A 57671-nucleotide genomic window follows, 5' to 3' on the forward strand; every position below is an offset into this window, starting at 1 on the left:
AATATAAAAACCTGCCATCTGGAGAAACATTCGGTTCCCCGGCATCCTGTTGTTCATTTTTGCGTTTGGTCAGCTGTACTCCATCACCACCGTTAATGTTATACATCCACATTTCGCCTGATCCTAATGAACGTGATGCGGTAAAATGCTTACGGGCAATAATATATTCACTATTAGGCATCCAGGTGGCATTATTCAATAGGCGGAAACTTTCTTTGGTTATTTGTCTTTTGTTACCGCCCTGACGGTCCATAATCCAAATGTTATCACCACCACCTTTATCGCTGGTATATGAAATGTACTTTCCGTTGGGACTAAAACGGGGTTGAACTTCATAAGCAATACCACCACTCAGTAATTTGGCTTTACCACCAGTAATGGGCATTACATAAATATCTCCTAAGAGGTCAAAAACGATTTCTTTACCGTCGGGGCTTACATCTAAATTCATCCACGTCCCTTCATTTGTGGTAATGGAGAAGGTTTTGGTTGGGCCTTTATACTTTTCAACCTCCCATTTTAAGGTCTCTTTTTTATCTTGTGCAAAAGCTGCAGAAAAGCCTATGAGGCAGGCAGAGATTAAAATCTTTTTATTCATGATACAAGCAAAATAGAAAATATCACGCAATTTAATAATATCAGTTCGTTTTTATAGTTTTGACTTTGCCATTTTATGACCGCTATAGAAATTTTAAAGAGATACTGGGGGCATGATAGTTTCAGGCCTTTGCAGCAGGAAATCATATCGTCTGTTTTAAATGGTAATGATACATTGGCCTTACTGCCAACAGGTGGGGGCAAGTCTGTTTGTTTTCAAGTACCGGCTTTATTAAAAGAAGGGATTTGTATCGTAATCTCGCCCTTGGTTGCTTTAATGAAAGATCAGGTAGAGAATTTGAAGCAAAAAGGTATAAATGCAGCGGCTATTTACGGGGGGATGGGCAAACGCGAAATTGATATTCTGTTAGACAACTGCATATATGGCAATATAAAATTTTTGTATTTATCACCCGAGCGTTTGTTGTCTGATCTGGTAAGAAAACGGATTTCTTACATGAACGTAAATCTCATTGCTGTTGATGAAGCGCACTGCATTTCGCAATGGGGCTATGATTTTAGACCACCTTATTTACGTATTGCAGAGCTGCGAGCTATTCACCCAGAGGTTACGGTACTGGCTTTAACCGCCACGGCAACTCCACGTGTAAGAGAAGATATTATAGAGCGCCTAGCGCTTAAATCGGCTAAAGTTTTTGTAAAAAGTTTTGCCCGTAAAAACTTAGGTTACGTAGTTTTTAATCTGGAAGACAAGTATAAGAAACTACTTGAGGTGATTAAAAATGTAGCGGGAACCGGATTAATTTATGTAAGAAACAGAAGAGAGACTATTGAGGTTGCTTCATTTTTAAATCGTAACCATATTGCAGCTGATTATTATCACGCAGGTTTAGATAAGGATATTCGATTTAAAAAGCAGGAAGACTGGAAGAACAATAAAATGCGGCTAATGGTAGCCACCAATGCTTTTGGTATGGGTATAGATAAGGCCGATGTGCGTTTTGTGATCCACCTTGATCTGCCCGAAAGTTTAGAAGCTTATTATCAGGAAGCGGGACGTGCAGGCAGAGATGAAAAGAAAGCTTATGCAGTATTACTAACTAATGAAGCAGACCGGTCAATGCTCAAAGCCCGATATGCCGACAGTTTTCCTACAATAGATGAGATTAAGCGGGTGTATCATTTCTTGGGCAGCTTTTTTCAGATTGCTTATGGGGCGGGCGAGGGACTTACCTTAAATTTTGATTTAGCTTCTTTTTGCAAAAGATCTGGAATTGCAGTTGCGAAAACCATGATTGCTTTAAAGTTTTTAGAACGAGATGGTTATATCAGCGTTTCTGATGCTGCCTATGTGCCCTCACGTTTAATGTTTGCAGTAAGCCATGAAGATGTTTACCGTTTTCAGATAGAAAATCCCGGTTATGACTTGTTCATTAAAACTATCCAACGTTCTTATGGCGGTGCTTTTGATCAGTATGTTAAAATTAATGAGAATGACTTGGCCAACCGTCTTAAATTTTCATACAATCAGGTTGTAGCCTATTTACATAAGTTGCAGGAACATGAAATAGTCTCTTATCTGCCACAAACAGATCAGCCCCAATTGCAATTTTTGGTGCCCAGAGTTGATCATCTGCACTTAGATATTGATGTGAAGCACATTAAATTAAGACATCAGGTATTAGAAGAGCAAATTAGTGCAGTTATAGCCTACACCCAAAAAACCTATTGTAGAAGTCTTCAGTTACAACATTACTTTGGTGAGCAGGTTACTACCAAATGCGGTGTCTGCGATGTATGTATTGCCGAGCGAAAAAACAAGGATATAAATGAAATCATTGATGAGATTGATTTTGAAATTATGCAACTACTGCAAAAAAGCAGCTATACTTTATCCGATTTAATGCAGGAAATTACAGCAGGTAACGAACATGTCAGGCTAGAGCGAATTAGAGAATTGATGGATGCCGGTAAGATCAAGAGTGATGGTAAAAAATATTATTTGTGATTAGATTAGAAGAAATTCTGAATTAAAAATCATAGCTTCCACAAATTGAAAATTTTACGATTTTTGAAAATAATAAACCTACAGATTATTTACGCATAATTAGATAATGCAACAAAGAAACGATAAGAAAGTTGTCCGTTCATGGGCATTCTTTGATTGGGCCAACTCAGCCTATAATTTAGTGATTACTTCAACTATTTTTCCGGCTTATTATACCGCAGTTACTTCGGATAAAGATCCGGCTACCATAGATTATGTAACCTTCTTTGGTAAGAAATTTGTTAATTCTGCACTTTACAGTTATGCCATGGCTTTTGCTTTTTTGGTAATAGCCATTATCTCACCTATTCTATCATCAATTGCCGATACACGCGGAAACAAAAAGATATTCATGAAAATGTTTACCTATTTGGGTGCCTTGGCCTGTTGCGGACTGTTCTTTTTTGAAGTAAACGAAGTCAAAGGTATTAATACATTAAATTTTAGCGTAATTATGTTTGTACTGGCGGCAATAGGTTTTTGGGGGAGCTTGGTTTTTTACAATTCCTACCTACCCGAAATCGCTACCGTTGATAAACAAGACAGTGTAAGTGCCAAAGGTTTTACCTACGGCTATGTGGGCAGTATTATTTTGCAGATAATTTGCTTTGTATTTGTATTTAAACGCGATTGGTTTGGTATAGAAGATCCATCTGTTCCTGCCAGGTTATCTTTTTTAATGGTAGGTATATGGTGGATATTGTTTGCGCAGATACCTTTTAAAAACCTACCTAAAGGAAGTCCGAACTATCAGGAAGAAAAGAAAAACATCATGACAAGCGGTTTTAAAGAACTGAACAAAGTATGGCGTCAGCTTAAGCAGATGAAATACCTGAAACGCTTTTTGTTTGCATTCTTTTTCTATTCTATGGGGGTACAGACCGTAATGCTGGTTGCGACTATTTTTGGTGAAAAAGAATTACAGTTACCTACAGAAAAGCTGATTGCTACGATTTTAATATTGCAGATTGTTGCCATACCTGGCGCTATGCTAATGTCATATTTATCTACAAAGAAATTTGGTAATATCAATGTTTTAATAGGTGTGGTAGCTATATGGATAGGTTGTTGCATTGCAGCATATTATTTGCATACTGAGATGCAATTTTATGCGCTTGCAGGCGTAATAGGAATGATTATGGGAGGTATACAATCTCTATCTCGTTCAACTTATTCAAAGTTTTTACCGCAAGATAGCCCTGATCATACCTCTTTCTTTAGCTTTTATGATGTAACAGAGAAGGTTGCACTGGTTTTTGGATTGTTCAGCTTTGGTTACATAGAAGAACTTACGCAAAGTATGCGTAATTCTGTAATTGCATTGGCCTTATTTTTTGTTTTAGGATTAGTATTTTTGGTGTTTGTTAAAAAAGTAGAGCCTAAGAACGCTTAGTTATATTATTTAAAGAGCGCATGAAAGTAGAATTATTTATACCTTGTTTTGTAGATCAGATCTATCCGCAAACAGCATTCAACACAATAAAAATTCTGGAGAAAGCAGGTTGCGAGGTTAGTTATAATTCTAAACAAACCTGCTGCGGGCAACCTTCATACAATGCCGGATATTGGGAACAAGCTAAAGAAATCGGAAGTAAATTTTTAACGGATTTTTCTGAACAGAAATATATTGTTTCGCCCTCGGCTTCATGTGTAGGCATGGTAAAAAATGGATTTAATGATTTGTTTACCAATTCTATGGTACACAATAAATGCCGTAACATCCAGTCGCATATTTACGAGCTTTCTGATTTTTTGGTTAATGTTGTAAAGAAAGATTATTTTGGCGCAGAGTTAGAAGGTAAAGCCGTTTACCATGATTCATGCAGTGCTTTAAGAGAATGCAAAATTAAAGAAGAACCCCGTAAGCTTTTAGAAAAAGTACATGGCCTGGAAATGTCAGAAATGAAAGATACCGATATGTGCTGTGGATTTGGAGGTACTTTTGCAGTTAAATTTGATTCTATTTCATCGGCAATGGCCGAACAAAAAGTGAATAACGCCTTAGAAATGGGGGCCGATTATATGATTTCTACAGACTTATCATGTCTTATGCATATTGATGGATACATTAAAAAGAAAAATCTTCCATTAAAAACCATGCATCTTGCCGATGTGCTTGCGCATGGGTGGTTAGAAAGCACACCTTACTGATATCGTAAAATAAAGGATACATAAAAAAATGTATTTAACCTTTTTTAACAAATAGGGTCTATAATGTAACTTAAATTTGAATCTCAGAAATATATCTTATTTTAAAATGAAAAAATTATTTATTGCCTTATTAGGTGTTGCTGCAATTACATTTAATGTGCATGCACAGAAAAAATCGGGAGCTATTCAGTACGAAACTCAAATAGACCCGGCAGCAATGGCAGCAGCCAGCGGTTTTCCTCTTAGCGATGAGATGAAAGCCCGTATGCCTAAATCTATTAAAGCAAATTATGAGCTATTGTTTAATGCTACAAATGCAAGTTATATGCCAGTAGAGGAAAACGAAGATAGTAACGGTGGCGGCAGAATGAACATGGGTAGGATGATGATGCGTTTTGGTGGTGGTAGTAACAGAGATTATTATTATTCTTTTGCAGATCAGAAAGTATTTGGGGTTGTTGATTTAAACGATACAACTTTTGCTATCCCTGCTAAATTAACCGTTGACGTAAGTCCTGTAGGCGGTTTTGGCGGAGGGGGCAATCGTCAGGGAAATGAAAATGCCAATAGTGGAGTTGTTCAGTTTTTACCAGGCCCTCCAGCCGTAGAGATCATTAAATCTGATGAGACTAAAAAAATCTTAAACTTTAACTGCAATAAGGTTACCATTAAGAGCACCAGAAAAGCAAAGATCTTAGATATGGAAAAAGACATAATTGATGAAACTGTGCTTTGGTACACCAATGATTTGGGCTTTAATTTTTCTCCAAATCCAAATATGTGGACTGAAGGCGTGGTACTGGCTATTGAAAATAAAGGTGGAGGCACTGTTGCCAAGAGTATTGAATTTAGAGGCGTAAGTAATAAAGATGTAAATCTGCCTAAAAAAGCTGTTGTAATTACTCCTGAACAATATCAGCAGAAAATGGAAGCCATGATGAAGCGTATGAGAAATAACAATAACAGAGGAGGACAAGGTGGTGCCCCAAACAGAATGATTATCAATTAATTTTCTTTTTTTAATATATTATAACAAAAAACCTGACGATTATTCGTCAGGTTTTTTTTATGAAGTATCTGCAAGTGGTAAAAGCCTAACCTACTTTAAGGCTGCTGCCAATAGTGTTAGTTTTAGCTTCGTTTTCTTTTAACTCTTGCTGCATGATCTTTGCAATTTTTGTACTGCCATCATGGCTCCAGCCCGGAGGATTAAAGATATATTTAATCTTATCTGTAAATTTAGGTGCTTTTTTGATGTCATTTTTTAAAGCAATAAATTCATGAAAAATAATGTTGACAGGGCCCGTGTCGGTAGGTTGTGTGGTTAATCCATATTTTATTTCGTCTTCAGGTATTTCTTCCTGAAATGTGCCAAACATTCTATCCCATAAAATAAGTACCATTCCCATGTTTTTATCTAAATAACGTACATTACACGCATGATGTACACGATGGTGTGATGGAGTGACAAAGATGTATTCAAACCATGGATGTAGTTTACCCACTGTTCGGGTATGGACTAAATTTCCATAGATTTGGGTAACCAGGTAAGCAAATAAAATATCTAATGCAGTAAAACCCATAAAAGCCAAAGGCAGATAAAAGAATACACGGTATAAAGGCTCAAATACGGTTGATCTGAACCCGGTTGTAAGGTTAAAATGTTCTGATGAATGATGGGTAACGTGCATAGCCCAGAAAAAGCGTACATAATGACCAACAGTATGTAAAAACCAGTATAAGAAATCTTGCGCCAGAACCAGAACTATCCAATACAGCCATACATTGCTAATCTCAAAAAACCTAAACTGATAGCAATAATCTAATAAAAAGAATGTGGCGAACTTCATACCGAGGTTAATTACCACTGCACAAAGCATTAAATAAACATTGGTCCAGGTATCTCTTTTGGTATAAAGCTTTCTGTCGTGTGTGTAACTAAAGTACATTTCTACCAGTGTTAGCACAATTACAAAACCAAACAGGGCGCCAACAGAAATGTCGCTTCCGGTAAATTTCATCTTATAAATTATTGTAAAAGGTTAAGCTGTTAATAATATCATCTTTGTGAACTTTATGGTTGAAAGCACAGTTGCCAATGTTTTCAAGTAATGAAAACAGGATTTGTCCCTCTTCATTCTTCTTATCGCTTTGCATCAGGCTAATTAATGCATTAAAGCTCTTTTCTGCAATGTGGTATTTAGGATAAACGGATAAAATATATTGGCAAATATCGTTGAAATCTGAATCGGATAATGAACAATATTTAACAGATAAATAAGTTTCACATATCATACCAATAGCAATGGCTTCACCATGCGTTAAAGAAACTTTATCGTTCTCTAATGAATAACTTTCAACAGCATGGCCAATGGTATGCCCAAAATTCAAGATCTTACGTAAGCCTTTTTCAAAAGGATCCTGCGTTACAACCTCATTCTTTATTTGTATAGAGTGGTAAATAAGCTGAGCAGATATTTGCTTATAATCGCAGTTTTTTAAAGCATGGTAATATCCGGCATCGGCAATTAATCCATGTTTGATCATTTCTGCAAAACCAGAAAGCAGCTCACGTTGTGGCAGGGTTTCCAGAAACCTGTTTTCGATAAATACAGCTTGCGGAAGAGCAAATGTACCCACCATGTTTTTTACGTTGTCTATATCTATACCCGTTTTACCACCAACAGAAGCATCAACTTGCGATAGAAGTGTTGTAGGAATATTGATAAAGTCTATGCCTCTTTTATAAGTAGAAGCTACAAAACCGCCCATATCAGTAATTACACCACCACCCAGATTAATCATTAAACTTTTGCGGTCGGCTTCAAAATCCAATAGGGTTTTCCAGATCCCAATGCAGAAATCTATATTCTTATTTTCCTCTCCAGAATCGGTTTCAATAATATCAAAATGATCCAGATCATCTGCCATTTCCCTAAAAGCAGGTATGCACAGCTCGGCAGTATGCGTATCTGCAAAAACAAAAATCTTACTGTAGTTCTTTTGTTTAAGCAAATGTTTGAGAGGACTGAGCCCACTTTCAAAATAAATAAAATGGTCGGCACTTTTTATAGGTTCCATTATTCAATAATTACTGTTTTTCCCATAAACTCAATCTTATCTCCAAGACGTACCTTAAGCCTTTTCCGATAATCAACTGCACCATTGTATTTAACCAGGCCTTCTTCTACAACGGCCTGAGCTTCTCCGCCACTTTGAACCAATGCAGATGCTTTAAGCAAAGCGATTAAATGAATAAATTCGCCTTCTAATTTAAATTTTATCATTGCGGGGCAAATTTACAATTTTCTAATGGGTTTAGCATTCAGAAGCTTTCTAAACAGCATGATTTACCAATTTATTACAATCTTCTTTAAAATATTTTGATAATGATCTGGAATTTTATTTTGTTAATTCTTTTTTATTGAAATAAAATTTGTTAATATTTGTTAAATTTGTTACAGTAACGAAGTTGAAAAACTAAAAACCGTTAACTATATTCGTTTATTGAGTTGGAAGAGGTAAATTTCTATAAGGTAGAAACGCTTATCATTTAATTCTTGGAAGTGCATGCCAAGGAAAATTCATTTGAAATAACGCTTCTCAAAATTGAAAGCTTGTTAGCAGAACAAGCTGTTGATTTGCTATGGCTTAGAAGTGCAACTAAACTTAAAAATTATGATAAGATTAACCAACCACCAGATTAAAAAACAATTTTACATTTTACAAAAAAGGATAAGATACCTAATAACCTGAGTTGAACATATTCAATGTAGCAAAATTATAGGTACTTATTGTCCTTTCGATCATATCGCTTAACCGGATAGATATGACTGATCTTTTTGATAACTAATCTTATTTGTTGAAAGATAGAGATGTAAAATTATGTCTAAAGCATTAGAATTTACTGTTCCTGATACAAATGATTTTTCAATTGTAATACAGGAAGATGTGCTTCCGTTCTTTTATAAGCACTTTCATAAGCACAAAGAATACCAGATTACCCTTATTTTAAAGGGAGAGGGTACGGCTGTAATTGGAAATTATATGCAACCGTTAAAAGTTGGTGATATTTATTTTATATCACCCAATGTACCCCATGTTTTTCTTTCAAAAGAAGAAGATTACCAGAATCTTTTACCTAATCGTATCCATGCCATTCATATTTTCTTTGATCTTGAGCGGCTTTCAAACTTGCTGAGCCTACCCGAAATGATTGAAATAAGAAGCTTTTTAAATCAGGATTCGGCCGGATTGCAACTATTGAAGGGAAATAAAAGTTATGTTTCTGGTTGTATAATTGAAGCTAAAAATAATGCGGGTTTATTAAGGCTGATGTCTTTGATCAATATTCTTCAATATGCCAGCGTAAACACTAACGATTTTAAATCTCTGGCAACCGGACTGGTTGAGCATGCAACAGATAATAAAGATCATTTTAGGATGAACGAAGTTTATCAGTACACCTTAAGGCATTATGCAGAGCCTATTACCTTAGAAAAGATAGCAGAAGTGGCCTGTATTACACCGCATGCATTCTGTAAGTATTTTAAAAAGCATACCCGTAAAACCTATCTTGCTTTTTTAAACGAGATAAGAGTTAATGAGGCATGCAAGAGGATATTGAGCGCAAGGTACAACAGCATCTCAGAAATCGCCTATGATACAGGTTTTAACAGTATCATAACGTTTAACAGAGTATTCAAAAAAATCACAGGTATGGTACCCAAAGAATATATAACCTTATACAAGGTAAAGCCATCATCTTTCCCTTTACGAAAAGTTATGGATTAGAACTGATCATTTAAAATCTTTGGATAATTTTTGAATGAAAAGGCCGTAAACGTTGATTAAACGCTTTTACGGCCTTTTTTGGGTCTTTTATAACAGGACAATTTTTGATTATCAAGTGATAATTATACCACATCGGTTTTTGGTTTTCCTCTTATACATTTGTTTCAAGCAGACACTTTAGATGCACATTAAGTGATAAGCTAACCTAACCAACTAAAACAAAATCAATAATTATGAAAAAAATCTTACTTGTTTTTTTTGTGCTGTTTTCTGCTTGCTATCAAGCACTGGCGCAGGATAAGAAAATTAGTGGAACCGTGATCGGTAAATCCGATAAGCTTCCAATTCCAGGGGTTTCGGTTGTGGTAGAAGGAACCAAAATCGGAACGGTAACCGATCCAAAAGGTGCGTTTTCATTAGCTGTACCACCGGGATCTATTTTAGTGGTTTCTTTTATCGGTTATATTACCGAAAAAGTACCGGTTACCAGTAGCTCAACCTATAAGATAGAGATAGGAGAGAATGTACAACAACTTGCAGATGTGGTAATCACTTCATTCGGTATCCAGAGAGATAAAAAGACTTTGGGTTATGGAGTGGGAACGGTATCGGCAGAAAAATTAACGGATGCGCCAACGCCTGATGTTTCTAATGCCTTAGCTGGAAAAGTAGCTGGTGTACAGGTTTCGGGTTCGGGAGGCGCATTTAACAGTTCTAACATTACCATACGTGGTTTTTCGTCTTTTACGAGAAGTAACCAGCCATTGTATGTGATTGACGGTGTTCCGATAGATAACAGTGGAGGTGGCAACAGTGTAAACCAGGGCGCATCAACTTCTAACAGGGTATCTGATATTAATCCCGAAGACATTGAGAACATCAGTGTACTTAAGGGAGCTGCCGCTACCGTACTTTATGGTTCAAGAGCTGCTTCTGGTGTAATTCTAATTACCACCAAAAAAGGTAAGGGTGGAACAAAATCTCAGGTGTCGTTAACTTCAAGTATCAATATCGGGTCTATCAATATTTTTCCGGAGTATCAGAATGAATACGGACAAGGTATAAATGGTATTTATTCGGGAGATCCATTGGATCCTAACAAATGGGTTGCCCGTTCTACTTCATGGGGACCAAAAATTGCTGGTCAGCCTGTAAAAAATATTTTAGGTCAGACCGTACCTTTACAGGCTTATCCAGATAACGTGAGAGACATTCTTCAAAATTCAACCGGATTAGACAATACCATCAGTTTCTCGGGAGCTAACGAAAAATTCAATTACCGTATTTCGTATGCCAACAGTACTACTGATGCTTTGGTACCGGGTAATCAGATGAACAGAAACAATTTCTCAGTAAATGCAGGTGCTAATATTACCAGCAAATTCAAATTGAGTACTTCGTTTTCTTATATCAACAGCATGTCTGATAGAACACAGGCAGGTAACCAAGGAGCCAATCCATTATGGAGAGGTATTTATGCGCCTCGCAGTTATGATGTGACTGGTTTACCAATAACTAATGCTGCAGGAGATCAGATCTGGTATTCGTCATCAGAAGAAAATCCTTATTGGTCTATTGAACATATTACCCGTAATGAAGAGCTAAACCGTTTCTTTGGAAACATTAATCTTAAATACGACATTACCAGCTGGTTGCAGGCTGATCTGAAAGTAGGCGCCGATGTGTTTTCTATGATGAACGCAGGTTTTGATGACAAAGGTGTACGTAGTAATGCAAACACGGGTTCTGCCGGAAAAGGCGGTTTACTACAATCGAGAAGTATGCGTCGTAACCTGAACAGTTATTTTACTTTAACCGGTAATAAAACTTATGGCGATTTTAACCTTTCTTTTACCTTAGGTAATGAGATTATTTCTAATTACTCCAATAACTTATCTGTAACAGGTCTTGAAATTGTTGTAGCAGGATTTAAAAACCTAGACAATTTTACTACACTAGCGCCACCATCGAATAATTACACACAACTTCGTATGATGGGTGTATTTGGTGATTTATCGGTACAGTATAAATCTTGGTTAAACGTAAACTTAAAAGCGAGAAATGATTTCTCTTCAACTCTTATCCCTAAAAACAGGTCTATATTTTATCCAGCGGTTGCAGTAAGTTTTGTAGCTACAGAAGCATTCCCATCTTTACGTAGTAATGTGTTAAATTCATTGAAAATCAGAGCAAATGGAGGTGAGGTAGGTAAAGGAGCAAATCCTTATGAAACAGCTACTTATTATTCAAGAGCAGGTTCTGCAGATGGCTTCAGCTCAACCAGCGTAAGTTTCCCTTATAATGGTTTAGCTGGTTATACTTATTCAAACGGAGCAGGTGAGCCTGAATTATTACCTGAGTTTACAAGAGAAATAGAATTGGGAACAGACATTTCTATGCTTAACAACAGGTTGAATTTAGACTTTTCTGTTTACCAGAGAGATTCCAGAAAGCTGATTTTTAATGTACCCGTAGCTTATTCTTCAGGTTTTACTTCTAAAATACAAAATGCAGGTAAGCTTTCTACAAAAGGAGTGGAGTTTTTATTGAGTGGTACGCCCATTAAAAACAGCAATTTCTCATGGGAGGCTTCTTTAAACTTTACCAAATTTAAATCAGTGGTAAAAGAATTGGCTCCAGGTGTTGAGTTGATTTCGTTAGGTGGTTTTACCTCGCCAAATATCCAAGCTGTAACAGGGCAGGAGTACGGTCTTATTTACTCTAACAAGTATCTTAGAGATGCCCAAGGCAGAATGATCATTAAAAGCAATGGTTTGCCACAAGCTACCAATGATGTGTTTGCAGTAGGAAATCCAAACCCAAAATTTACAGCGGGCTTAACCAACTCATTTAAATACAAAGCTTTTGGATTATCATTCTTATTAGATTTTAGATATAAAGGTGATCTAATGTCGCGTACCATTGGCGATTTAAGAATCAATGGCGTGGCCAAAGAAACGGCAGAATTTAGCCGCTTTAATGCAGATGGATCAGTTTCAAAACCGTACTTATTTGAAGGCGTATATGCAAATGGCCAACCTAATACTACTTATGTTTCTGCACAGGATTATTGGGGTTTAAGCGGTAAGTATGTGGCTTGGGAAGGTTATGTACTTGATGCCACTTTCCTTAAACTAAGAGAGGTTACCTTTACTTACGACCTTCCAAAGAAATTACTGGAAAAAACAAAGTTCATCAGCAGGTTGCAACTATCTGCTTATGGAAGGAACCTGTGGACCTATGCACCTAATTTCCCTCACTTGGATCCTGAGCAGAATTTAACAGGTATTTCTAATGCCAGAGGTTTAGAATTTGGTATTACACCGGTTTCTAAAGTATTTGGAGCAACCTTGAGAGCCTCTTTTTAATTAATTGATTTAAAATTTCAAAACATAAGTTATGAAAATAAATAAAATAATTGCCTGTGCCGGAATAGCATTGCTAAGCGTTTCTTCTCAATCATGCAAAAAGTTCTTTGATGTGAATGATAGCCCAAATAATATTCAGGAAGCACCTATAGAACAATTATTGCCTTCTATTACCGTAGGTGTAGGTTATGTAGGTGTGAGTGATCTTTATCGTTATAGTGGATTAATGGCGCAACAGTTTACGGGTAATACCACTAACATTTCTCAAACTTTTAAAGAATACGAGAGATATAACATTAATAGTTCTGATGTAAACAACCAGTGGTCAAATATTTATGCTGGTATCCTAGCCGATATTGATAAACTGATAGAAAAGTCGAATCAACAAAATAGTCCGCATTATGCCGGAGTGGGTAAACTGCTAAAAGCTTATATCTTTCAATTAACAGTTGATGCATGGGGTGACGTGCCTTATACCGAAGCCACAAAGTTTTTGGATAATCTGAAACCAAAATTTGATAAAGGAGAAGATATTTACAAAGATTTGGTTCGTTTGATTGATGAAGGTATTGCTGATGTAAATAAAACAACTTCTGTTTTATCTCCAACCAAATATACTACCATTTATGCTGCTAAACCTGGTCAAGATTGGAACAATACTCTTAAAAAACAATGGACACGTTTTGGCAATACTTTAAAATTACGCTTATTTCTCCACTACACTGCAAAAGATGCAAGCTATGCTGCTACTAAGATTAATGATTTGATTAATAGTGGAGCAGAATTTATGCAATCTAATGATGATAGTTTCATTATGCCGTTCTTATCAACAGCAGGTCGTCAAAATCCTAATGCAAGCGTTGAGGGTGGTCAGTTTAAAAATGCGTTCTTCCCTAACAAAACCATCGTAAACATGATGAATGCGAAGTCAGACCCACGTAGAGTAGCTTACTTTGTTCCTTTTCCATACAATTCTTCACCGGCAACTTATAAAGGTGGAAATGCCACAGAAGCTGCTTCTGTTGCTTATTCGAGACTGAATACTTTTCTTAAAGGTACTGCTACAATCAATACCATTACTATGGAATCTGATGGCTCGTTAAGAGATGGAAGTATTACTTGGGGAGGCGATGCCCCTGCTAGATTATTAACTTTTGCAGAGTATAATTTTATTCGTGCCGAAGCTGCTTTAATGTTAGGTGCACCGGGCAGTGCCCAGACCTTTTTTGAGAATGGCATCAGGGCGTCTATGCAAGATGCGGGCGTAGGTGCAGGAGATATTACCGCATATATTACCGCAAATGGCACATTGACAGGTACCGATCAGCAAAAATTAGAACAGATCATCAATGAAAAATACACTGCAAATTTTGGAGTGGTCATGGAACCATGGACAGATTGGAGAAGAACAGGCTATCCGGCTTTAACTCCCCTGCCAATATCGGTAGCGGTTTATGATAAAATTCCACGATCATTGGTTTATCCTCAATATGAAAAAAACAGTAACCCTAACGTACCTGCCCGTGCAGATATGATGGCTAGAGTATTTTGGGATGTTCGCCCTTAAAATTTAAAAGAGATACATTAATGAAAAAGATTTTCATATTTCTGATCGCGTTCTCTGCTTCACAATTTGCATGGTCGCAAAAGAACGATGCTTCCAAAACCGCTAATAATACAGCGGTTTTGGAAAATCAAGCACCTAAAGAGGGTGCATTAACCAAAACAACCAGATCATCTGTAACCATAAATGGTAAAGTAATCAATTATACAGCTACAACTGGTTTCATGGAAATTAAATCAGAAGATGGTAAAGTAAGAGCAAAAATGGGCTTTACCGCTTATACCAAGGATGGTGTTGATGACCTCACCAAAAGACCTATTACCTATACTTTTAACGGTGGCCCAGGTTCGGCTTCCCTATGGTTGCATATGGGCGTTATAGGTCCGAGAAGAATTGTGATGTCTGAAAAAGGAGAGGCCCTAACACCGCCATATTCCTATACCAATAACGAATATTCGTGGCTAGACCAATCAGATTTGGTATTTATAGATCCCGTAGGAACAGGTTTCAGCAGAGCGGTAAACGGTGTAGATAAACAAGAGTTCCATGGCTACGATGAAGACATACAATCGGTAGGAGAATTTATTAAACTCTATACCACGCAAAATAAAAGATGGGGTTCCCCTAAATTTTTAGCGGGCGAAAGTTATGGCACCACAAGAGCTGCCGGATTATCCATGTACCTGCAAAATGCTTTTAAAATGTACGTAAACGGAATCATGTTGATCTCTGCGGTATTGAATTTCCAGACCATACAGTTTGTAATAGGCAATGATTTGCCTTATCCCTTGTATTTGCCAAGTTATGCGGCCACTTCATGGTACTATAAAAAACTAAGTCCTGAACTACAGGCAAAAGATATCAAAACATTGACAGCCGAAGTGGAAAAGTATGCTATTAATGAATATACCACTGCATTGATGAAAGGCGATAGAATGTCGGCAGCAGAGTACAATAATGTGGTGAAGAATTTAAGTAAATATACCGGGCTGTCAGAGGATTTTATCAGACAAACCAACCTGCGCATTAATCTGGCCCAGTACAATAAAGAGCTACTGAGACAGGAAGGCAGAACCGTAGGCCGCTTGGATAGTCGTTTTACAGGAAGAGATTACGATGATACAGGTAGTCAGAATGAATATGATCCAAGTAACACAGGTACCATATCAGGGCCTTATACGCATGGGATTCTAAGCTATTTTGGTAAAGAACTCAATTATACCAACGACTGGACTTATTATACTTTAGGTGGTGGTTTGGGCAGATGGAATTACAGTAACGTTCAAAATTCTTATTTAAATGTTGCTGAGTATATGCGTAAGGCGATGGCACAAAATCCTTCTATGAAAGTATGGGTTTTAGGTGGTTATTATGATTTTGCTACGCCTTATTTTGCTTCAAAGTATGTGATTAACCACATGGGTTTACGTCCTGAGCAGCAAAAGAATGTAGATTTCACCTATTACGAAGCTGGACATATGCTTTACATCCATATGCCTTCCCTAAAACAAATGAAAGCAGATGCAGATGCTTTTTATGGTAAAACTTTAAAGGAAATTAACTAATGAAGACCATGTCTTATCAAAAAAATACTGCTCATATTGTGATGGCATTTGTATTATCAGTTTTTGCCATGCAAGCTGCAGCACAGCCGGGGAGAGGAAATGCACAACCGGTGCCTTCTGCTTTTCAAACAGCCTCAACAAGCAAAGCAGATGCGCCGGCTCCTTTACCGGTAAATGCTAACGGAGAAATTATTTCCAATTCACCTAATATTCCTCCTCCGGTTGTTACTAAACATAGCATTACCGTAAAAGGCCAGGTAATTAATTATACTGCTACAACTGGCTATTTGCAACTTAGAACAGAAGATGGAAAGCCCAAAGCGAATATATTTTTTACGGCCTATACCAAAGACGGTGTTGCCAATAAAAATAAAAGACCTATAACTTATACGTTTAACGGTGGGCCAGGTTCATCATCGGTATGGTTGCACATGGGTATTATGGGACCAAAAAGAGTTCTTTTTACCGATAATGGCGATTTGTTGCCCCCTCCGTACAGTTATGTAGATAATGAATATACCTGGTTAGATAAAACGGATCTGGTTTTTATTGATCCAGTTGGTACAGGATACAGCAGAGCAGTTACAGGAGAAAATGAAAAGCAGTTTTACGGTTATGTAGAAGATATCCAAAGCATGGGAGAAGCCATCAGATTATATAGCACCAAATATGAAAGATGGAATTCTCCTAAATTTTTAGCTGGCGAAAGCTATGGCACCACAAGGGCATCGGGCTTGTCTGATTACCTGCAGAGCAAATACAAATTTTATTTAAACGGCATCGTGTTGATCAGCTCCATTTTAAATATGCAAACCGCCCGTTTTGATATTGGTAATGATTTGCCTTATCCGCTGTTTTTGCCAACTTATACAGCTACCTCATGGTACCATAAAAAATTACCGGCAGATTTGCAGTCAAAACCATTAAAAGCAGTGCTCAAAGAGGTAGAAGATTTTGCTTTGCAAGAATACAATATTGCATTGATGAAAGGCAGCGATTTAACTGCTGATGAGTATGAAACTATTGTCAACAAACTGAGCAGGTACACCGGACTTTCTAAAGATTATATCCGCCAGACCAATCTGCGAATTAATATCCAAAAGTATGATAAGGAGTTGCGTAGAAAGGAAGGATTAACCGTTGGCCGTTTAGACAGTAGATATACCGGAAGAGATTACAATGATGTGGGAGATCAGCCCGAGTTTGATCCAAGTAACGATGGAACCATTTCAGGACCATATAGCGCGGCCTTAAACCATTATGTAAGAGCCGAACTTAAATTTAAGAATGATCTTTCATATGAGATTTTGGGAGGCAGGGTATCGCCATGGAATTACAATAATGTTCAAAATCGTTACCTCAATGTAGCCGAAGATTTGAGAAAAGCAATGTCACGAAATCCTTACTTAAAAGTTTGGGTATTATGCGGATATTACGACTTGGCAACGCCATATTTTGCTGCAGAATATACTTTTAGTACCATGGGTTTAAGGCCGGAACAAAAGAAAAATGTGAATTTTACTTATTACGAGGCCGGACATATGTTGTACGTTCATAAACCATCGTTGGTACAGACCAAAAAAGATGCAGATAAAATGTATGACGATGTTTTAAGAGAAATTAATGCAGCTCCAGCTAAATAAACCGCTATGAAAAAAACAATTTTATCTATCTGCCTTTTATCAATTACAGCTTTAGGAAATACCTATGCTCAGCAAACTATATCGCCTGATAGCACCAAACAGGCTTTAGAAAAGCTTAAGCAGGTTAAAATGGGTTTGGTTAATACATTACCTGCAAGCAAAGATAAGGCTCATGTTCTGGAACGCATGCTAGAGTTGGGTTTGTGGGATAATGTATTGACTGAAATTAAGAAGCAAAAGTCTTTAACTGATGATTATAAGTTGTTATATGCTGATTACTACATTTTAAATAACGATTTTAAATCGGCCGAAAAATATGTAAACCAAGTATATAACACCAATAAGAAAAAAGAAAAGGCTGTTTTACTGAAAGCATTTTTAGAAATGCAGGCATGGAAACTTCCAGAAGCTGCGCAGATTTGCGAAAATGCCCTTAAAACCAATCATTCAAACAAGCTGAAATTGATGTTGGGCAGAATAAAATTGTTGCAGAAAGACTATAAAAAAGCATTGAGCTTAGCCAAAGAAGTTGAAGCAGCCGATCCTAAAAATGCGGCTGCTTTAATGCTCGAAGCCGATGTTTATTTTTGGGACCAGAAACCACAATTGGCCGAAGCACCCTTGTTAAAATCTATAGCAATAGATCCTTTTAATGCCGATGCCAGATTTAGCTATGGTTATGCGATTTGGCGTAGGTTTGATGCAACTTTATTGAATGCCATGGCTGCTCAATGGGAAGTGGCTTTAGCTGTTAACCCATTGCATTTTCAAACCCATTGGCATTGGGGTAATGGGCACACTAATCTTACCTATGCAGATTATGCGCAACCAGAAGATGAACAGGTAAGAAAAGAACTGAAACCGGCCGATGAGCTTTTTCAGCAAAACAAGCTAAAAGAAGCTTTAGACTATACCAGAAAAATACAGGCAAAATATCCTAATTCGGTTTTACCTTTAATGCACCGTGGTTCTTTGTTCCATGTTGCTTATGATATGGATCGTAAAGCAGGGCTTGATTCTGCCGAGCATATTTTTAGGGAAATCTTAAAAAGAAAAAAACATTACGGACCGGCACATAATGGTCTATCAGCGGTAATCAAAGCCAAACGTATCCCTTATTTATCGGTTTATGATTCAATAACCAACCATTTGCACCAAACCAAAATAAAGGATATGGAGAACTTTAAACGGGTTTTTCCAGATGTGAGCTATTATTCGGGCGATATGGTAAAAGCTATGGCCTGGAATCAGCTTTATACATCGGTTGTATATTTCCCTTTCCTTACCAAAGGCGATAATGTTTTCAGGATACCGCCATTGCATAAAGATTTGGCAGAAACCATGAATTCGCCATATTTCCGCACAAGTACCACATTTGATAACCGTCAATGGATGGATATACGTGGTGTAGGGAGCGGAGCTGCGGCTATTGAATATGTAGAACGTGGAGCTTATTTAGAACGTAATGTAATTTTGCATGAATATGTGCACTTATTCCATGGACGTGTTTTAACTGATGCAGAGAATAGGGCCATCAGGGCGCATTACTATAAAGCCATGAAAGAGGGACGTACATTAGATTATTATTCCCAAAATAATGAGTCCGAATATTTTGCCCAAACTTATCCTGCATATTTTGAGCCTGTAAAGGTGCATCCTTTAGATTTTAAATCGATGAATACCACTAATGATTTGATTACCAAAGATCCTGAGATGTACCAGTTCATAGATGCATTGGTTAAGAAAGAGCAAGCCTATTTAAATGGTAAAAAAGAAGCCATGGCCAGTAACTGGGCACAAGTTTATCTTAATTTGAGCCAACGTAGCCGTATGCAAGATCGAGATATGGCTAAAAAGTATTTAGACACCGCATTGACTTATGATGCAAAATATTTACCTGCCATGCTGGCTTATTCAGGTATCAATATAATAGAGAAAAAATTAGATGATGCTGAAGCATGGTTAAAAAAAGCAGAGCAGATAGACCCTAATTATGCGCCAATCTATGCCGCTTATGCTAATTTGACTAAGGCAAAATACGATAATAACCTTATTGCAAAATCAGAGGCCATACAGAAACAGGCAGACTATCTGCAAAAATCATACAAGATGGAAACAGATTATTCTGAACTGGCCAGAGTAAACGGACAATTAAGGGAAATGTACAAAAGCAACGGACTTTACCCCGAAGCTATTGATGCGGGATTGGAATATGCTAAGAACGGAGCGGCAGTATCAACTTATCTTAGAGACCGTATAGATGATGCAAATGCATTTTCGGCCTCGTTAAAAGCAGAACTAGGATATGCTGAACCTGTACAGATATTGCGAGATTTGGTAACTAAAAAGCCTCAAAACTACGAATACCGTAACCTCTTGGCTGATGCTTTGGCCATTCAAGGCAAATATGATGATGCCATCAAGACCATTAATGAAGCCCAGCGAATTTTAGCGGCTTCAAATAACTCTAGAACCGATTATAACATGCGTTTGGCTGAGTTTTATTTGGCTCAGGGAAATAAATCTAAAGCAAGTGAGTACATCAACATGGTACTTTCTACAAAAGCACCTTTACGTGGGGCGGATCAATTAAGAATGGTGAGGTTATTGGTGAAATCAGGTGATACGGAAACTGCAAAACAAGCTTTTTCTAAAGAAAGAGAAGGAGCTGATATGCCTTCAAAAGCCGATTATGCTTTCACGAAAGCCATTTTAAGTAAAGCAGATAACAATCAGGGAGAATATGTTCAGAATTTAAATCAAGCTTTAGAGTATAACCCTTATTTATTTGCTGCTTACAAAGCTTTACGAAGCGCTTATACAGCTACACAGGCTACCGATCAATTAAAAGTATTAGATCAGAATATTAACAATTTGAAAATAAAACCAGGGGTTGCCTATAAGTAATCAATAAAAATATACACATGAATTTAACAAAGAAAGCAATTTGTTTAGCATTAGGTAGTATATGCATGTTTACCATGGCATTTGCACAAGGAGGCAGGCCAACGGTAAAAAAAGCAGAACCCAGAAAGGAAGGAGACGGACCATATCCGCAACTGATCATCAGAGGGGTAACCATTATAAATAGCACGGGGGCGCCACCTATGGGGCCGGCCGATATTGTGGTAGAAAATAATCGGATTACTGCTATCAGAACAGTAGGCTCACCAGGTTTACCTGTAGAAACCAACCGCAGACCTCAGCTAAAACCTGGGGGCAAAGAACTATGGGCCGAAGGGATGTACATATTACCAGGCTTTATTGATATGCACGGACATATTGGTGGTGCCGATAAAGGTGCTGATGCAGATTATGTATTTAAACTTTGGATGGCACATGGCGTTACTACTGTAAGAGAGCCGGGAAGCATGAATGGCTTAGATTGGGTATTAGATCAGAAACAAAAAAGCTTAAAAAATGAAATAACAGCGCCTCGCATATTTGCTTATACCGTATTTGGACAAGGTTCTGCAACGCCTATATATACCGGAGAGCAAGCTAGACAGTGGGTAAGAGAAAACGCTAAAAAAGGTTCAGACGGCATCAAATTCTTTGGCGCATCACCAGAAGTGATGTCAAACGCGATTGACGAGAATAAGAAGCTTGGATTACGGGCTATGGCGCACCATGCACAAACAGATGTGGGCAGGTGGAATGCCATGAACAGCGCTAGGGCAGGGCTAACATCCCTAGAACACTGGTATGGTTTGCCAGAGTCTATGTTTGAAGACAAAACGGTGCAGCATTACTCTCCCGATTACAATTATCAGAATGAACAAGATCGCTTTAGCGAAGCAGGTACTTTATGGAAACAAGCTGCAACGCCTGGTAGTGAAACTTGGAATAAGATCATGAGCGATTTGATCAAGCTTGATTTTACTTTGGATCCTACGCTAAATATATATGAAGCCAATCGTGATTTGATGCGTGCCCGTACCGCCGAATGGCACAATACTTATACCATGCCAAAATTGTGGGATTTTTATGCGCCAAGTTGGAACTCTCATGGCTCGTATTGGCACAGTTGGGGCACTGAACAGGAACTCAACTGGAAAGAAAACTACAAACTTTGGATGCAGTTCTTAAATGAGTTTAAAAACAAAGGCGGACGTGTTACTGTTGGTACAGATGCGGGCTTTATCTATGAATTATACGGTTTTGCATACATCAGAGAATTAGAATTATTGAGAGAGGCGGGTTTCCATCCTTTAGAAGTGATAAAATCAGCAACCTTAAATGGTGCACAGGCTTTAGGGATGGAAAAAGATTTGGGAAGCATTGAGATAGGTAAACTGGCTGATTTTGTAATTGTAGATCAAAACCCACTTAAAAATTTTCAAGTACTTTATGGTACAGGTGCCATCAGTTTAGGAGCAGATAATAAGCCTAAAAGGGTAGGAGGCGTTAAGTACACTATTAAGGATGGTATTGTATATGATGCTAAAAAATTGTTGCAGGAAGTAAAAGAAATGGTAGATCAAGAAAAGGCCAAAACAGGCTATGTAATTAAACAGCCAGGTTTTTAAAATAGCTAAATAAATGATTTAAATACATTTATGTCATTGCCGGGCAAGTTTGCAATTAATTACAAACGTATTTTAGCCACAGAACGATTTATTTATATTTTTGTACCGTCAAAATACAAATGAAATTTTAAACTTAAAATGAAAGTATCCCCCGAAAACAAAATTGATTTTAACAATACTGAGATAGCATTTAGCAGTAAATCTAATGCAGAATTAAAGCAAGCCTATTGGTTATTTAAAATTATAGGAAGTAACTTTCTAACAAAAGTAGGTCCCCCGGTTACCAATTTTATGCTTAATGCGGGCTTACCTATTCAAGGTATTATTAAGAAGACCATCTTTAAACAATTTTGTGGAGGAGAAACCATTGCCGAATGCGATCATACCATAGCACAACTGGCTAAAGGAAAAGTAGGAACAATCTTAGATTATTCTGTAGAAGGAGAAGAAGAAGAACATGTTTTTGATGCTACCTGCGAAGAAATCATCAGAACGGTTGAAAGAGCAGACGGCGACCCACGTATCCCTATTACGGTTTTTAAGATTACGGGTATTGGTAGGTTTGCTTTATTAGAAAAATTAGATGCTAAAAAAGAACTTACCGAAACAGAGCAAGCAGAATTTGATAGGGTAAAGGCCCGTTGCGAAAAAATCTGCAAAACAGCTTTTGAACGCAAAGTTCCAATCATGATTGATGCAGAAGAAACCTGGATACAGGATACCATAGATATGCTGGCTTTAGAAATGATGATGAAATTTAATAAAGAGCAGCTGATCGTATATAACACTTATCAAATGTACCGTCACGATAAACTGGCAGATCTAAAAGCAGATTATTTAATAGCCAAAGAACATGGATTTATTTTAGGTGTTAAGATGGTACGTGGTGCTTATATGGAAAAAGAACGTAAGCGTGCACAAGATATGGGATATCCTTCGCCCATACAACCCGATAAAGCTTCTTCAGACAGAGATTACGATGAATCTATTCGTTTTTCTGTTGATCATTTAGACCAGATAGGTATTGTTTGTGGTACGCATAACGAAGCCAGTTGCCGTTTGTTAACAGAATTGATTGATGAAAAGGATATCGCTCATAATCACCCTCACATTTATTTTGCACAATTATTAGGTATGAGTGATAATTTAAGCTTTAACCTTTCTAATGCAGGTTATAATGTAGCTAAATATGTACCTTATGGTCCGGTAAAAGCTGTTATGCCTTATTTGTTCAGAAGAGCACAGGAAAATACTTCTGTAGCTGGGCAAACCAGTAGAGAACTAAGCTTAATTGCCAAAGAGAAAGCCCGTAGAGGAATTTAATACAAAGTAAAAGGGTATCTAAAATTAAACTTCTTAGATACCCTTTTTGTTATAACTCGTTTTCGTTTAATTTTCTGACACTTAGAATTTTAAACTCTTTAATGCCATCTGGCATTTCCCAATTAATTAAATCACCAGTTTGGTAACCCAGTAAAGCAATACTGATAGGTGCAAAAATAGATACTTTTTGTTTCTTGATATCAGCATCTTTTGGTAAAACCAGTTTAAATACAAATTCTTGTTTGTTTGAAGTGCTTTGTATTTTGGCTTCGCTATGTAAAGAAACTACATCTTCTGGTAATTTATCATCATCAAAAAGCGTAGCGTTTTTTACTTCTTCTTTTAAACGTGATTTATTGTAATCGCTCATGATGGCTTTATCCAAATGTTCGCTTAAGAATTTGTAATCACTTTTAGACAATAATATTGATTTTGTTTTCATAATATTTTAGTTAAATAAAACATTTCACCCCTAAGGTGTATGGTTAATGTAAGATTAAGCGGTGGTTATCCCCCGAAATTCTTTAAGAAAGAAAAATGATTGAATTCGGGGTTTTTTTGATAAAGTCTTTGCACTCGGTTTGTAAAGTAAGACTTAATATGTTCTTAAAAACATGATTAAAAGCAAAACGCTGCAATAGAACAGCACACAAAACATCCTTATAATGTTTTGCTATGAACTGTTTATATTTTACTAAAATGTTTTGCATCTTAACAAAGATGCCTTTGTTTTTTTGAATAAGCAAGAGAAAATCCGAAATTTTACCATAAAAAAACTCGGGATTGTTTTTGTCCCGAGTTTGTCTAATGTTAAACAATACGTCATGCTGGATTTAGTTCAGTATCTTTTTTATAAGATAATATTCTTAATGCAACATCTTTTTCATGATCTCATCCACATTCACGTTTAAACCTTGAGCTACAGCCGTACCCAGATTTTGATTTGCTCTAAAGAAGTGGCATAACTGGCGTGCAATGATGCTGTCTTTTTGAGGCCCTTCGATACCACTCATTGAATCTACGATATTACTGATCAGGTTATGCCTGTCGTAATCGTTCATGGCCTTAGTAAATAGTAAACCGGGTTGTGTGTAATGATCTTCATCGCCCGGTAAACCTGTATTTCTATCGTACCAGTTGGCTGCCTGGCCATCTAATTCCAGTCCTGGTTCTTTATAGTTCATATCAGGTTCTATTACACCCGAGCTATTAGGGTAATAGTTTGGATGATCATTTCCATTATCATCAACCCGCATAAAACCATCTCTGTGAAAATTATTTGTAGCATAAGGGCATGCATTTACCGGTATCTGCTGGTAATTTACACCCAGCCTGTGCCTATGTGCATCCGGATAAGACAGAATTCTTCCCTGTAACATGCGATCAGGAGAGAAACCGATACCATCAACAATGTGAGCGGGAGCAAAAGCAGATTGCTCTACGGTAGCAAAATAATTTTTAGGAATCTGATTTAATTCAAGTTCGCCAACTTCTATCAATGGAAAATCGGCATGGGGCCATGTTTTTGTAACATCAAAAGGGTTAAAAGGAAAACTTTTAGCCTCTTCATTGTTCATAATTTGGATTTTCATGGTCCATTTCGGAAAATTTCCGTCATCTATCGCCTTAACCAGATCACGTTGCGCAAAGTCAGGGTCTTTACCTTTCATTATAGCAGCTTCTTCATTGCTAAAATTTTTAATGCCCTGCTGGGTTTTAAAATGAAATTTGACCCAAAAACGCTCGTTGTTTGCATTGATCAGACTAAAGGTATGTGAACCAAAACCATGCATATGACGGTAACCATATGGTGTTCCTCTGTCGCTCATTAAGATAAGTACCTGATGCAAACTTTCGGGGTTAAGGCTCCAAAAATCCCATACCATGGTAGCGCTTTTGCAATGTGTACGAGGATCTCTTTTTTGCGTATGAATAAAGTCGCTGAACTTCTTTGCATCCTTGATAAAGAATACAGGTGTATTATTGCCCACTAAATCCCAGTTACCATCTTCGGTGTAAAATTTTAGTGCAAAGCCACGAGGGTCGCGTTCAGTATCTGCAGAACCTAGCTCACCGCCTACCGTACTAAAACGTAAAAAAACTTTGGTTTCCTTTCCAATCTGATTAAAAATCTTAGCCCTTGTATATTTGCTAATATCATGCGTTACTTTAAAAGTGCCGAATGCACCACTTCCTTTTGCATGCACTACACGTTCAGGTATGCGTTCACGATTAAAGTGGGCCATTTTCTCGTGCAGAATATAATCTTCTAATAACACAGGGCCTCTTGGTCCGGCAGTCATTGAATTTTCATGCTCCACATACGGCCTGCCGGCAGCGGTAGTCAGGATCTTTTTTTTATTTTGTTCCATAGCTTATCAATTTGTTATATTTTTTAAAATTGAGGTTATTACCGGGATCTATCAAACTGATTTTACCTATATATACATAGAGAATAATTATAGGTATTTGCTTTATGCTATAAAATGAAATAGGGAAGGAGCTATCTTTCTTTGTTCTAAAATACTTAATTTCTCGTTAATATATTCTGTTTTTATTTCCTGTTCGTTAAGTTCCTGATAAATATTGATTAATAAATTAAGAATGCAGATCTGATTTACAATGAGATTGTTGCGCTTAAAAATTTCAAGACACCGTTGTGCATAGATTAATGCGCAGTTGTAGTCTTTGTCGTTTTTGCATTGATAAGCTTGTGCGGCTAAAAAAATAGATTGGATAAATGGAATAGTATTTTTAGTTGCCTGGTAAGCAAACAATCTTGATTTTATTTTTTCCATGGCCTCGGTCTTGGCACCATGGGGAGTCTTTGATTTAAAGTAAACCAGAGTGGTAAAAATATAATTTGCATAAGGTTTGTTGATCTGAACAGATTTCGGAAAATGTGTAATCATGGCATTCACTATCTGGATGGCTTCTTTGTTGTTCCCATAAAATGCATTTACAATAGAGAACATTACAAAAATTACCATCTGTTCATTTGTAGGCAATTCATCAGTACTTTTATAAAATACCCTTTCGCCCTGTTTAAAATCTTCTATTTTGATCAGTGTTTCATTAGAATAGATAAACTCTCCTGTAATTTTAAAATAAACCAATCTCAACAGTTCTATGGGATTAACTTCCCATGATTTTGCTTCTTTGGAGAATTTATGCATTTGCTGCAAACGTTTTGTAATGAGTTCTTTATCTAAACTTAAACAATCGCTTATGGCCAGTATGGAGTGGTACAATAAAGTATCTTCATTGTTATCAGATAGTTTAATTAAAGCTGCAACAGCCTCTTTATAATAAGAATCGGTAAAATCGAAATGAATTAAGCGGCTTTTCATGGCTTCGTGAAAACCTTCTTTGTTTAAACTATTAAAAAATTGAGGTTCCTTTACTTTCTTATAGATGAGGTTTTTAGAGATGAAATAAATAAGATAATTCTTCTCATAAATACTTAATTTCAGATTAAATACAGCATTAAGTTCATTTAGTAAATTACGGTTTATAGCATATTTTATGCTCCATCTTAAGAGATCCAGTTTCACCTGGTCATCAAAATATTCTTTAGCTATTTTTGTGAAAAAATCTTCGTTTATTTGATTGTCTGTATCATCCAACAGGTCAACAAAAAGAAAATGATCAAAGAATTGCGGATGTACAAATTTCACAAAATCCATTGTAAAACCATCGTGGCGCTCTTTTTCTTCAGTTAAAATTCCATCAGATAAAAGTTCTATATAAGCATTTTTAAAAACAGATATATCTTTGATCAGCTCTGATTTTAGAACATAGCGGTTATATTCCTTATAACGCGTAAGCTGGACAATTTTTTTGCAAATGAATATTTTCTCGGCGGCGTATTTAGATAAATATATTTTTTCTTGAATAAATCGATCTATAATCTCTAAAAAAATGATTTTGGTAAAAGAGCCAAATTCGGGTAGTTCTTCATTGAGCTGGTAATACCAATGTAGATAAAAAGGAAATTTTAGATTGGATTTTAATTCTTCATCAATTTTATGATAGGTAGCAGGGTACATGCGCTTTAACACCTCATTGATCTCATCAGCTGTAAGCGGAGGCATGTTGGAATGATCTTTTAGGTTAAAATAACTGCCAGAAAACCAACTGTTCTTTAAAAATGGAATATTCTTAATCCTGTCGTAAAACCTGTTCCACATGGTAGAACGCATGCTGTAAATCAATTTAATATGATTGCCATCAGCTACGCTTGAAATAAGGTTGATTAGTTTATCAAATACGATAACTTTAGAGATTTTGCTGATAGCGAGCTCAGGAAAATCATCAATAATGATAATAAGCTTAGTGCCATAAGTTTTATTCTTCTGCAAGAAATAATCCCTGAGGTTAATTTGAGCGTTAATACCTAATTTCTGTTTTATTCTGTCTTCAATATTAATATATTCAAACTGACTGTTGAAAATATCAATGGCGTTCAAAAATAAGACAATGTCCTTTTTATATTTCGCTTCTTCGTTCAAAAAGAATTGCTCTACTAAATGGGTAAGCATGATGCTTTTTCCATATCCTGCCTGTGAAGTAAAGCAGGTAAAGGCATAATTGCTTGAATAAAAGTATTCAAAATCGAAAGGAATGAAAGAACGTGGAACCGTGAACTCGAAAGGTAATGTACTTCTGTTTTTGATATGATTAATAGTATTTCTGGTAGCCTGTAAAGCATTGCTGTACATGATTTGTAAGCATTCTTCATCTCTCAAGGTATTAAATACCTCATTATGATTATATTTTGAGCTATCAACAGGTTTCTGACTGTATTCGAGCAAGGTATTAACCGTATAGGCAGAAAACTTGCTTTTGGTTTCAGCAAAGCCAAATAAGCGCTTTAAAGTAGTTTCACTTATTGTTTTTTGTGTTTCTCTTTGAATGGAATGAGAAATCACTTTACAGTCTGAAGGACTGATGTTCTCTATCTTGGTTTTTTCCAGAATGAGAACTTTAATTTTTTCTAAGGTAGCTTTTTGAGACATTAAATAGATTCTATTGTTTTTCAAATAAACATATACTTAAGGTTTTGGTTTAATAAAATACTCTCAAATAGATTAAACTATGAGTGTAGGGGTACACAAAAGTTTAATTTAGAGCTTTTTTGTGTGTGAAAAGCCAAAATAAAACTTTCATGTAATTTCTTTAAGCTGTTTTATGTTTTTCTGTATAAAAAAGATTTGATTTTCATATGAATAGGTAGTTTAAAATGGTGATTTATATTGGGTTTGTCTTTCGTTAGATTATTATTAAGTGAAAAAATACGAAAATAATTTTAACAAAAAGAAATATTGAACAGAATATTAAGTCTTTGAATAAATTGAACAGTCTGGATGTTCATTTATTTTTTTATTGAATGAATTGAACGGGAGTAAAAGGTTTTTGAGTGGTTATTATTGCGTTGTACAATGCGATAATCTAAATCATTGGCTTATGGAATTAACCTCTATTCATTCAAAATCAACAAAGTGTTTGGTTTTTTATTTCCTTATCTTTTTATTAACGCTTACTTCTGTTATTTCGTATGCACAAACAAAAGTTTTAGTATCTTCGGTCTCATCCAGTAGTCATGTTACTAACGAAAACAAGGCAACATTAGACAATAATGAATTTGCTCAGTTGAATTCATACGGAGGAATAGCCGCTAATTTGGGTGCATATAGCGGATACTTGGAACTCAAGTACAATTCGGCTGTTCCGGCCAACAAAACCTCTTTTATTAAAATAGATTTTGATAAAAGTGCTTTGGATGTCTTATTAGGAGGTAGCCTTGGCAATCTCTTATCTAAAGCGGTTGGAGGTTTGGTATTGGGTAACCATTATTTTGAGGTTGGTGCAAAAGAAAGTAATGGCGATGAAATCTTTACGCGTAACAGCATCAATGGTTTCTCATCAACAGACGTTAAGCTGGTAACCGATAAATCTGGCAATTATTATATTGCCATAACACCTGGCAAGGACTACCAATATATTTTTATAAGAGATGTAACTTCAGCGTTGTTATTGGGAACTACCAATAATATGAAAGTTTATAATGCTTTCTATTATTCGGGAACAAGCAGTTGCGATGCACCATTTGTAACAGATTACGACGGTGCCGGACTTACTTTAGATGTATTGGGTGTTGGAAAAGCAGGGGTTACCAATCTGCAAAATGCAATTGATGATAATATGAATACCTATTCTGAGATTAGTTTAGGTACACTGGGGGTTGCCGGATCAATAAGCCAAAATGTTTATTTCAATACACCTTCAAATGCACAAGATGAATTAAACATTACATTAGGTATAAACCCGGCACTGATTAATCTTGGATTGTTCAATAATATAAAAGTAGAGGCATTTAATGGAACCAATTCAGTTTACAGCCAAAATCTGAGCTCTGTTTTAAATCTTGATTTACTTGGATTACTGAGTAGCAATGTTCCTGTAACTATTCCTTTTGCCATAAACAATAATTTTGACAGGGTTAAAATTACACTTTCTTCATTATTGGATGGTACCGTAACGCAAACCATTAAAGTATATGAAGTAAAACGGTCTGCGCCAAGGCCTAAATTTATAGCGCCTCAATCTAATAATCTGAATGCCTGTTATGCCGGCACCCTGCAACTATCAGCTACTACCGATAGTGCCAATGAGCTGATCTGGTACGAGAACGTTAGCGGAGGTGCTCCTTTAAAGATAACAGCATATAATGAAAGTTATATCACAGATGCCCTGACTACTAATAAAACTTATTATGTAGCAGCCAGAAAAATTAACTGTACATCAGAATCTGTACGAGTACCTGTAAAAGTGAATGTTAATCCAAAAATAGACTGGACACTTACTACTTTGCTAAACGGTTCGGTAGGTTCTGCTTATTCGGTTCAGTTAAATGCACCTACAGGCGGAACATCAGGCTATACCTATGCTGTAAACGTAGGTTCAAGTTTACCGCCGGGATTGTCTTTAAGTGCTTCGGGGCTGTTAGGAGGAGTTCCTACAAGCTCAGGAGTTTATAACTTTAATTTAATGGCTACTGACAGTAAAGGATGTTCAGTAGTCTTATCCCACACACTAAAAATTACTGATAAATTGACAATTTCTGGTTCGCCGCTCCCGGATGGTACTGTTGGTGTAAATTATAGTACACTGAACATACCATCTGCCGTGGGCGGAAGTTTACCATACACTTATACAGTTACCAATCTTCCTCCAGGTTTAAGCTTTAATGCAACTACAAGGGAGATATCTGGAAATCCTACTACGGCAGGCACGTATACCGTTACAGTAAATGTTTCTGATGCCGATGGCAATAAAACCTCAATGGATTATACCGTAGTAATTAAAGATCCACTGGTTTTACCAGGCACAAACTTAGCCGACGGAACAGTAGGGCAGTCTTATCCTAAACAAACTATCCCGGCAGCTGAAGGAGGATATATCCCATATACTTACAGTGCCAGTAATTTACCTCCTGGACTAACATTTAATGCTACAACAAGAGAAATAACCGGAACACCAGCCACAGCTGGCAGTTATACAGTTGCGATCAAAGCTACAGATGCCAAAGGTAACAATGTAACCACAAATTATACGATTAGGGTTTTAGATCCGTTGGCTTTACCAAATATGAATCTGGCCGATGGAACAGTAGGAACGGTTTACACCAAGCAAACGCTTCCATCTGCAAGCGGAGGGCTAGGACCATATACCTACAGCGCCAGTAATTTACCTCCCGGGCTAGCATTTAATGCTACAACAAGAGAAATAACCGGAACACCAACCCAATCAGGAACTTATAATATTAAACTAACTGCAACCGATGCCGAAGGAAGAACAATAACAAATACATATACTATAAAAGTTATAGGAGTATTGTCTTTGGCAACGGCCAGCCTGCCCGATGGTTTATTAGGTAGCAGCTATCCTGCACAAATTCTTCCATCTGTAACCGGTGGTACGGGGCCCTACATCTACCAAGCTATTAATTTACCTCCTGGTTTCAATTTCAATACTACAACCAGAGCAATCACCGGTACACCTACATTGGGAGGAAACTTTACCTTTTCAATCAAAGTAACTGATGCAAATAATAATGTTGCAGTTACCGATTACAATGTGAAGGTGAATGTTGGAAGTCCTATAGTGGCAGATGTTACAATTTGTAAAGGTTCGGCTGCTACTTTAACAGTAAGCAATACGCAAAACAATGTAACCTATAACTGGTACGGACCATCAGGAAATACACCTTTGGCTACTAACAATAATGGTACATTTGTAACTACTTCTATTAATGCCAATACAACTTTTTATGTCGAAGCCGTATCTGGCACTGGTGTAAGCACCCGAACAGCTGTTCAGGTAAGTATTAATGATTTGCCCGCCCAGGCTGTGTTAATCACCAATAACCCAACAGTTAACAATAACCAGAGTATTATCCTTAAAGTAAGTGCAAATACGGGAGATATCATTAACTGGTATAATACCGAAACAGGAGGTACTGTTTTAGGAACGGGAGAAGAGTTTGTTACGCCTCCGTTAACTGCTACAACTACATTCTATGTAGAAACAGTTAATGCAAGTGGTTGCAAAAGTGCAGTAAGAACCCCGGTTAAAGTAGAAGTCCTTAATATTACTAATAACCCTAACTGTAATGCGGCAAATAACCAGATAAGTGGTGTAGAAAGTGTACTTTGTTTATTGTGTAACATTCAGGGGCCTGGAAATTCTGTAGATGCAGATAAAAATAATTTTACCCGTATCAGTTTGCCTGTAGGCGTGGTAGCTACAGGGTACCAGAGATTAATGTTCCAGTCAACAGGACTGGCAACCGACAGTATTAAATTAGATTTAGCTACTCCAGTTGGTTTATTGGATCTTGACGCATTGAACTCTGTTACAGTTAACATAATGAAAGGCAATACGGTAGTTAAAAGCTATGCGTTAAACTCTTCTCTTATTTCTTTAAAACTGTTATCTGGAAATCGTTTCACAGCAACATTTGCAGCAGGAGCTGATTTTGACAGGGTAGAAATAAGATTTAGAGCTTTAGTTAGCGCATTAACGAACCTCGATATTTACGGAGCAGAGATCAAATATCCAAAACCTGCTATTACCGGTAACGAACAGGTAATCTGCTACAACTCTAAAACTACCTTAAATGCGGTACCTGTTGGAGGTACACAGGTAACTTGGTACAGTGCCGCAACAGGCGGAACCATATTGGCAACAGGAAATACATATGAAACGCCTCAATTAACAAGCTCAGCTACTTATTATATTCAGTTAACAAGAAATAATTGTTCAGATACCGAACGTATTCCGGTACTGGTAAAAGTAGTGCCTTTATTGCAGGTACCAGATATCAGCGCAAATGTTTCATCGTGTTCTGGTTCAAACGTTGTATTAGCGATTAATAATGCAGATCCGGCACTTACATATAACTGGTACACAGTAGCTACAGGCGGAACTCCTGTTTATACCGGTTCGGTTTATACTGTAAGTAACTTAACCGCTAATAAAACTTATTATGTTGAAGCAAGTCAGCTGGGCTGTACAAGTGCCGGTAGAGCTGTTGTTAATGTTACGATAAACCCACTACCAGTTATACCTCAGGTTCAGGCATCGGTTTCTTCTGTAAATGCAGGACAAACAGTTGTATTAACAGCTTCTTCTACGGATACGGATGTTGAATTCAGATGGTTTAGTTCAAGCAATTCGTCTACACCAATTTATACTGGCGAAACTTTTGTTACGCCTCCTTTAAACAATACTACTTCATATTTTGTTGAAGCCAGATCGTTGACCTCAGGTTGTGTGTCAGCAAATAGAGTAGAGATTAAAATAACCGTTAATGGTGGAGGTACTAATCCGTTTGCCTGCGAAGGAGCAACAGCACAGACCAATGGCGTTGGAGGTACTGTAGCTTTACTGGCAGGTGTTTCTAATCCACAACTGGCTATAGATAATGATGCATCCACATCCTCTACACTTTATCTTCCTGTAGGTTTATTGGGCGGATATGTATATCAGCAACTTTCTTTTCCGAGTGTAGGAAATGTGGGCGATACAGTTAAAGTAATGCTCAGCTCGCCAGGAAAACTATTATCGCTTAATTTATTGGGTAGTATTCAGATTTCATCTTTACTGCAAGGTGTGTCTAATAATGATATGTTAAACCTTAATAATAGTCTGATTAAACTGGAGCTGTTAAGCGGAAATTCGGCAGCACTGATTACCTATGTGCCAGCTAAGCCTTTTGATGGTGTGGAAATCAGACTCAATGGAGGTGCCGTAGGTGCGTTAAATGTAATTAACTTAAACTATGGAAGACATATTACCCAGATACCGCAAGTATTAGTAGCTGATGAAACCGTATGTTTAAACCAAACCGCTACCTTAAAAGTAAAAGACCCTGAAGCAAACTTGGTTTATAAATGGTATGATTCATCAGGAACTTACCAAACAGGAAAAGACGGCGATACCTTTGTAACCGGAACAATAGGAGCTGATACTAAATTTTATGTGACTGCTTCATCGGCATCGGGTTGTGAGAGTGGAAAAACACTGATCAATATCAAAGTAACTTTACCTCCTACAGCTCCTGATGTATTTTCGCCTTCAATCAGCGTATGTACAGGAAGTAATGTAGAATTAAAAGTAAAAGATCCTAAACCAGGTTTAACTTATAAATGGTATGATAATAATGATGTTTATCTGGCAGATGGTACCAATTATATTATCCAGAACTTTAACAGCCTTACCAGCCAGTTTTATAAAGTAGAGGCGGTTGATAATTGTGCTGTTTCGCCAAGAACTCAGATTGAGGTTAAAGCAGGTTTGCTTGATCCCCCTGTAATTACTCCTTCTGCAGCAATTGTTGCTGAAAATTCAGGAGCCGTATTAAGAGCTACCTCAGGCGATGCCAATGCAGTTATAAAATGGTATGATGTACCGGTAGGGGGAGTAGCTTTATATGAAGGGCCTACTTTTTCAACACCTCCTTTAACAGGTACAAAAACCTATTATGCAGAAGTAACCGGAGGCGGTGGCTGTGTTTCTTTAAGAACATCGGTTACCCTTACAGTAATACCTGGTGGTAACCCTGAAGCAACACCTTGCGGAACCGCTACCGAGGATTTGGGTAATTCAAATGGTTCGTTATTAAATTTAGGTTATGTATATAATGCACAAAATATAATAGATAACAATATTAAAACAGCCGGAACATTATCTATAGCAGTAGGCGCCTTAAATACTTATGTTTATCAGAGAGTGGGCTTTAAAACGTTATCTAATGTTGGTGATACGGTTAAGATCAGCATCAGCTCTCCTGGAAAACTGCTATCGGCTTCTGTAATGTCTGCAATAAGTGCTTTAACTTATAATGGGGCAAGCAGTAATCAGGATGAAATATTCGCAAACAATTCGCTGATCCATGTTGAACTCTTGAGCGATAACAGCGGAGGTATCATCACCTTTGTACCTAAAAAACAATTTGATGGAATAGAAATCAGACTTAATTCAGGCTTGGTAAGTTTACTTACATCATTAGATGTGAATTATGTTCAACGTTCAGGCGTTGCACCTCAGGTAGAGGCGGCTTCACTAAGTGCATGCGAAGGTACAACAGCAACTTTAAATGTTAAAAATGCATCAGCAGGTACGGTTTACAAATGGTATCTGGAGAATGCTTACCAAACAGGAAAAGATGGTATAACCTTCTCAACCCCTGCAAACCTTGCACCTGGTACTTATAATTTTTATGTAACTGCTCTTGCAAACGGATGTGAAAGTGCACCAACAAAAGTAGTAATAACTATTTTGCCGGCACCGGCTGCACCGGTTGCTTTAGCTGGCAACCCTGCACAAACCTGTTTTGGCGCATCAGTTCAGTTAGGTGTACAACAAGATCCTAATACCAGTTATAACTGGTATGATTCTGATGGAAAACTACTTATTTTAAATAGTGGTACTTACACTACACCTGTAAATTTAGCTGCAGGTACTCATGAATTTTATGTAGAAGCTGTAAATGCAAATAATTGCTCTTCTAATACTGCCCGTACCAAAATAGTATTAAAAGTAAACCCATTAGGTTTGTCCAGCGATATTCAGGTTGCAGGTAATACAAACGCATGCTTAAATTCGCCACTTACTTTAACAGCTAGCAGCACTACAGTAACTAATCCGATATTTACCTGGTACAGTGACCCTGCTCTGACCAGTGTAGAATTTGTGGGTGCTGTATTTACCACTTTACCGCTAACCGCAGATAAAACTTATTATGTAACCGTAAAAGGCAATGACAGATGTGAAAGCAACCCACAGGAAGCTAAGGCTATCCAGATAAAGGTTAAACCTTATGCTGGTACCTCTGATCTTTCAGTATCTGTTGCACCAAGTATATGCGGACAGGGAAGCGCTTCCTTAACTGCAAGCAGTACAACCATACAAAATCCGATATTTAAATGGTATGATAAGCCTGATCTGAGCAATCTGGTGTATACCGGAGCAAACTTTAGCACACCAACCTTAAACGCCACAAAAACTTATTATGTAACTGTGCAGGGCGATAATAAATGTGAATCTCTTGCAGTTGATGCGAAAGTGGTTACCGTAAAAGTTAATCAGGTAGCTGTTGCAGCTGATGTTACCATAACCGGAACAACAGTAACTTGTATAAACAGCTCAACCACACTTACGGCATCGGCCAATAATGGTATTGTAAACCCTGTGTTTACCTGGTACGATAATGCAGCTTTAACTTCAATAGCAGGTACAGGCGCGGTATTTAAAACACCTGCGTTACCTACAGACAAGACTTATTATGTAACTGTAAAAGGAGATAACAGATGTGAGAATGCTGCATCAGATGTACATAGCGTAACAATTTCTGTTAAAGCATTGCCAAAGCTGCCTCAGTTGGCTAAAACAGGAACAACTCTTTGCGGCCCGGGTGCAACAACCTTAAGTATTGAAAATCCTGAAACAGGTGTTGACTATGAATGGTACAGCGATGCTCAGGGTAATAATTTGGTTAATAAAGGAACAACATATATCACCCAGGTTTTAACTGCATCAACAGATTATTATGTAAGAGCAGTAAGCACATCGGGTTGCAGTAGCCCGACAGCATTTGTAAAGGTTTCTGTAACGGTTAATGCTATCCCGTTAAATCCTATGGTTGCGGCAAACAGTGTTTCTACTTGCGAGGGTACCTCAGCATCTTTATCTGTAATTAACCCCGATAATACAGTAGTTTATAACTGGTATACCGTGGCTACAGGTGGTACCCCGGTATATACCGGTACAAGCTTTACCACACCTGTGGTAAGCACCGATCAGGTGTATTATATTGAAGCTCAAAGTGGCAACTGTATCTCAGCTGTAAGAACTAAGATAGATGTGAAAATGGTACAGGCCCCTGCTGCCCCTGCAAGTGTTAAAGTAACAGATCCAACAGTATGTTCGGGTTCATCAGCTATCTTAACGGTTGAAAATCCGGTAGCTAATATTACCTACAGATGGTATACTGTTGCTACGGGCGGCACTCCTGTTTATCAAGGAGTAGCCTTTACTACGCCTGCAATTACCCAAAAAACTACTTTTTATGTAGAAAGTGTTTCTTCAACAGGTGGTTGCGTGAGCTTAATGAGAACACCTGTAAGTGTTGATGTAAGAACAGTTTTAACTGCGCCTGTAGTTACAGTATCAACCATAACACAGAACAGCATTTTGTTTAAATGGAATGCGGTTACAGGAGCACTATCCTATGATGTCTCAATAAATGGAGGTATAAACTGGGTCAATGTTACCGCAACAGAGTATTTAGCCAGCGGATTAAAACCAGGGCAAAAAATCAGTATTGTAGTTAGAGCTTTAGGCAGTAAAGATTGCGAAACCAGTGCCAACTCAATTACGCCTGATGCAAAAACACCAGATCCTTTCTTAAATGATCTGTACATACCTAACACTTTTACACCTAACAACGATGGTAAGAATGACATTTTCTATGCTTATGGTAATTCTATCTCCAAATTCACGATGAAAGTTTACAATCAATGGGGACAATTACTATTTGAATCGCAGTCTATCCTTACCGGATGGGATGGTACACATAAAGGAAAAGCACAGCCAAACGGAGCCTATGTATACTACATAGAAGTTACGTTTGAGAACGGAAGCAGCAAAAAACTGAAAGGAACCATAACGCTGCTGCGCTAACCTGTAAAATGTACAATTGTAAGATGGTTTAAATTAAAACGATATCCATGAAAAAATTAACGATAATAACTGTATTAGTCCTGTTCTTTAGTAATATTACTCAGCAGGTAAAATCTCAGGTAGATCCTCATTTCTCGCAATATTATGCTAATCCAATCTGGTTAAACCCTGCTTTAACCGGAGTAATTGAAGGGAACTTCAGAGCTAACATTAACTTTAAGCAACAATGGAGTAATCTGGATAATGGCTTTTTTACAGTAGGTGCTTCTTTTGATACGGCGCCTAAAAAAAATCTCTCTTTTGGTGCAATTATCATTAATCAAAGAGCGGGAAGCATTAGCTATAATCAGCTAAATGCTTTGGGCTCGGCTGCCTATAGAATCAGGTTAGGGCAGGATGGCGATAAAATCATCAATTTTGGTTTGCAGGCAGGTATTATCAATAAAAGCTTTGATATTTCTAAAATTACCTTAGGCAGCCAGTATAATGTAATGATGGGCTATGACGGCGCTATGCCTATAGATGAAGGCTTTGCTGCTGAAAATTATACTGCATTAGATATCAACAGCGGTGTGATGTTTTTTGATGCCGCAGATAAAGATGTGAATGTTTTTGCCGGAGCCGCCGTTGCGCATATCAATCGTCCTAAAGATAAGTTTTTGGGAGGAAGCGCGAAAACACCTATGCGTTTTACCGGCCATGGAGGGGTAAGGATTAAGCTGTCTGATATCTTTGATCTAACACCTAACGCTTTATACCTTAAACAAGGTTCGGCCAGAGAAATATCTGTAGGTGCTTATGCGCAGATGATGCTGAATACCGAATCTGATCTGCTTTTTGGTTCTAACTACAGGGTAGATGATGCTGCCATTGCGTTTTTAGGGTTTCACCTTAAAAACATGGTATTTGGTGTGAGTTATGATTTTAACACCTCGAGCCTTAATAAAGCAACGGGTAGTAAAGGAGGGTTGGAATTGTCCATATCATTTAATAGCAGGAGAGGAATAATAGGTCCTAATTTCTTTTGTCCGCGACTTTAAATATAAGTTATATGAAAGTGTTTAAAACAACGTTCATTTTAATCTGTCTGTGTTTTTCGTTAAAAGCACAAGTTAGTGTAAGTAATAAAAGAATTGCTGATGTTTATTTCCAGAACAAGGAATATTATGCGGCAGCAGAGTATTATAAAAAAATGCTTCAGATCTCACCAGATAGTCTGGGCTTTAAAGTACCTTATAGTTTTGAAACGAGAATTAAAGAAGCTAAACTTAAAAAGGATGATTATGAATATGCCGTGTTTCAACTGGCAACTTCTTTAAGACTGTATAAAAACTTTACCGATGCCGAGAAGTGGTATGCCATAGCTACACAGTTTTCCAATCCCAAATATGAAACCAGCGGTTTCTGGTATGGTGAGTGTTTGCGGGCTAACTTTAGATATGAAGAAGCCATTACTGCACTTGAACAATTTTTAAAGAATTATAAGAATAAAGATGAGTTGGCCCAAAAGGCCAGAACGGAAATCGAATCATGTAAATTTGCCATTAGCGAGATGAAATATCCTAAAATGTTCAGGATATCCAAGTTAACCAATACCCTGAACGGCGAGGGCTCAAACTACGCTCCGGTATATGATAAATCAAATTTTTACTTTACTTCATCAAGACGTTTAGACGAGCCCGGTAAAAATCAAGTATTGGATAAGGGTAAAGGGGCAGTTAAGATTATGAAGAAAGAAAGCCCTTATGTGAACACGCTTTATACCTTGACAGATAACAATCCTAAAAATGATAATGTAAGCTTTAAGAAATTGGAGCTTGATAAAAAAATGGAGTTCGCGGCAAATACCTTACATCCTAATGGCGAATTTATGCTGCTTACCGGCTGGATTAATAAAGATGATAAAAAGAAAAGTATCTTAATTAGTAAAAAAGTTAACGGTGAGTGGACCGAGCCAAGATCTATAGGTGGCGAAATTAATGTAAATGGATTTAACTCTATTCAGCCTAGCATTACCAGAGATGGTAAATACCTGCTTTTTGCATCAGACAGACCGGGCGGATACGGCGGTTATGATTTGTGGTATGCACTTTTAAGACCAGATGGGAGCGTTGGAAATGCCATAAATTTTGGTGCTAAAATTAACTCTAAAGATGATGAACAGGCCCCTTATTACCAGATAGGCAGAAAAGCACTTATTTTTAGTAGCAACGGTAGAATTGGTTTAGGTGGTTTTGATTTTTATGAATCTGAAGGTGACTTTGTAAATTGGGATGAGCCTGCAAATATGGGCTATCCGTTTAATTCGGCCAAAGATGATCTGTATTTTACGGCCATGGATGATGAAGGTAAAGAAGGCTATATCAGTTCAGACCGGGAATCTCTATGTTGTCTGGAGCTGTTCTATTTTGCCAGAGGCTATATCAATATTGATGGTAGGATAGTAGACTGTAGTAAGAATGAAAAACCTATTGAAGGTGCCAGTGTAACCCTAAAAATAGGAGATATGCAGAAAACTGTTTTATCTGATGCCAATGGAAATTACCACTTTAAAATAAACGATAACAGAGGCTTGCAGATCAATATCAATAAAGATAAATTCTTTGCCAAAAATGTGGCTTATAATTACAATCAGCTGCTTCAGGTTGATACCCTGTTAAATATCAATTTATGCCTGGAACCTTTTGAAATCAATAAGCCTATTGTACTAAATAATGTTTTTTATGAATTTAATAGTGCAGAACTCACAGCGCAATCTAAATATACGTTAGATAGCTTGTACCAGATAATGATAGATAACCCTAAAATAGATATAGAACTGAGCGCACATACTGATAATATCGGTACTGCGGCATACAATCTCAATCTTTCAGACAGACGTGCAAAATCATGCGTTGATTACCTGATTGAAAAAGGGATAAATGAAAAAAGAATGACCTGGAAAGGATATGGTTTTACCAAACCTGTAGCGCCAAATCAATTGCCAAACGGTAAAGACAATCCTGAAGGAAGAGCCTTAAACAGAAGAACAGAGTTTAAGGTTACCAAACAAAATTAGTTAATAGTTTAGGTTTACGGCCACAGGGTTGTACTTAAATGTACAGCCCTTTTTTAATGCCTTAAACTTTAAAAGGCTGTTTACCGTTTAACAATTCCCAGAATAAGATAAAATCGCTGGCTAAACTATATAAAGGATACTGGAAAGTAGCCGGTTTATTTTTCTCAAAGAAAAAATGCCCCACCCAGGCAAATCCATAACCTAAAAAGGGAATGGCGATTATATAAACTGAGTCATGAAACAATATAGCCGCCAGTAAAGCCAGAATAACCAAACCGGTTCCTGTAAAATGTAAGATACGGCTGGTAAAATTCTGATGCTCGCTTAAATAAAACGGATAGAACTCTTTTAATGATTTATATTTTTTATCTGCCATAATTTCTAATTTAAAATGATAAGATAAATTAACAATAATTTCGCCGGTTTAGAAATTTACAGTAGCCCGTTTTCTTTAAGGAAAGTGCTAAGCTCTTTAGGATGAACATTCATCAATAAGGTATTTAGACCTGCTTTCTGTGCTCCGGCCAAATGCTGCGGGCTATCATCTATAAAAAGCGTTTCATGTACATCCAGGTTATTATCTGCAATTACTTTTTCAAAGATCTTTGCATGGGGTTTTCGCATACCCATTAAGTGTGAAAAATAAGCCTTTTCAAAAAAGCCGTTATAATTTTTTAGGTTAAACTCTTTTTGAAGGTAGTCCAGTATCCAGTTGTAATGAATTTCGTTGTTATTACTCAATAAAAACGTTCTGTAATTATTTTTAAGGTCGAGAAGAACGTCATGATTAGTAGCAGAAGGTACTCCAATTAGTAAACTGTTCCAGGCTGCATCAATTTGAGTATCCGTAAGTGAAAAATCTTGGGCAATTCTCCTGATTTCTTCCCTGAATTGATCTGCGCTGATCTCTCCGGTTTCAAAATTGTCGAAAACAGGGTGATGTCCCTTATGTGCAAAGAATTCATTTACGTTCTGTATACCTATTTGAGTAAGAGCTTCTTGTGTACGGTTAAAATCAATGGCAAATATTACATTGCCATAATCCATGATAATATTTTTAAATTTTTTCATGTAAGTGCTTTCAAAATTCGTTGCAAATATGTAACATTGCACTCGCAAAACCTAATCGGGTTTTCGGGGCCAATAGCTCAGTTGGTTAGAGTAGAAGACTCATAATCTTTTGGTCGCAGGTTCGAGCCCTGCTTGGCCCACTTCCAAAAGCCTTACAGCAATGTAAGGCTTTTTTGTTTATGGGGAGGTGTATTAAATAAAAGCCATTTGAGCTCTTAATTTCTTGCTGAGAGCATTAATTAATGCTTTGTAAGCGCTTTTTTAATCAATATGTCTTGTTGTTCAATCTTCTTGTTCTGCTCTATCAATAACACATCTTTGATTTCGTATAAAAGCACATTGTGCCATTAAGGCAAATCGGGTTAAATTATTCTCCGAATAATAAAAATGCGACAACACCATCTCAATTGCTGAGGAACCGCAGTCTATGTTGATGAATGTTGGCTCTTTCGGTTCAATTGTTTCAGAAAGTGAATTTAGGAAAAATCATCAGCTGACGACATTTTTATACTGACTGTTGATAACAATAGCCAGAATTTCAATAGATACGCATATGGACTTAATAACCCGTAACGGGGCTTATATTCGAAACCCACCTTTGCCATTACCAGTATCAATCGTTACGTTCGGTTTCAAAGGTGCCGAAAAGCTTGCGGGAAAGGGCTAGGACGGATATGTTAAAGTCCATCCTTTCCTTTTTTAAAACAATATTAGTCGTTGTTGGACGACCTATTTTGGTAGTTGGTCGATAATAGGATGGATTATGCCTATAACCGCTTAAATTTGTAAAAGAGGCATGTCTAATTCAGGTAGTGGCCGATACCGTACAGGTCATCTACTGCCATCTTTTAGACTGCCGATCCATGATTTTCCAAACCTGTAATATGAACTTAAAGAATGCATCCCTTGTCCTATTAGCCATCACAGTTTCCAACTGGACAAAGGCGCAGGACAATATGGTCCAAAGACTGGACAGCGTAATGGCAGCCTATCAGGGCCTGAACTGGAACGCTACGGTAATCATTGGCAAAGGTGATCATATCCTCTACCGGAAAGCCATAGGCTTCGCTGATGTGGCAAACAAAATTCCCTTAAAGGAGGAGACCTTCCTTGCCTCTGCATCGGTGGGCAAGATGTTTACCGCTACCCGTATCCTGCAATTGGTCGGACAAGGGAAACTTAACTTACAGGGCACCCTGAAACAATATCTTCCCCAGTGGAATATCAAGGGTGCCGACAGTATTACCCTGCACCACTTGCTCACCCATACCTCCGGACTTGCCAGTGCCTGGGACCATCCCGATTATGATTTTAAGAAAAACTATAGCCCTTTGCAATTCCAGAAAATGGCCGAAGAAGTGCCCTTGGTATTTGATACACCTGGTAAAAGCTATTACTACAGCAATATAGGATTCTACCTCTTGGGCGAAATCATTGCAAAAGTAGACAGGATGCCCTATGCCAAGGTGATAGAAAAGTACATTTTTGCGCCTGCGGGCATAAATCCGGTAGAGCAGATTGAGCAGGCCGGGCAGATTGCCATTCCCTATTATCAGGTGTCATCGACAAGATTTATAGAGGATCGCGAACAGGAAATTTCAAGGATAGCCCCAGGTGACGGATCTGGGGGCTGGATACTTAATGCCCAACAGCTGTACAAATTTCTGGAGACGTACCAAAAAGGGAAATATTTGTCCAAAGAGGCCATGGACATCCAAAGGACTGCCAACCATCACTATAATGGTATGGAAAGGAACTATAGATATGGTCTGGCCCTGCTTGCGCCAAACTTTAAAACCCCCAAAGCAATATTTGGCCACAACGGTGGCGGCAAGGGCTTTACTGCAGAAGGCTTTTTTGACCCTGCATCGGGCTATACGGTTGTGATGTTTTCAAATCAGTATGGAACGGGTTATTCGCTAACAACCAACCTGTTCCGGGTTTTAAGTGGAGAAGAAATCGTTCCTTCAAAACCTCTTGCATATATCAGGTTGATCGAACATCTGTACAACCGTGGAGATGAATATGTCACCAACAATACCGCCGATTTTTTCGCAGAGATAGAACTTAAGCCTACAGAATTTCTTTTAAGCCAGGCATTCGACATCCTACAGCTGGACAAAGATTATCAGCATGCCAAAACCATTGCCAAAATAGGAAGGCAAATATTTCCCACCAAAATTGGGCAATGGCTAAATAGTGCCGATAATGCGCTTAAATTGGGCGAGAAAGAACGTGCAAGAGAATTTTACCTCCATGCAAAAAAATTAAGTGAGGAGCAAAACGATGCCATGAGCCTCAAGGCGATAGCCGTTCACATGTCTAACTTGTAGGAGCTGGCGTTAACAATCCCGGTCAGGATCTACCCTTGAGCGGTAAATGAGCTTAATTTTTCTGCTACCGACGGTGGAACGAGGATTTTCTTTTCATGCTTTTTGGATTTAATGAATAAGCATGGGCAAAGGTCAGGAAAAGCCAAGCTGCCCCGAGGGCATATAGTATCTCAAATGGAGTAGAGAGCTCATAGTGCTTTTTAAGGCCATTGAACCATTTTTCATAATTTTCCCAAGGTATTTGTAATTCCAATTATGAAAGTTGGAAAAAATGAGTTCAGCGGTAAAGTGCTTATGAGGAATGCTCTTATCTAACATAGACACGGCACTACACATGGGTTCAAGATAGAAAAATCAGTGATGATATGCAGTTACTTAAGCGTAAGCATTAAAAAAAGGTTATGAATATATTTTTTCTTTGACCTTCATGTTATTCGGACAAATATAAAGGCGGGCACCAGTTATGAGAATTAGAATTTTATGTATATAAACGTAAAAAGTGGATGTCATTAGAATTTCTTAAGCAAGATTCGTTAGTTGCTTAGTGTACAATTAATCCGGTTCTTTAGTGGAAGCTCTATAAAAAAGGTCGTACCTTCAATGCCGTCGCTCTCTACCCATATTTGACCGTCATGAGCTTCAACAATCTGTTTGGCTATAAAAAGACCTAGACCAAAAGATTTTTCACCAAAAGTACCAGTTCGATTTTTATCCGGGTTGATATTGAAGATGTTATGCTGCATATCTTTCGGAATACCAATTCCATGGTCTTTAAAAGTAATTAGAACGTGGTCGTCCTTTTTTTCGCTCCTGATGTCGATGGTCGTATGTTCTCTACTAAATTTGATGGCATTGATAAGGATGTTATTGAATACCCGCCATAGTTTCTCCGTACTGCCGTAAACAATTTTAGCTTCGGATTGTAATCTGATTTTGATTTTTTTATCCTCAGCTTTATGGCTGAGGATGCTTATGCTATGTTGAAGTAAACCATCGAGATTAATAGTGGTCTTTACTATTTTTTCTTTTGAAGCATTTAGCATAAGTAGGTCGTCTATCATTTCTATCGAGGCAGAACCTGATTTCTCCAATACTTCTATCATTTTGCGGTCATCAGGCTGTAGGCCGTCTTTCTGAAGCAAAATACCTGCTATGTTAACGGTAGCTGCTGCTGGGCTTCTAAGGTCGTGTGCTACCACTTTCATCATCAGGGCATTTTCTTTCTGGCTGTCCTGAAGGGCACTGATGGTTTGGGTCATGAGCAGGTTCAATCTCGCTAACCGTCTTCTGGCTTTGGTGACAATAACAACAATGACCAATAAAACAACAAACAAAATAGCCGCAAATATCAGATAGTTTTGCTTTCGTTTATTGGCATCGCCAATCAATTGAAGCTGATGTTGTTTTTCTGCCGTTTCAAAAGCCTGTTCCATGTTAGCCTCTTTAACCAACCTTTCTTCGCGGTCAACAGAATCAGAGAAATTTTTTAGCTTGTTTAAGTAGATATATGCCGAATCAGACTGCCCAATTTTGTTAAAATAGCTGTGTTTGAAATCGAAGTAATATTTTGGGTAATAGAAGACTATCTTTCTTCTCTCCATTATCCGAATTATTTCTGCTGCTTCCTTAAACCTATATGTTTGAAAATAAACTGTTGCCAATCCTGTATAAGCACTTACAGCATATGGCACGGATATTGGCCCCTCAATGATCTTTATGCTTTCTTTAAAATGGAATTCTGCTTTTTTGTATTCTTTTAGGTCAAGATAAATTTTGCCTAAAGCATTATGGATATGTAATTCTATTCTCGTGATTTGTATCTTTTTGTCTGGAAAAGAGCTTTTCAAATTCCTTAGTAGGTCAAAACCACTATTTACATAAAAAAGGGCACTATCCAATTTCCCTATTTCCTTATAGTACAGACCTAAGTTGTTAAATGCCATTATAGGAAATTGTAAACGATCATTAAAATCTGCTCCATCTTTGCAAGATTTAGACTCGTTGATTGTGAGAAGGGAGTAATATGCGGATACTTTTGGGTGGCTTAAAGAGTATTTAGTAGTTGACAATGGGTACGTAAAAGAAATCAATTGGCAGCTGTCAAGGTTTTTTATAGCATAGTTTCTAGCTAAATAATAGCTGTCAAAGGCCTCCCTTTCGCGGTTAAGGATCTCAAAAAGCTGCCCTTTAAATAAAAGGGCCTGGGCGTATCCGTGTTTATATTTCTTTTCGTACGGCTCTAATACTATGCTGGCACTATCTGCATACCTGAGTCCGTGTCGTTCATCACCATTGCGCACATATGACCACGCAAAATGCTTATATTTTTTTGAAAGGTCCAAAGGTCCCGGTTGGAACGTATGGTAAGCCGAATCAAGGAACTTTCTGCTGGTATTGTCGCCTATCTTTGAAGCCACCATCAGACTGTCGGCACGTTGGATAAGCGTGTCCACCTTTGCTGAATTATTTTCAATATCGTTAGAACTTGGAAAGTTACAGGAAAACCCAATTGTCGCCACCAACAAAAATAAAGCGAAGTAGCAAAATCTTAACACATTGATTTTTTTTGAGGGAGAACGATTCATACTTAATTGTATAAGGTTAAAGAAATCGCATTCTTTTGTTAAGATCGGCCTTGTACGTATTGGAAACGGGAACAAAGTGATTATTGATAATAAGAGTTTTGCCTTCCGCAGTATCTATTTTGTTGAGATTAACGATAAATGAACGATGTACCCTTAAAAAAATATCGCCGGGTAGTTTTTGTTCGATTTCCTTAAAGGTAGAATAGATAGAATAGGTTTGGTTGGCGAAAAAAATCTTAACATAGTCGCCAGTAGCTTCAAGAAAGATAATGTCATCTATTTTAATCCTCTTTATAGCATTGGATTCACGTATAAATGCGTATTCATAAGAAACATCGCTAAACGCAATGCTCTTATTTTTGATGATTTCTTTGGCCTTTTCAATAGCTTTTAAAAATCGAACAGGAGTAACCGGTTTAACCAAAAAGTCTACCACGTTTAGATCGAAGGCTTCAGCAGCATAGGAAGGTTCGGACGTAGTGAAGATAATGAGCGTTCGTTTGCCCTCGAGCAATTTTGCCAGTTCAATACCACTTGTTCCCGGCATTTTAATGTCTAAAAGAACAAGATCTATAGGTTCGGTTGATATTTTTTGATACGCTTCTACGGCATTGCTACATTCTCCAGCCAAAATGAGAGAGGGATCAAATGAAAGCATCCCTTTCATTGCCGTCCTAAAAAAATCTTGATCGTCAACAATTAAACAATTCATGGCCAAATAATATAATGTGTACTCTAAATATAGAAAATAAAATTATACCATTAACCCTTTAGATATGAAACTTCAAAATTTAGAATATGGCTTTCTGATTTGACGAGCAGTTTATTTGATTCATCGAGCGCAGGCTATTGTCGGTCGCATTTTGCTTCCCAGAGAAATCTCGCTGGTTAATTTTGCAAATGCTAAGTGGCAAATTCTAGTGATAGGATTTGGATAAATAGAACTGATTTTATAAGATAAAACTTATAAGTGAGCATGGGGATTTTTAAAAGACAATTACTAAATGTGAATTTACTTATGTACGAAAACATATCTCCTAAATCAATAATTGGCGCTATCGAAGAATATTACAACGGTCTGCAAATCGAACAGATTTGCGATAAATATCAAATAAACAAGGATATTTTTACAGATTGGTTAGCTAATTATAAAGACGTAGCACTTGATTTCATGAACTTAAAACTGGAAAATGAAAAATTGAGAACCATGTACGTCAATTTATTGCTCACTACACAGGCTTCGCCGGACGATAAAATATAATCGTTTTGCATAGTGTGTTCCTTTTACGGAAGTGTTACCATTTTCAAGATGGTGGCAGACTATTGTGGCTTGCCAATCGGCCATTAAAATTCTTTTTTCTTTTCTGCCACCTGTTCTCTAGCTATATATAAGCATCAGCACATTGCTACGGTTTTAGGTGAACTAGCTAGCAATAGCCAAATGATCATTGTGCTGTAATTCAGTGCTCTAATCATCTTTTAAATTTCGTGATACTCCTATGAACTCAAAGACGGATTTTGCCGCAGTTAAAAGTTTATTATTCGTCGCAATATTCAGTTCTCTCATCGAACAATCATTGTCATTTATCGAGCATGTATTTCGTTCGTCTTTGTCCTGATAGAACTTAGTGCCAAATATTCAATGTTTCTAAACTAAGAGAATAAAAATGAACGCAGTAATCAAAGGAATAAAATATGAATAAAAGGATACTTCTAATTGGAATTGCATTACTTGGCTTTGGCGTGGCCAATGCACAACAAAAGGTAAAGGATGGAACAGGAGCAGGTGCAACCCTGCCTAACAAGGACGCTATTTTGGAACTGGAAAGTGCCAACAAAGGCCTGTTACATGTAAGAGTAGCATTAAAATCTACCAGTAATCCAGCCCCATTGTCGGCTCACGTTGCCGGAATGATGGTTTACAATACAGCAACAGAAGGAGATGTAACGCCTGGCATTTATTATAATGATGGAACAAAATGGATAAAAAGTTCAACAGGTTTACAAGGTCCAAAAGGTGATAAGGGCGATACCGGCGCAATGGGTCCACAGGGACCTATTGGTCTGACCGGAGCTGTTGGGGCCACAGGCGCACAGGGCCCAAAAGGAGATACAGGAGCCACCGGACCCCAGGGTCCTCAAGGTCCTGCTGGGGCAGATGGTGCACAGGGTTTGAAAGGTGACAAGGGCGACAAGGGCGGCATTGGTGCAACGGGTCCGCAAGGTCCTAAAGGTGATACAGGTGCCCAAGGAGGAATTGGCCTAATAGCTAACGGTGGAAACACTACGGTAACAGGAACAGGTATCAACGGAGATCCCTATCAGATAAGTACGCCTTTATCCAAACTTTCGCAAAACCCAGTTACCGGTGTAATTACCCATATAGATCAAGCAAACAATACTACTACAGCAAACATCGTAAGTACTAATGCTGGCAATCTGCTAACCATAGGTACCGATGGTGGTGCCCAGCTAAATGCTGCTTCACTGCCGGTAATCACAGCAAGCAATGGTCTAACTAAAACAGCTAATGATGTACAGTTGGGTGGTACCTTAATACAACCAACAACTATTGTAACAGACAATACAAATACATTGGCATTAAATGGATTGGGTTCGGGAAGTTCCACTGACAAAATTGTGGTAGCTGACGCGACAACCGGCATATTAAAAACAATACCCCAGATATCTAGTTATTGGTCACTCATGGGCAATACATTAACGGGTACCGAATTTTTAGGCTCTACAAATGATAAGGATGTAGTTTTTAAGCGGAACGGTTTCCTGTCAGGTATGTTAAGTCTCAAAAATACAGGCTTTGGAGTGGGTTCGCTTTTAAACAGCACAACTGGCACAGGAAATACTGCGATAGGTATGCAGTCTATGGAGAATAATACAACTGGATTTGACAATACTTCAGTAGGCTTTTTTGCCTTACAGAATAATACAATAGGTATGTCCAATACAGCCTTAGGTACCGGAAGCCTAAGTAGCAATACTAAAGGACATTTGAATACGGCTCTTGGTAAACAGGCTATATTTAATAATGAATCTGGTTCTCAGAATGTTGCGATAGGTTTTAATGCGCTGATGGGAGCTAGTGCTGCGAGTGGGAACGACAATACAGCAGTAGGAACAGAAAGCTTGCGTTTTATAAGCAGTGGCTCAAATAACGTTGGGCTTGGTAAGTCTGCGGGAACCAAAATAACCACGGGCAGCTATAATATTGCCATTGGCAGTGGAACAGAAGTTGTTGATCCTGTCGGAAACAGGCAGCTGAACATCGGTAACAAAATTTACGGTACAAATTTGCCATCAGATAACGCTTCTACCGGAGCCAGCGGGAATATTGGCATTGGTATCATTGTGCCAACAAATGCATTGCATGTTTTTGCAACAGCAGATCCATTGCGTTTAGAAGGATTGGGAGCAGGCAGTGCTACAGACAAAATTGTGGTGGCAGATGCCACCGGCGTATTAAAAACGATTCCCCAGACGGTATCGTCTTCGAATAATTGGTCGTTTGCCGGCAACGCGTTAATGGGGACTGAGTTCTTGGGGTCTACAAATGACCAAAACGTAATATTCAAGCGAAATAACATTCAGTCTGGATTAATAAGTACATCCAACACCGGGTTTGGGGTAGCATCCTTGAGCGCCATTACAACAGGACTCAATAATACTGCGATAGGATCAGAGGCATTAAAAGCCAACACTACAGGTGATGCGAATGTCGCCATAGGGCCTCAGGCATTGACTGCCAATACGGGAGGGATTGTGAATATTGCAGTGGGTGATCGGGCATTGGCTGCCAATACTACAGGTTCAGCGAATATCGCTATAGGTCGACAGACATTGTTTGGGAATACTACAGGTACCACGAACATTGCAGTAGGTGAAGCTGCGTTAAAGGCCAATACAATTGGTTCAGGAAATATTGCGGTGGGATGGAATTCGTTGTTGGCCAATACCACGGCTAACAATAATACTGCGGTGGGCGAAAAAGCGATGGAGGCCAATACCACGGGAAATGACAATACGGCGATTGGATATTTTAGTTTACAGGTGAATACAACAGGAAGCTCTAATACTGCAATAGGTATAGGTACCTTGAGCAGCAATACTACAGGTCTTCTAAATACAGCCATCGGGACACAGGCAATATTTAATAATACCATTGGAGGGCAAAATGTTGGTGTTGGTTATAATGCGCTGCGGGGCGTTGGCGGGGCAACTGGCGCAAGTAATACGGCTCTGGGCGCAGCATCTTTGGCCAGTGTAAATAAGGGAAACAATAACATTGGTGTTGGCAAGGACGCGGGCAGCAGGATCTCTGATGGTAACAGTAACGTCACCGTTGGCCAGGCCGCAGGATCTAAAATAACTACCGGTAGTTATAACATTGCTATTGGCAGCGGAACAGAAGTTGCCACAGCAACTGCAGACAGGCAGCTGAACATCGGCAATAAGATTTACGGAACAAATTTACCGGCAGATAATGCCAGTACAGCTGCCAGCGGCAATATTGGCATCGGTACGATTGCACCAAACAGTACCTTGCAGGTAGGTGGGTCCTTTTCCCTACCGATACAGAGCATTACGGCCAGCTATGCCCTTACCGGAATTGACTATAAAATCTTGACCAGAAATACTTCTCCCGTAACAATAACCCTTCCAGCACCAGCCATTTGTAAAGGACGGATATATGTTATACAAAACATGGGAACTTCAACGGTTGCTTTTAGTCATAATATCGAAATAGGTGGTGGCAATGTAATTACAGCGGGAACTGCAACGCTTACAGGCATCGCAGCTTCAGTATCCTATGTTAGCGGTTACACCTTAACCCTACAAAGCGATGGAACGGTTTGGACAGGAATCACACAATAAAATGTTTATGAAAGGACTTGGACTGACAACAATCCTGTTATTGTTCTGTTCTACCATGCTAAATGCGCAATCAGGAGCAGGAAGTGTAACAGTAGATAATTCTGATGTTCATATTACAGAAGGTACCATTGAGCAACGTTTTAGTGAAGAAACGTATTTTGGTCCCAAAGCCAATTGGACTATTGATGGGACTTTAGAAATCTACAGTAAGAACATCTGGATTGCCAGTGGAGCAAAGTTCAGTGGCAAGGGCAGGATCATAATCTATAATCCGGGCAACAATCCATACTATGTAGATATGGCCAATAGCCCAACTACGATAGACGGTAACAACAATACCTTCATCAACCTGATTGTAGAACACCGAAACCCTAAAAGTATTCTGTTGGCTGATGTTAGCGATCCGGGTTATGGCACAACCAATCCCTCGGGCGTTGCTTCGGCATCGATTGGTATCGGAGGCGAATTGTATCTGGCTAGTGACGGCGCAAATATTATTTTGAACGGTCATAATTTAGCCTTTGGTCCGGATGGAAAAATAATCGGATATAACGCCAGCAGGATGGTGATTAGTGGAAACAGTATTACCGGTCACATGGTTAAGCAATTGACAAATGCCGGGTCGTTCGTGTTTCCGGTAGGAATTTCAGAAGGAGATTATACACCTGCTACGCTTGCTGCAAAATCGGCGGGCATGATCTCGGTATCCGTAACAGACGATGCCAAAAGTAATCTATTAGGGATCAAGCCCAATACCGGAATCAACCGAAACTGGCATATCTATGCCGATCTTCCATTGAAGGCCGATGTGATGTTGCAGCACAATCCATCTACTAACGGGATGTTTTTCAGAGATGCCAATGCAGAAATAGCACAGTATGTAGGAAATGGCCTTTGGGACATTGCAAAAGGAAACAATCCGTCGCAGGGTGTCCATACGCGTATGAACATGGACTTGGCAACTGGCGATATGTCGGAAAAGGCGTGGTTCACCAAATTCGTGGTATCGGGGAGTATGCTAACGGTACCAAACCTATTTACACCGAATGGCGACGGAACGAACGATGCTTTCGAGATCAGGGGATTGGAAATGTTTGCTACCAATGATATAGTTATTGTAAACCGCTGGGGTAACGAAGTATTCAGGGCTACAAACTACAAGAACAACTGGACGGGCGAAGGGCTCAATGAGGGCACCTATTACTATGTGCTGCGTGTGAAAGAGAATGCCAGATCCGAATGGCAGGTGTTCAAGGGCTATGTAATGTTGGCCAAATCATTTAAAAAGTAGGAAAGGTTAAGTAAAATGAGATTAACAACCATCAAAAAAATATTAATGGCAATTGGCGCATTGCAACTGGCCTTTGGAGTAGCACGTGCCCAGCAGGATGCGCAGTTCAGCCAGTACATGTTCAATGGCATCTATATCAACCCAGCTTATGCGGGCTATCGGGAACAACTAAATTTACACGCTTTTTACCGCACACAGTGGACTGGTATAGAAGGGGCACCAAAAACGATGTCTGTTGCGGTGGATGCGATTGCTAACCGCGGCAATGTGGGACTGGCCCTCCAGCTCTCAACAGACAGGCTGGGTGCACAACGCAACTCTTCCGTTTATGCCAATTATGCCTACAGGCTTCGACTGAACGAAGAAGGTACTTCACGGCTGGCCATGGGTTTAGGTGTCGGTCTGGTACAGCTGGGCACGGACGGAGCATTGCTCAATCCGAACAGTCCCGAACGCGACCAGCCCCTGGGTGTGCAGAGTACTATTATTCCAGATGCAAGAGCAGGAGTATTCTTCTCCAACGACAGGTTTTATGCAGGTTTCTCAGCCGACAACCTCATTTCGCAGTTTATAGATGTGAACCGTTATGCCTTTGTTCCGAAACCCAAACCGCACTATTACCTCACGGCTGGAGCTTTAGTACCCATATCAACAGACGTAATGCTTAAGCCTTCCTTTTTGCTGAAAGACGATCGTGGCGGTCCTACAAGCCTTGATCTCAATGCCTTTCTCATACTTGGCGAAAGAATTTGGTTGGGAGGCTCCTACCGTACAGGTGTAAAGCTCTACAATAAGGATTACCTGCAGAAAGATCTGACCCAGCTCAATTCGGCGGTAGCAGCCGTTCAGGTGTTTCCCACCAGCAATTTTCGTGTAGGTTATGCCTACGATTTTTCCATCGGCCCATTGCAGGGCTACAGCGGAGGTACGCACGAGATTTCAATCAGTTACTTCTTCAGCAGGAAGAACACCAGGATGCTGAGCCCAAGATATTTTTAACGAACAAAAAAACTTATACATATGAAAAGAGCCCTGTTTATAGGCGTTGCAATTATTTTTTGGAGCTTTTCGAAGGCAAGCGCCCAGTATGTGGTGAACGATGCCGACAGGCAGTACGCCCTGTTCAACTATGCCAAGGCCATCGACCTCTACGAGCAGGCCTGGAAGAAGAAGGAGACCCTGCACACGGCCGAGCGCCTGGGCGAATGCTACCTGAAGCAGAACAATTACCGTGAAGCGGAGAGCTGGTACGCCATAGCATCGGTCATGCCCGGCAGCAGTCCAAAAAACACGTTTTTCTATGCCGAAACCCTCCGGAGCAATTCTAAATACACCGAGGCGAAAGCCCAGTACCAGAAATATATCGCTATGGACGGCAAGGTGAGCCCTGCCCGGCAGAGCCTTTGGCTGTCGGGCTGCGATTCGGCCATGCGCTGGATGAAGGAGCCAACAGCAACTACCGTGAACAATGAAAAAGCACTGAACTCTGCCCAATCTGATTGGGGAGCTGTTAAGTTGGGGAATGCAGCGGTATTTTCTTCGGACAGGGGCGCTGCCGGAACGGCACAGGATGCCAGCCACCCATTCCTGAAATTCGACGGGGCTAAGGTCCCAGACAAAAAGGTGTACGGATGGACCGGAAACCGCTACCTGCGCCTGTACGAGCAGAACGGAAACGAAGGCGCCAGGCTTTTTCCGATCGCAGCGGGCACCGACTACCACGTAGGCCCCGCAAGCTTTACCGCCGATGGCAGAGAGATGTACTTTACGCTTACCCGTATCCCCAAAGATGCAAAATACGGGAAGGAAAAGGGCGTAGAAGGTAAACTCGCTACGGTAAACGTAGAGATCTATTCGAGCACCAAAGACGCAAACGGAAACTGGAGCGCTCCGGTGGCATTTGAATACAACAATGTAAATACCTATTCGGTAGGCGATCCCTTTGTCACTGCCGACGGCAGGATACTTTATTTTGCCTCTACCATGCCCGGGGGCAGGGGAGGATCCGACCTCTATGCATGCTTCCGCACGGAAGACGGGCGCTGGGGCAGACCGGTCAACCTCGAAGAATTCAATACAGAAGGCAACGAGCGCAGCCCTTTCTTTGATGGCGACAGGAACTTCTATTTCAGCAGCGACGGGCTGGCAGGCATGGGCGGGCTGGATATTTTTAAATCGGTCCGCAGTTCGGGAAAGATGGGCAGGCCGGTGAACATGGGCTACCCAGTAAACTCGCCACAGGACGATTTTGCCTACAGCAGAGCAGATGCCACTACGGGTTATCTATCCTCGAACCGTAAGGGCGGACTCGGCGAAGACGATATCTATAGCTTTGTTGAACAGTTGATATTGGCCTTCAAATTGAACGGAACAGCTTATAACAAGAAAACCAACCGGCCATTGGGCAATGTACTGGTTTCGCTGCACGGTACCAACGGCCAAAACCTGATGGTACAGACTGACGAAAATGGCAAATTTAGCTTCAACCTCGACAAAGAAACCGATTATGTGCTTACTGGTGATAAAACCGATTTCAGGAGCGACAGGACAGACTTGAGCACCAAAAATCTCTTGGCTCCAACAGACCTGAAGAAAGATCTTTTCTTGGAACAGATCGAACTGAACAAAGGCATCAGATTGGAGAACATCTACTACGATTTCGACAAGGCCGATATCAGGCCAGACGCCGCCATTGAGCTTGACAAGTTGGTGAAGATCATGCAGGACAACCCGACCATCTGGATCGAGCTGGGCTCGCATACCGATAGCCGCGGCAACGACCAGTACAACCAGTGGCTGTCGCAGCGCCGGGCCAACTCTGCCGTACAATATATCATAGACAGGGGCATTGCCAAGAACAGGGTCACGGTCAAAGGCTATGGCGAAAGCCAATTGCTAAATCAATGTGCCAACGGAGTAAAATGTACCGAAGCCAAACATCAACTGAACCGCCGAACCGAGTTTAAGATTGTAAAACAATAATATACCAAGATATTAGCAAAAAAGGAAGGTATTGGATGTTAGATGATTATTTACTTTTCAGGAATGCTGTTTTTACCCATCTTGCTGGAAAATTTTTGTATATGAAAACAGACTTACCAAAGAGTTAATATATCAGCATATATTTCATACCCCACTATTTTTTTGTTTTTCTTTTTAAAATTAATGAACTGATAAATGTTACAATTAATCCTACAGGTAAAATTTCTGCATAGGTCATCAGTGCATTAAAGAAAGGGTTTTTATACATTGCGGCAAACTCTGCCATTTCCTTTAGCTTACTTTCTATTGCTGCTGCTGTTGCTCCGTTTGATTTCATGTTCTCAATTTCGTGAGCACCATATTTGTCCAAAAAATCTGGCATGAAGAAAAAATAGCAAATCAGCCACGAAATAACATAAACGGTAGAAGCAATCAGCACAATCAAAAACCCTATTTTAAAAGCCTTTCCGAAACTGATAATACCGCCATTATATTTATCGCGGTAATTGCGAATACCTACAAAAACCATTGAAAATGCGATGAGCATGGAAGCATAGCCAATAATCATGCTAGTGTTCCAATCCACATTGCCTTCGCAATGGCTGTAATAATTCATCGAAATCAGCATTATGACTGAAACGATAATGCCTGAAATCAGTCCGTAAATGAGAATATTTTTTTGCATGTCTAAAATTGTTTGTTGATACTAAATTGAGAAAAATACTATTCTTTCGGATTGTACCACTTTTAACAGCGGTACAATGTTGATCAAAGTATTATTACCCGCCCACTATTTCCTGATCACCTTTCTGGTTTCAGTGCCGTTGTTCCCGGTCAAGTTTATAAAATAGATCCCCGATGGGTATTTTGAAAGGTTCAGTACCACCTCTCCCTGCGTGGCATCTAAGCGGTGCGCCTGCAAGACCTTACCGCTGATATCCGATACGCTAAGGGCATGGTAGTTACCCGAAAGGCCAACGGTTACCTTATCGGCCGTAGGGTTGGGGTACAGGTTAAAGGCAGACCTCGAAAAATCGAATGTTACCTTTCTGATGCCCAGCTCTGTTGCAGCGCCATCGTAATCAACCTGCACCAGTTTGTAATAGTTGTTGCCCCTTAGCGGCCTGCTGTCGGTATAGCTGTAGCTACCGCCGCCCTTTGTACCCATCTCCTGTAGCAACACAAATTTGCCATCATCGGTGCCGCGGTAAACCTCGAAGCCCTTGTTGTTGTGCTCTGCCGCGGTCTGCCATTGCAGTTTTGCCAGATAACCGTCTGCCTTGGCGGTAAAGCCGGTAAGCGTAACGGGCAGGGGCGCACTGCTTGATAGCAATCTCGCTATCCTGTTTCTGGGGCTGCCGTTATAGAGGGTAAAGCCTCCGCCAGCTATTATCTTTCCATCGGGTTGGAGAGCTATTGATTGAACCTGATTATTGAAACCCGTACCGGGGTCAAAGCTGGTATCCAATGTGCCATCGGTATTTAAACGTGCTATACTGTTTCTTGGAGTACTTTTGAATGTAGTAAAAAAACCACCCACCACCATCTTTCCATCGGGCTGCTGATTTATGGAACAAACAGTGTTATTAAAACCATTACCAGGGTCAAAAGCAACATCCAGTGATGCATCACCGTTTAACCGGGCAATAAATTTCCTTACGGTACCTCCGAA

At 38.8% G+C, this 57671-nt stretch carries 34 protein-coding genes and 1 tRNA gene (2 of these 35 only partly in view); 22 read left to right on the forward strand and 13 right to left on the reverse strand.

The window, feature by feature from the left end; translation table 11 throughout:
- Positions 1–598 carry the start of an amidohydrolase family protein gene (locus ACLHG9_RS10075; RefSeq protein ID WP_410221365.1) on the reverse strand. 2654 nt of this gene lie to the left of the window's left edge, so the window shows 598 of its 3252 coding nt (coding positions 1–598); it begins with the start codon at positions 596–598; its stop codon lies off the left edge, out of view.
- A 75-nt stretch (positions 599–673) separates the two neighbouring features.
- Here ACLHG9_RS10075 and ACLHG9_RS10080 point away from each other — a divergent pair, with 75 nt between their 5' ends.
- From ACLHG9_RS10080 to ACLHG9_RS10095, 4 genes are all read left to right on the forward strand, one after another.
- Positions 674–2566, forward strand: a complete 1893-nt coding sequence (locus ACLHG9_RS10080; protein ID WP_410221366.1) for an ATP-dependent DNA helicase RecQ — start codon at positions 674–676, stop codon at positions 2564–2566.
- A 106-nt stretch (positions 2567–2672) separates the two neighbouring features.
- Positions 2673–3998, forward strand: a complete 1326-nt coding sequence (locus tag ACLHG9_RS10085; protein WP_410221367.1) for an MFS transporter — start codon at positions 2673–2675, stop codon at positions 3996–3998.
- Positions 3999–4018: 20 nt separating this feature from the next.
- On the forward strand, positions 4019–4756 hold the full coding sequence (locus tag ACLHG9_RS10090; RefSeq protein ID WP_410221368.1) for a (Fe-S)-binding protein: 738 nt from the start codon (positions 4019–4021) through the stop codon (positions 4754–4756).
- Between the two features lie 106 nt (positions 4757–4862).
- On the forward strand, positions 4863–5765 hold the full coding sequence (locus ACLHG9_RS10095) for a hypothetical protein (RefSeq protein WP_410221369.1): 903 nt from the start codon (positions 4863–4865) through the stop codon (positions 5763–5765).
- An 85-nt stretch (positions 5766–5850) separates the two neighbouring features.
- Here ACLHG9_RS10095 and ACLHG9_RS10100 read toward each other — a convergent pair whose 3' ends face one another.
- The 3 genes from ACLHG9_RS10100 to ACLHG9_RS10110 are packed head-to-tail and all read right to left on the reverse strand — an operon-like array spanning position 5851 to position 8043.
- Positions 5851–6777 carry a sterol desaturase family protein gene (locus ACLHG9_RS10100; RefSeq protein WP_410221370.1) on the reverse strand — a complete coding sequence of 309 codons (927 nt, stop codon included), beginning with the start codon at positions 6775–6777 and terminating at the stop codon, positions 5851–5853.
- A 1-nt stretch (position 6778) separates the two neighbouring features.
- The gene (gene aroB, locus ACLHG9_RS10105; protein WP_410221371.1) at positions 6779–7837 is read right to left on the reverse strand and encodes a 3-dehydroquinate synthase; all 1059 of its coding nucleotides are present in this window, start codon (positions 7835–7837) and stop codon (positions 6779–6781) included.
- Positions 7837–8043, reverse strand: a complete 207-nt coding sequence (locus ACLHG9_RS10110) for an RNA-binding S4 domain-containing protein (RefSeq protein ID WP_410221372.1) — start codon at positions 8041–8043, stop codon at positions 7837–7839. Before ACLHG9_RS10110 ends, aroB begins: the two co-directional genes overlap by 1 nt.
- Positions 8044–8641: 598 nt before the next feature.
- On the opposite strand from ACLHG9_RS10110, the gene ACLHG9_RS10115 reads away from it, so the two are divergent.
- The 8 genes from ACLHG9_RS10115 to ACLHG9_RS10150 all read left to right on the forward strand — a co-directional run bounded on the left by ACLHG9_RS10115 (position 8642) and on the right by ACLHG9_RS10150 (position 23542).
- Positions 8642–9550: an AraC family transcriptional regulator gene (locus ACLHG9_RS10115; RefSeq protein WP_410221373.1), complete on the forward strand. Its 909-nt coding sequence runs from the start codon at positions 8642–8644 to the stop codon at positions 9548–9550.
- Positions 9551–9783: 233 nt separating this feature from the next.
- On the forward strand, positions 9784–12918 hold the full coding sequence (locus tag ACLHG9_RS10120; RefSeq protein WP_410221374.1) for a SusC/RagA family TonB-linked outer membrane protein: 3135 nt from the start codon (positions 9784–9786) through the stop codon (positions 12916–12918).
- 31 nt (positions 12919–12949) lie between these two features.
- Positions 12950–14485: a SusD/RagB family nutrient-binding outer membrane lipoprotein gene (locus ACLHG9_RS10125; protein WP_410221375.1), complete on the forward strand. Its 1536-nt coding sequence runs from the start codon at positions 12950–12952 to the stop codon at positions 14483–14485.
- A gap of 20 nt (positions 14486–14505) precedes the next feature.
- Positions 14506–16047, forward strand: a complete 1542-nt coding sequence (locus tag ACLHG9_RS10130; RefSeq protein WP_410221376.1) for a S10 family peptidase — start codon at positions 14506–14508, stop codon at positions 16045–16047.
- An 8-nt stretch (positions 16048–16055) separates the two neighbouring features.
- A complete protein-coding gene (locus ACLHG9_RS10135) occupies positions 16056–17690 on the forward strand; it encodes a S10 family peptidase (protein ID WP_410221377.1) in 1635 nt (544 codons plus the stop codon).
- A 6-nt stretch (positions 17691–17696) separates the two neighbouring features.
- Positions 17697–20597: a tetratricopeptide repeat protein gene (locus ACLHG9_RS10140; protein ID WP_410221378.1), complete on the forward strand. Its 2901-nt coding sequence runs from the start codon at positions 17697–17699 to the stop codon at positions 20595–20597.
- A gap of 17 nt (positions 20598–20614) precedes the next feature.
- Positions 20615–22219, forward strand: a complete 1605-nt coding sequence (locus ACLHG9_RS10145; protein WP_410221379.1) for an amidohydrolase family protein — start codon at positions 20615–20617, stop codon at positions 22217–22219.
- 138 nt (positions 22220–22357) lie between these two features.
- Positions 22358–23542, forward strand: a complete 1185-nt coding sequence (locus ACLHG9_RS10150; protein ID WP_410221380.1) for a proline dehydrogenase family protein — start codon at positions 22358–22360, stop codon at positions 23540–23542.
- 49 nt (positions 23543–23591) lie between these two features.
- Here ACLHG9_RS10150 and ACLHG9_RS10155 read toward each other — a convergent pair whose 3' ends face one another.
- The 3 genes from ACLHG9_RS10155 to ACLHG9_RS10165 all read right to left on the reverse strand — a co-directional run bounded on the left by ACLHG9_RS10155 (position 23592) and on the right by ACLHG9_RS10165 (position 28584).
- A complete protein-coding gene (locus tag ACLHG9_RS10155; protein ID WP_410221381.1) occupies positions 23592–23984 on the reverse strand; it encodes a GreA/GreB family elongation factor in 393 nt (130 codons plus the stop codon).
- Between the two features lie 424 nt (positions 23985–24408).
- Positions 24409–25914 carry a catalase gene (locus ACLHG9_RS10160; protein ID WP_410221382.1) on the reverse strand — a complete coding sequence of 502 codons (1506 nt, stop codon included), beginning with the start codon at positions 25912–25914 and terminating at the stop codon, positions 24409–24411.
- Positions 25915–26016: 102 nt separating this feature from the next.
- Positions 26017–28584: a hypothetical protein gene (locus ACLHG9_RS10165; RefSeq protein WP_410221383.1), complete on the reverse strand. Its 2568-nt coding sequence runs from the start codon at positions 28582–28584 to the stop codon at positions 26017–26019.
- Between the two features lie 424 nt (positions 28585–29008).
- On the opposite strand from ACLHG9_RS10165, the gene ACLHG9_RS10170 reads away from it, so the two are divergent.
- Genes ACLHG9_RS10170 through ACLHG9_RS10180 form a run of 3 tightly spaced genes read left to right on the forward strand, consistent with a single transcriptional unit; the run spans position 29009 to position 40847 of the window.
- Positions 29009–37789: a putative Ig domain-containing protein gene (locus ACLHG9_RS10170; protein ID WP_410221384.1), complete on the forward strand. Its 8781-nt coding sequence runs from the start codon at positions 29009–29011 to the stop codon at positions 37787–37789.
- A 47-nt stretch (positions 37790–37836) separates the two neighbouring features.
- Positions 37837–38829, forward strand: coding sequence for a PorP/SprF family type IX secretion system membrane protein (locus ACLHG9_RS10175; RefSeq protein ID WP_410221385.1), 993 nt, complete (start codon positions 37837–37839; stop codon positions 38827–38829).
- A gap of 11 nt (positions 38830–38840) precedes the next feature.
- The gene (locus ACLHG9_RS10180; RefSeq protein WP_410221386.1) at positions 38841–40847 is read left to right on the forward strand and encodes an OmpA family protein; all 2007 of its coding nucleotides are present in this window, start codon (positions 38841–38843) and stop codon (positions 40845–40847) included.
- A 61-nt stretch (positions 40848–40908) separates the two neighbouring features.
- Here ACLHG9_RS10180 and ACLHG9_RS10185 read toward each other — a convergent pair whose 3' ends face one another.
- Together ACLHG9_RS10185 and ACLHG9_RS10190 are read right to left on the reverse strand one after the other, a co-directional pair.
- Positions 40909–41223 carry an Mpo1-like protein gene (locus ACLHG9_RS10185; RefSeq protein ID WP_410221387.1) on the reverse strand — a complete coding sequence of 105 codons (315 nt, stop codon included), beginning with the start codon at positions 41221–41223 and terminating at the stop codon, positions 40909–40911.
- A gap of 56 nt (positions 41224–41279) precedes the next feature.
- Positions 41280–41918, reverse strand: a complete 639-nt coding sequence (locus tag ACLHG9_RS10190) for an HAD family hydrolase (protein ID WP_410221388.1) — start codon at positions 41916–41918, stop codon at positions 41280–41282.
- Between the two features lie 66 nt (positions 41919–41984).
- On the opposite strand from ACLHG9_RS10190, the gene ACLHG9_RS10195 reads away from it, so the two are divergent.
- Positions 41985–42058 (forward strand) — tRNA-Ile (locus tag ACLHG9_RS10195).
- Between the two features lie 816 nt (positions 42059–42874).
- Positions 42875–44251 (forward strand): serine hydrolase domain-containing protein, encoded by a 1377-nt coding sequence (locus ACLHG9_RS10200; RefSeq protein WP_410221389.1) that lies wholly within the window; start codon positions 42875–42877, stop codon positions 44249–44251.
- A gap of 533 nt (positions 44252–44784) precedes the next feature.
- Here ACLHG9_RS10200 and ACLHG9_RS10205 read toward each other — a convergent pair.
- Together ACLHG9_RS10205 and ACLHG9_RS10210 are read right to left on the reverse strand one after the other, a co-directional pair.
- Entirely contained in the window at positions 44785–46704 is a 1920-nt protein-coding gene (locus ACLHG9_RS10205; RefSeq protein WP_410221390.1) for an ATP-binding protein, read from the reverse strand.
- A 148-nt stretch (positions 46705–46852) separates the two neighbouring features.
- On the reverse strand, positions 46853–47548 hold the full coding sequence (locus ACLHG9_RS10210; RefSeq protein WP_410221391.1) for a LytR/AlgR family response regulator transcription factor: 696 nt from the start codon (positions 47546–47548) through the stop codon (positions 46853–46855).
- A gap of 306 nt (positions 47549–47854) precedes the next feature.
- Between ACLHG9_RS10210 and ACLHG9_RS10215 the strand changes: the two genes are divergently transcribed.
- The 5 genes from ACLHG9_RS10215 to ACLHG9_RS10235 all read left to right on the forward strand — a co-directional run bounded on the left by ACLHG9_RS10215 (position 47855) and on the right by ACLHG9_RS10235 (position 55999).
- Positions 47855–48097 carry a hypothetical protein gene (locus ACLHG9_RS10215; protein WP_410221392.1) on the forward strand — a complete coding sequence of 81 codons (243 nt, stop codon included), beginning with the start codon at positions 47855–47857 and terminating at the stop codon, positions 48095–48097.
- A 434-nt stretch (positions 48098–48531) separates the two neighbouring features.
- On the forward strand, positions 48532–51726 hold the full coding sequence (locus tag ACLHG9_RS10220; protein ID WP_410221393.1) for a hypothetical protein: 3195 nt from the start codon (positions 48532–48534) through the stop codon (positions 51724–51726).
- A 7-nt stretch (positions 51727–51733) separates the two neighbouring features.
- Complete coding sequence (locus ACLHG9_RS10225) at positions 51734–53017, forward strand: gliding motility-associated C-terminal domain-containing protein (protein WP_410221394.1); 1284 nt, start codon at positions 51734–51736, stop codon at positions 53015–53017.
- Positions 53018–53032: 15 nt separating this feature from the next.
- Complete coding sequence (locus tag ACLHG9_RS10230) at positions 53033–54016, forward strand: type IX secretion system membrane protein PorP/SprF (protein WP_410221395.1); 984 nt, start codon at positions 53033–53035, stop codon at positions 54014–54016.
- 21 nt (positions 54017–54037) lie between these two features.
- Complete coding sequence (locus ACLHG9_RS10235; RefSeq protein WP_410221396.1) at positions 54038–55999, forward strand: OmpA family protein; 1962 nt, start codon at positions 54038–54040, stop codon at positions 55997–55999.
- Between the two features lie 154 nt (positions 56000–56153).
- Here the strand turns inward: ACLHG9_RS10235 and ACLHG9_RS10240 are convergent, their stop codons facing one another.
- Both ACLHG9_RS10240 and ACLHG9_RS10245 read right to left on the reverse strand, forming a co-directional pair.
- Positions 56154–56684, reverse strand: a complete 531-nt coding sequence (locus tag ACLHG9_RS10240) for a DUF4199 domain-containing protein (RefSeq protein ID WP_410221397.1) — start codon at positions 56682–56684, stop codon at positions 56154–56156.
- Positions 56685–56789: 105 nt separating this feature from the next.
- Positions 56790–57671: the 3' end of a T9SS type A sorting domain-containing protein gene (locus ACLHG9_RS10245; RefSeq protein ID WP_410221398.1), read on the reverse strand. 1884 nt of this gene lie beyond the right edge of the window; 882 of the gene's 2766 nt are visible here — the last part of the coding sequence; the start codon falls outside the window, past its right edge; its stop codon occupies positions 56790–56792.

The organism is Pedobacter sp. (assembly GCF_046462515.1).
Lineage (GTDB): Bacteria > Bacteroidota > Bacteroidia > Sphingobacteriales > Sphingobacteriaceae > Pedobacter.

Coding starts and splice junctions, on each gene's coding strand:
- ACLHG9_RS10240 (WP_410221397.1), bottom strand. CDS start 56,684: ATGCAAAAAAATATTCTCATTTACGGACTGATTTCAGGCATTATCGTT.
- ACLHG9_RS10185 (WP_410221387.1), bottom strand. CDS start 41,223: ATGGCAGATAAAAAATATAAATCATTAAAAGAGTTCTATCCGTTTTAT.
- ACLHG9_RS10130 (WP_410221376.1), top strand. CDS start 14,506: ATGAAAAAGATTTTCATATTTCTGATCGCGTTCTCTGCTTCACAATTT.
- ACLHG9_RS10155 (WP_410221381.1), bottom strand. CDS start 23,984: ATGAAAACAAAATCAATATTATTGTCTAAAAGTGATTACAAATTCTTA.
- ACLHG9_RS10225 (WP_410221394.1), top strand. CDS start 51,734: ATGAAAGGACTTGGACTGACAACAATCCTGTTATTGTTCTGTTCTACC.
- ACLHG9_RS10120 (WP_410221374.1), top strand. CDS start 9,784: ATGAAAAAAATCTTACTTGTTTTTTTTGTGCTGTTTTCTGCTTGCTAT.
- ACLHG9_RS10150 (WP_410221380.1), top strand. CDS start 22,358: ATGAAAGTATCCCCCGAAAACAAAATTGATTTTAACAATACTGAGATA.
- ACLHG9_RS10095 (WP_410221369.1), top strand. CDS start 4,863: ATGAAAAAATTATTTATTGCCTTATTAGGTGTTGCTGCAATTACATTT.
- ACLHG9_RS10170 (WP_410221384.1), top strand. CDS start 29,009: ATGGAATTAACCTCTATTCATTCAAAATCAACAAAGTGTTTGGTTTTT.
- ACLHG9_RS10190 (WP_410221388.1), bottom strand. CDS start 41,918: ATGAAAAAATTTAAAAATATTATCATGGATTATGGCAATGTAATATTT.
- ACLHG9_RS10220 (WP_410221393.1), top strand. CDS start 48,532: ATGAATAAAAGGATACTTCTAATTGGAATTGCATTACTTGGCTTTGGC.
- ACLHG9_RS10235 (WP_410221396.1), top strand. CDS start 54,038: ATGAAAAGAGCCCTGTTTATAGGCGTTGCAATTATTTTTTGGAGCTTT.
- aroB (WP_410221371.1), bottom strand. CDS start 7,837: ATGGAACCTATAAAAAGTGCCGACCATTTTATTTATTTTGAAAGTGGG.
- ACLHG9_RS10160 (WP_410221382.1), bottom strand. CDS start 25,914: ATGGAACAAAATAAAAAAAAGATCCTGACTACCGCTGCCGGCAGGCCG.
- ACLHG9_RS10215 (WP_410221392.1), top strand. CDS start 47,855: ATGTACGAAAACATATCTCCTAAATCAATAATTGGCGCTATCGAAGAA.
- ACLHG9_RS10110 (WP_410221372.1), bottom strand. CDS start 8,043: ATGATAAAATTTAAATTAGAAGGCGAATTTATTCATTTAATCGCTTTG.
- ACLHG9_RS10175 (WP_410221385.1), top strand. CDS start 37,837: ATGAAAAAATTAACGATAATAACTGTATTAGTCCTGTTCTTTAGTAAT.
- ACLHG9_RS10140 (WP_410221378.1), top strand. CDS start 17,697: ATGAAAAAAACAATTTTATCTATCTGCCTTTTATCAATTACAGCTTTA.
- ACLHG9_RS10100 (WP_410221370.1), bottom strand. CDS start 6,777: ATGAAATTTACCGGAAGCGACATTTCTGTTGGCGCCCTGTTTGGTTTT.
- ACLHG9_RS10230 (WP_410221395.1), top strand. CDS start 53,033: ATGAGATTAACAACCATCAAAAAAATATTAATGGCAATTGGCGCATTG.
- ACLHG9_RS10135 (WP_410221377.1), top strand. CDS start 16,056: ATGTCTTATCAAAAAAATACTGCTCATATTGTGATGGCATTTGTATTA.
- ACLHG9_RS10090 (WP_410221368.1), top strand. CDS start 4,019: ATGAAAGTAGAATTATTTATACCTTGTTTTGTAGATCAGATCTATCCG.
- ACLHG9_RS10125 (WP_410221375.1), top strand. CDS start 12,950: ATGAAAATAAATAAAATAATTGCCTGTGCCGGAATAGCATTGCTAAGC.
- ACLHG9_RS10180 (WP_410221386.1), top strand. CDS start 38,841: ATGAAAGTGTTTAAAACAACGTTCATTTTAATCTGTCTGTGTTTTTCG.
- ACLHG9_RS10085 (WP_410221367.1), top strand. CDS start 2,673: ATGCAACAAAGAAACGATAAGAAAGTTGTCCGTTCATGGGCATTCTTT.
- ACLHG9_RS10080 (WP_410221366.1), top strand. CDS start 674: ATGACCGCTATAGAAATTTTAAAGAGATACTGGGGGCATGATAGTTTC.
- ACLHG9_RS10115 (WP_410221373.1), top strand. CDS start 8,642: ATGTCTAAAGCATTAGAATTTACTGTTCCTGATACAAATGATTTTTCA.
- ACLHG9_RS10200 (WP_410221389.1), top strand. CDS start 42,875: ATGGTCCAAAGACTGGACAGCGTAATGGCAGCCTATCAGGGCCTGAAC.
- ACLHG9_RS10210 (WP_410221391.1), bottom strand. CDS start 47,548: ATGAATTGTTTAATTGTTGACGATCAAGATTTTTTTAGGACGGCAATG.
- ACLHG9_RS10145 (WP_410221379.1), top strand. CDS start 20,615: ATGAATTTAACAAAGAAAGCAATTTGTTTAGCATTAGGTAGTATATGC.